The following is a 51,082-nucleotide window of genomic DNA, read 5'->3' on the forward strand; positions in this document are numbered from 1 at the left end:
CGCGGAGTCGATGGCGCGTCCCGACCCGAGCGAGCTGTTCGAGCACGTGTACGCGGAGACGCCGCCCGAACTGGCGGCACAGTACGAGCGCCTCGTGGCGCTCCGTGACCGACACGGCAATGTGGCGTTCCTGGAGGAGTAAATGACCGAGACACAGAACCTCACTGTCGTACAGGCGGTACGGGACGGATTGGCGACCGAGATGCGGGCGGACGACGACGTGATCGTGCTCGGTCAGGACGTCGGGAAGAACGGCGGCGTCTTCCGCGCGACGGAGGGACTCCACGCGGAGTTCGGCGACGACCGCGTCGTCGACACGCCGCTCGCGGAGTCCGGCATCCTCGGATGTGCGGTCGGAATGGCCGCGATGGGGATGCGGCCCGTCCCCGAGATCCAGTTCTCCGGGTTCATGTATCCCGGCTTCGACCAGATCGTCTCTCACATGGCGCGGTTCCGGACGCGAACCCGGAGCCGGTTCACGCTGCCGATGACGCTCCGGGCTCCGTACGGCGGCGGGATCCGCGCACCCGAACACCACTCCGAGTCGAAGGAGGCGTTCTACGCCCACGAGGCCGGGCTGAAGGTCGTGATGCCGTCGACGCCGGCCGACACGAAGGGCCTCCTCATATCGGCGATCCGCGATCCGGATCCGGTCGTGTTCCTCGAACCGAAACTGATCTACCGAGCGTTCCGCGAGGCGGTGCCCGAGGAGGCGTACACCGTTCCCATCGGCGAGGCGGTCACCCGGCGGGAGGGCGATGACGTCGCCGTGTTCACCTACGGTGCGATGACCCGGCCGACGCTGGAGGCGGCCGAGCGCCTCGCCGAGGACGGGATCGAGTGTGAGGTCGTCGACCTCCGCACGGTCTCTCCGCTCGATCGGGAGGCGATCGTCGAGGCGTTCGAGCGGACCGGTCGCGCCGCAGTCGTTCACGAGGCCCCAAAGACCGGCGGTCTCGCGGGCGAGATCACCGCGATCATCCAGGAGGAAGCGCTGCTGTATCAGGAAGCACCGATCGCCCGGATCACCGGGTTCGACGTTCCGTATCCGCTGTACGCGCTGGAGGACTACTACCTCCCGAGCGCGACCCGGATCGAGGACGGTATCAGGGAGGCGGCCGAGTACGAACCATGACTGTCAAGGAGTTTAAACTACCCGACGTGGGTGAGGGCGTCGCGGAGGGCGAACTGGTCACGTGGCTGGTCGCTCCCGGCGACCGCGTCGAGGAGGACCAACCCGTCGCCGAGGTCGAGACGGACAAGGCGCTCGTCGAGGTCCCCTCGAGATACGACGGCGTCGTGGAGGAGCTGTTCGCCGAGGAGGGAGAGATCGTTCCCGTCGGCACCGTCATCATCTCGTTCCGCGTCGACGAGGGGGAGGACGCGCCGGCGACCGCGGACGGGAGCGACGAGGATTCGGGTCCGGCCGACGCCGAGCCGGACGCGACGGACGACGGCAGCGAACCGTCCGACGCCGAGCCGGCCGACGCCGAGCCGGCCGGGACCGACGCTTCCGAGCCCGAACCGACGACGGGACGGACGTTCGCGCCCCCGTCGACCCGCCGGCTCGCTCGCGAACTCGGCGTCGACATCGATGCGGTCTCCGGGGCCGGTTCGGGTGGTCGTGTCAGCGAGGCCGACGTGCGAGCCGCCGCCGAGCGAGGCGGAGACGAGTCCGACCTCTCCTCGAGTGACGGATCACCGGGTCCGAAGCCGGTCGACGTCGGCTCCGGCGACCGGACGTCCGCGGTCAGCACGCGCGACGAGGCGGTCGCCGAGACGGCGACGACCGCGGAGGCGGCCGGCCGTGAGACGACGCTGGCGACGCCCGCGACCCGGACGCTCGCACGCGATCTGGACGTCGACATCGACGACGTCCCGACGGACGAGTCCCGCGAGGGCGAGGCGTTCGTGACCGAAGCGCACGTCCGGGAGTACGCCGAAGCTGGCGCGGACGCGGCTCCGGACGCGACCACCGCACCCGACGCGGACGCGACCACCGCACCCGACGCGGACGCTGGCGTCGACGCCGAGTCCGCCGATCCCTCGGATGCGAGCCCGGAGACCATCCCGTACCGCGGCGTTCGACGAACCATCGGGAAGCAGATGGAGCGGTCGAAGTACACCGCGCCGCACGTCACACACCACGACACCGCGGAGGTCGACGAACTGGTGGCGGCTCGCGAGGAGCTGAAGCCGAAAGCGGAGGCTGCGGGCGTGAAGCTCACGTATATGCCGTTCGTGATGAAGGCGATCGTTGCGGGCTTAAAGGAGTATCCGGTGCTCAACAGCGAGCTTCGGGAGGACGACGAGGAGATCCGCTTGAAAACGGAGTACAACATCGGGATCGCGGTCGCGACCGACGCCGGACTGATGGTGCCGGTCGTCGACGACGTCGACGAGAAGGGGGTGTTCGAGCTGGCGGCGGCGGTGAACGACCTGGCGAGCCGTGCCCGCGACCGAACGCTGAAGCCCGACGAGATGAAGGGCGGCACGTTCACGATCACGAACTTCGGCGCGATCGGCGGCGAGTACGCGACGCCGATCATCAACTACCCCGAGACGGCGATCCTCGGGCTCGGAGCCATCGAGGAGCGACCGGTCGTCCGGACGGAGTCGGACGTCGGTGGCTTCCTCGACGACGGCGAGGGGACGACCGTCGTTCCCGCACCCACGCTCCCGCTGTCGCTGTCGATCGACCATCGGGTCGTCGACGGCGCGGTCGCCGCCGCGTTCGCGAACACCGTGATGGATCATCTTGAAACCCCACTGCTGTTATTAAACGAGTAAGCATGGTCGTTGGAGACGTAACAACTGGAACGGAGGTACTGGTGATCGGTGCGGGACCGGGTGGCTACGTCGCCGCGATCCGCGCCGCACAGAAGGGCGTGGACACGACCTTAGTCGAGAAGGACGCGTACGGTGGGGCCTGCCTGAATCGCGGCTGTATCCCCTCGAAGGCGCTGATCACGGCGTCGGGGATCGCCCACGAGGCGGGAAACGCGGAGTTCATGGGCGTCCACGCGGATCCCGCGGTCGACTTCGCGAAGATGATCGACTGGAAGGACGGCGTCGTCGACCGGCTCACGGGTGGCGTCGAGAAGCTCTGTAAGGCAAACGGCGTCAACCTGGTCGAGGGCGAGGCGTCGTTCGTCGACGACCACACCGTCCGCGTCGCCCACGGCGGCGACGGACAGGGGTCGGAGTCGATCGAGTTCGAGCACGCGATCATCGCGACCGGCTCGCGACCGATCGAGATCCCCGGATTCGAGTTCTCGGCGGACCACGTCTGGACCGCCGAGGCCGCGCTCGCGGCCGACACGGTCCCGGACCGGCTCGTCGTCGTCGGCGGAGGGTACATCGGGATGGAGATGGCGACGGTGTACGCCAAACTCGGTGCGGACGTGACGGTCGTCGAGATGCTGGACGACATCCTCGATCCGTACGAGGACGACGTGAAGCGGGTGGTCAGAAAGCGCGCCGAGGAACTCGGCGTGGCGTTCCACTTCGGCGAGGGGGCGACCGGCTGGTCGACCGGCCCAGACGGCGGCTATCTCGTCGAGACGGAAACGGAGGACGGCGAGGAGTCGTCGTATCCGGCGGACAAGGTGCTCGTCGCGGTCGGTCGAGCGCCCGTCACCGACGCGCTCGACCTCGATGCCGCCGGGATCGAGACGACGGAGCGCGGCTTCATCGAGACGGACGACCGAACCCGGAGCGCGGTCGAGCACGTCCACGCCGTCGGCGACGTCGCGGGCGAGCCGATGCTGGCCCACGCGGCGTCCCACGAGGGGATCGTCGCCGCGGAGGTGGTCGCCGGCGAGCCCGCCGCGCTCGACCATCAGGCGATCCCCGCCGCCGTCTTCACCGATCCGGAGGTCGCGACCGTCGGACTGACGGAGGCCGACGCCGAGGCGGAGGGGTTCGACGTCGCGGTCGGGGAGATGCCGTTTAACGCCTCGGGGCGTGCGCTGACGACGGGTCACACCGAGGGGTTCGTCCGGATCGTCGCCGACGCGGACGAGGGGTTCGTGCTCGGCGGACAGATCGTCGGCCCGGAGGCGTCTGAGCTGATCGCGGAGGTGACGTTGGCGATCGAGATGGGTGCCACCCTGGCGGACGTCGCGTCGACCGTTCACACCCACCCGACGCTCGCGGAGGCGGTGATGGAGGCGGTCGAGAACGCGCGAGGACAGGCGATCCACACGCTGAACCGCTGAGGCGGTCGGCCCCTTTTCCCGCCCGTCGGCGTCCCTGATGCTTATAAACACGGGACCGAACCGTATCGGTATGGACGTTAAAGAGAGCGACCTTCCCGGCGTGGGGAAGAAGTACGAGATCGAGATCGGCGGCGGCCGATGGCTCGTGATAATCACCCACAACACGGGAATGCGGGAGCTCCACGTCAAGGAAAGCGAGGACGCGGACTCGGAGAAGTTGCTCGAACTCCCGGACCGACTCGCACGGATGGTCGGGACGATCCTCGAGGGCGCGTACTTCCAGCCGGTGGAGTCCGACCACGTCGAGACGCTGCTCACGGAGGGGACGTTACTGGAGTGGTACGCGATCGAGGAGGACTCGCCGATCGTCGGCGAGACGCTGGAGAGCGCCGATATCGGGAAGCGGACCGGCATCACGGTCGTCGCGATCCAGCGCGACGACGACGTCATCTCCGCGCCGGGGGCCGACGAGACGTTCGAGGCGGGCGACACGTTCGTCATCGTCGGCGACAGGGAGAGCTGTCACGCGTTCGAGGACGTACTAACGGGTGAGGAGTGAGATGGGTCGGGGCGAACGGAGCGGCGCGACGGTGGTGATGATCGGTGGCTGACCTGCTCGAGATCGGGGTCATGTTCGCGGCGCTGGCGCTGATGGGCGTCGCAGCGAACCGGCTCAACAAGTCGGTGATCCCCTTTTATATCGTGATCGGGATGCTGCTGTCGCCGGCGGTGGCCGGAGAGCTCCTGTCGACGGAGCTGCTCGTCGTCGAGCCGACGGAGTTCATCGTGATCGGCGCGGAGCTCGGGATCGTCTTCCTCCTGTTTTTTCTCGGGCTGGAGTTCAACCTCGACCGCCTGTTGGAGAGCAAAGAGCGGATCGGGAAGGCGGGGACGATCGACCTCGTCATCAACTTCGGAGCCGGCCTGATACTCGGGTGGTTCCTGTTCGGCGAGCCGCTCGCGGCGTTTCTGGCCGCCGGGATCGTGTACATCTCCTCGTCGGCGATCATCACGAAGTCGCTGATCGACCTCGGCTGGATCGCCAACGACGAGGCGGGGCCGATGCTCGGCACGCTGGTGTACGAGGACCTGTTCATCGCCGTCTATCTCGCGGTCGCGGCGGCGCTGGTGGCTGGTGGCGACGACGTCGTCGACGCGGCCGTCTCCGTGGGGACGGGGATGGGTTTCATCCTCGTGTTGCTCCTCGCCGTCTACTTCGGCACGGCGTGGTTCGAGCGCACGCTGGCGGTGAACTCGAACGAGTTCACCGTGTTGCGAGTGATCGGGATCACGGTGCTCATCGCCGGTGGCGCACTGGCGCTCGGTGTGAGCGAGGCGGTGGCCGCCTTCTTCGTCGGGATGGCCTTCTCCTCGACCAGTCACGTCCACGAGCTGGAGGAGCTGCTCGAACCCGTCCGCGACACGTTCGCGGCGGTGTTCTTCTTCTGGATCGGACTGGAGACCGACCCGGCCCTGTTCGCGAGCGTGGCGGTGGTGCTCGCGATCGCCATCGCCGTCGTCGTCACCACCCCGACCAAGCTCGTCTCGGGCTACCTCGGCGGTCGCGTGTACGACCTCGACGCTCGACGCTCCACGCGGGTCGGTCTCGGCATGGTGACGCGCGGGGAGTTCTCGCTGATCATCGCGACGATCGCACTGAGCGGCGCGGGCGCGGGGATATCCGTCGCGACCGCAAACGAGATCAACGCGTTCGCCGTGGGATACGTCCTCTTCATGAGCATCCTCGGAACGATCCTCATGCAGTACTCCGAGCCGTTCGAGGAGTTCGTGACCGCGCGCGTCGAGGACTGACCGCTTCGCCCGTCGGCCGCCGTTCGGCTTCGTCGTCCGCTCCCGTCAGCGCTCCGATTCCTCCGTCGCCGGTCGCGGTTCCCGAAGCGCGACCTCCTCGCCCGGCTCGCTCGGGAACGCTTCCTCGCCGTCGAGGGACTCTCCCGAACGGGCCGTCTCCCATTCGTCGTCGTCGACGAGCGCGTCGTCGAACCGACCCCTGAGCGCCGCCTCGTCGACGTCGGTGCCGATGACGACGAACTCCGTCACGCGGTCGCCGTGCTCGTCGTCCCAGTCCAGTTCGGGCCTGTTCGCACGGAGCATGTCGCGTTCGACCTCGGGAAGCGTGGCGATCCACGGGCTCGGTGCCGTCACGCGAACCGACGGCCCGGCCTGACTCGCCTGCTGTCGGAGGTCGCTGCCGGCGATCCACAGCGTCCCCTTCGCGCGGACGACGCCGACGGGGAGGTCACGGAGCACCGCGGCGATCCGTCCGGGATGGAACGGTCGTCGACGGCGGTACGTGAAGGACGTGACGCCGTACACCTCGTCGGGGTGGCGGTGGCCGTGGTGGTCGCCGCCGTGGTCGTCGTGGTCGCCGTCGTGGTCGTGATCGTCGTGGTCGTCCCCGTGGTCGTGGTCGTCGTGGTCGCCGCCGTGGTCGTCCCCGTGATCGCCTCCGTCCCCGTGATCGTCGTGGCCGCCGCCGCTCTCGGCTAATGCGCGCTTCCAGCCGGGGAGGTCGCCGACCTCGTGCTCGTCGAACAGGCCGATATCGAGGAGTCGTTCGGGGTCGACCTCTGAAAAGGCGGTCCGGATCGTCTCGGCGTCGGGCTGGAGCGCGCCCACGAGCGCTTCCGCCTCCGCCAGTTCCGCGTCGGTGCACAGATCGGTCTTGTTCAGGAGCACGACGTTCGACACCTCGACCTGGTCGACGAGGAGATCCGAGAGGGGTCGACCGTCCTCGTCGGTCCCTCGCCGCTCGGGAACGTCCTCACCTGCGAACGCGTCGAGGAAGCGTCGCGTGTCGAGCACCGTCACCAGCGCGTCGACCCGGTAGCGGGCGGCCGCGCGCGACTCGGTCGTGAACAGGCGAGCGACGGGTGCGGGCTCGGAGATTCCCGACGACTCGACGACGAGCGCGTCGAACGATCGCTCGTTCGCGAGTCGGACCACGGCGGTCTCTAAGTCGTCCTGGAGCTCACAGCAGATACAGCCGTTCGAGAGCTCCGTCACGCCGTCGTCGACGTCGAGCTCCGACCCCTCCGCGATCAGCTCGGCGTCGACGTTCACGTCGCCCATGTCGTTGACCAACACCGCGATGTCGCGGTCGCCGGCGTGTTTCAGCAGGTGATTCAGAAGCGTCGTCTTTCCGGCACCGAGGCTTCCGGACAGTACGGTCACCGGGATCCGATCGCTCATACGCCGACCGTCGACGGGTCGGCCCTTTAACCTCTCGACGGCGGTGGTTTCTCGTACACTCCGTCGGGTCGATCGACCCAAGCCGACACGTTGATGGTCCGTGACGGGGGATCGGGTGGTATGAACTCGCTCGTGTTTCCGGTTGCAGTCGTCGGATCGATCGCGACGGCACTGATGATCGCCGCCATGCTGTATTTCGTCTGGATCGCGATGGGCGACGAGGCGCACGCCCCCACGCCCGGCGACGCCGACGCTCCGGAGCTCGACACCGCACGCGACGAAAACGACGCGGAACTCGCCGACCAGAAGGCGGCCTGATCGGCGTCCAGTCGTTAGATCGGCGTCCGGTCGGCTAGAACCGCGTCCACTCCGTCGGCTGCCCGACTCGGCCGCGCGCTCGGAACTCCCGCTGGTCGTCGTCGATCCGCGTCTCGACGACCACCTCGAACGGCTCGTGGAGCGTGTGGATCACCTGCTCGTCGTGGGCGGTCGAGCCGACGGCCCCGACGAGCGGCCATCCCTCCCCCGACGCTTGCGACACCAGCACGCGGGTGAACTGGTAGATGCGCTCGGGGTCCCAGTACATCAGTAGTTGAGACAGCGAGTAGACCCCGACCGCGCGCTTTCGTCCGGTCGACGACTCGACGACGTCGGTGAACTTGATCCCGATGTCGGTGAGGTTACCGGCGCTGGCGACGTACTTCGTGGTCGGCGTGTCCGGGACCTTCTCGCCTTGCTCGTGGGTGACGCAGTCGATGACGACGAGGTCATCGCCCGTCCGATCGGTGATCCGCTCGTAGTCCGCGCGTGTCTTCTCGGCGGTGTTGCCCGTCGAGATGACGATCGGTGCGTCCGACCAGATCGCGAGGAGGCGCATGAACAGGTCGTACTTCCCGCTCATCGGCGGGCCGCTGATGAGCACGCTGTCGGCGTCGACGACAGCGTCGGGAAGTACGCTCACGTATGGCCCGTGGGGGCGAGCCCCGTAAAACCCTTCCGAGGGATCACTTCCGGAGGAGCGAGGGGAGATCAAGCGATGACGGAAGACCACCACGCGGTTTCCGTGTGATCGTCAACTCGCTGATGGCTCCCGGAAGCGCGGCCGGAAGCGGCGGGGTTCGCGGCGTGCCGGCCCCGTCGACCAGTTGGTCCCACACCGTTGCCGGCTCAGATTCGGGGGCCTCCAGCGCCTTCGTCCGGCCTTCGTCGTACGCGAGCTCGATGAGGCTTCGATCGTACGCGCTCCGGATCGCGGCGGTGATCCGGTCGAGTTCCTCGGGTCGCTCGACACCACAGCCCGCGGCGACGCCGAGCGCGAACGCCCGATCGATCGCCTCCTGACGGCTCAGTTCCTCCCATTCCGTGTCGAACGTGCGTTCGTACATCAGTGGGTGAGCGTCGCCGCGGAGCCGACGTGTAGTCCCTCGTCGGTGAACTCCACGTCTTGAATATCCGTGTCGATACCCGTGCCGCGCATCTTCAACACCTGGATCCCGCGACGCATCCCGTCGTCCTCGAGGTAGTTGTGGAGGAAGACGACGCCGTGTGCGAGGTAGTGCTCCTCGGAGTACGCGCTCGGGTCCGTCATCTCGGAGATGAGAAGCGTCGTCGCCGAACACCGCTTCAGCGACGACAGCAGCTGGATCATCGTGTCCTCGCCGTCGTCGAGCAGGAACCGCAACAGCATCGTCGAGTCGAACACGACCCGGTCGATGTCGCGGGAGTTGATGAACCCGGTCAGTCGATTGGTGACGCCGGAACTGTCCCGCCGTTCCCCGGGGAGCCCGAAGAACCGGCGTCCGTCCGACGAGAAGGAGTCAAGAAACGTCACTCGGTCCGTGTCGAGCGCGCGGTCGAACCCGAACTCGTAGCTGCCCATGTCCTCACGGATCCCCTCTTTCGTCTCGTGCATGCTGACGTACAACACGTCCTCGCCGTTTTTCGCACCGTTCGCGGCGAACTGCGAACAGAACGTGGTCTTCCCGCTCCCGGGCGGCCCGCTCACGACGTACAGCCGTTCCGCCGGGAACCCCCCGTCGACGAGGCCGTCGAACCCGGGGACGCCACTGGAGATCTGCATACGTGGATCCTCGTCGGTTATCTGATAAGTCTTCGTACCCGGTTTTCACTGTTGAGAACTGACGCCAACGGATCGAGATCGCCGTCGATGATTCGCCGGCTGCTCCGTCGTTAGCCCTCGCTGATCTCCTCGACGGCGTCGACGACGTCGTCGCCGGCGACGTCCGGTGCGACCCATACGACGAACCGGTCGTCGGATTTGACGATCCCCCTGACGCCGGCGTCGTCGGTCGTGGTTCCCTTATCAACGTCATCGGGCGCGACGTCGCGGACCTGAAACACCTCGTCGACCATCCAGCCGACGGTGCCGCTTTCGCCCAACCGGTCGTCGTCGAACACCACGATCCGCTCGCGCGATCCCGTCTCGCCGATCCCGAACAGCGTCTTCGGGTCGACGATCGTCGTCGTCCGACCGCGCAGGTCCATCACGCCCTCGACGTGATCCGGCGAGTTGGGGATCCGAGTGAGCTCGCCGGCGTCGACGATCTCGTCGATGACGCCGATGTCCAAACAGTACGTTCCGTCGCCGAGGCCGAACTCCAACACCTTCGTGGGTTCGGCGTCCGTCTCGATGGCTGCCATACCCGCTACTGTGTGGATCGGGCCCATAACCGTGTCCCCTGGATTATCAGGTGTGATTACTGGGTCCGTGGGTTTATGCCGATTCTGGGCCCGCTTCCGTACATGAGTAGGACGACGGATCGACGTGACGAAACCGACGAGTTCCCGCGGGCGGTCGTCGTCGACGACTCGCCGTTCATGCGCGGGTTGATCGCGGACCTGCTGACGGACGCCGGGGTGTCCGTCGTCGGTGAGGCGGGCGACGGCGAGGAGGCGCTCGACGTCGTCGCCGCCAAGCGACCCGACGTGGTGACCATGGACGTCGAGATGCCGGGTATGGGCGGATTGGAGGCGGTCGAGCGACTCATGGCCGAGACGCCGACGCCCGTGTTGATGCTGTCGGCACACACTGACGAGGGTGCCGAGGTCACGTTCAAGGCGCTCGACCGCGGGGCGGTGGACTTCTTCGCGAAGCCGGGCGGGGAGGTCTCGACGGGGGTCTCCCGCGAAGCCGACCGACTCGTCGAGGCCGTCCGGTCGGTCGCCGGTGCCGACCTCGACGCGGCGACCCGAACGGAGCCGGCGACGAGCGTCTCGACCGACGCGCCCCTCACGGAACTCGACGACCCGGTCACCGTGATTATCGGTGCCTCGACCGGCGGGCCGAACGCGGTCGAGCGCGTGATGGCGTCGCTCCCGGCGATGGACTGTCGGATCGTGATCGTCCAACACATGCCGGAGGCGTTCACGTCGCGGTTCGCGGACCGGCTCGACGCCGTCTCGGCGTACGACGTGCGCGAAGCGACCGACGGCGCGCGGATCGGCCGCGGAGAAGCGCTCGTCGCGTGCGGCGGGAGTCACACGCGGATCGACAGCTATCGGGCGGGACGGCTCCGGGTGAAACTGGTCGAGGACGACTCCTTGCCCATCGAACCGGCCGCGGACGTGACGATGCGTTCGGCGGCCGAGACGATCGACGACCCGCTCGTCGGCGTGATCTTGACGGGGATGGGGTCGGACGGGTCCGAGGGGATCCGCGCGATGGCCGACGCGGGCGCGCGAACGCTCGCACAGAGCGAGGACACGTGCGTCATCTACGGAATGCCGAAACGGGCGGTGGAGACCGGAGCGATCGACGAGGTCCACGACCTCGATGACGTCGCCGGGGCGATCGTCGGAGGTGAGACCTGATGGACTCCCACCGTGCCGCGTTCGTCGCCGAGGCGGAGGACGGGATCACGGACCTCAACAACGCCCTGCTCGCCCTCGAAACTGACCCCGAGGACGACGAGGCGATGGACGACGTGTTCCGCGTCGCACACACGCTGAAGGGGAACGCCGCGGCGATGGGGTTCGAGGACGTCTCCTCGTTCGGGCACGCGTTGGAGGACCTCCTCGATGCCGTCCGACAGGGCGACCGAGAGGTCACCCCGGAGCTGATGGATCTGCTCTTCGAGGGCGTCGACACCGTCGAAGCGATGGTCGCGGAGATCTCCGACACCGGTGCGGTGTCGACCGACCCGTCGGATCTGGAGTCGCGGCTCCGAGATATGGAGGAGTACGGGGCCGTGGGCGGGGGCGACGGCGGCGGTGATGGTGGAGGGCCGAGCGACGACGAGACGGCGGACCGAGCGGACGACGAGACGGCGGACCGAGCGGACGACGAGGAGGCGGACCGAGCGGACGACGGCGACTCCTCCGAGCCCGATGACGCGTCCGCGGTCGATGTCCCGGACATCCCCGACGTGGCGTCCGCGATGGACGGGGACGCGTTCGTGTACGCGGACGTGACGATCGGTGAGACGTCGATGGCGGGCGTCGACGCGACGTTCGTGCTGCAGGCGCTCGACCGCGAGTTCGCCGACAACCGCACCGTTCCGGACGCTGACGCGCTTGAAGCCGGCGAGTACGACGAGGGGTTCGGCGCGTTCGTCGTCGCCGACGACCCCGACGTCGTCGCCGAGGGGCTCGGTGCGCTCACGCAGGTGGAGTCCGTGGATACCGTCCTCGTCGACGGGACGGACGCGGGCTCCGGACCGACGGCGGACGGAGACGACGGGTCGACCGGAGCCGATGACGGCGGCCCGGCGACTGACGGGAGCTCCGACGACGCGTCTTCGACGGACGCGAAGCCGGACCGCGACGAGATCAAGTCGATCCGCGTCGACGTCGATCAGGTCGACGAGCTGTACGGACTGGTCGAACAGCTGGTGACGAGCCGGATCAAGCTCCGGCGGGAACTGGAGGAGGCGGACGTCCAGTCGGACGCGCTCGACGAGCTCGACAAGCTCGCGTCCAGCCTGCAGGACACCGCGATGGACATGCGACTCATCCCGTTCTCGCAGGTCTCGGACTCGTTCCCGCGGCTCGTCCGAGACATCGCCCGCGACGTGGACAAGCAGGTCTCCTTCGACATCGAGGGCGACGACGTCGAGCTCGACCGGACGATCCTCACGGAGATGCGCGACCCGCTCGTGCACGTCCTCCGGAACGCGGTCGATCACGGGGTCGAACCGCCCGCGGAGCGCGAGGCGGCGGGGAAGGATCCGACGGGACACGTCCAGCTCACCGCCCGGCGCGACCGCGATCACGTCGTCATCGAGGTGTCGGACGACGGCGGCGGGCTCGATCCCGACGTGCTCCGCCAGAAGGCGGTCGACGAGGGCGTCGAGAGCCGCGAGGCCGTCGAGGCGATGGACGACGACGAGGTGTACGATCTCGTCTTCCATCCGGGCTTCTCGACTGCAGAGGAGGTGACGGACGTCTCCGGTCGCGGGGTCGGAATGGACGTCGTCCGGACGACTGCTCGCGACCTCGACGGCTCCGTGAACGTCGACAGCGAGCCGGGCGAGGGGACGACCGTCCGCTTCCGGCTCCCGGTGACGGTCGCCATCGTCAAGGTGATGTTCGTCGACGTGGGCGGCACGGAGTACGGGATCCCGATAAAGTCGATCGCTGAGATCGCCCGTGCCGACGGCATCGAGGAGGTCCACGGCGACGAGATCATCCGCCACGAGGACGACCTGTATCCGGTGATCCGACTGAACGAGCGACTCGACGTCGCCAGCAGCGGTGGCGGCGTCGCGATCGAGGAGGAACGGGTCGAAGTCGAGGAGAAACCGGACGAGCCGGTCGAAGTCGGGGAGGAACCGGACGAGCCGGTCGCGGCCGCCGACGGCGGCTCCGACGAGGTCGTCGTCGAGCCGGACGCCACGGCGGAGTCGAACGCGACCGAAGCCGCGACCGACGCGGCCTCCGGTGCCGCCGGATCGGGGATGCTCGTTCGGATCCGCGAGGAGACTCGGCAGGTCGCGCTCCACTGTGACGCCGTGTTGGACCAGGAGGAAGTGGTCGTGAAACCGCTCGACGGGCCGCTCTCGGGAACCCCGGGACTCAGCGGGACCGCCGTCCTCGGTGACGGCGACGTCGTTGCCGTCCTCGACGTGGTGAGCCTATGACCGACGAAACCGCGTTCGAGGGCGTGCTTCGTCAGATCGATGATTCGGTACCGTTCGAGCCGGGCTACTACAACACGTCGTACCTCGACCGTCGGATCACCGCACGGATGCGCCGCCGGGACACGGAGTCCCACGAGGAGTACGAGCGGATCCTCCGGGACGACGCCGACGAGCGACAGGCACTGATGGACGCGCTCACGATCAACGTCACGGAGTTCTTCCGCAACTCGGAGATGTGGGAGGTGCTCCGGGACGTGCTGCGCGAACTCACCGCCGACCAACGACGCGTCCGCGTCTGGTCGGCACCGTGTGCCGACGGACGGGAGCCGTACTCGCTCGCGATGCTCGCGTGCGACGACGACCGGATCGACGAGGGACGGGTCGAGGTGCTCGGCACCGACATCAGCGAGGAGGCACTCACGAACGCCCGTGCCGGCGTGTATCACACCACCAGAACGACCGACATCGCGGCGGAGCTCGCACCGCTCTCGGATCCGGACCGATACGTCGAACGGGACGAGGACGCGTTCCGGATCCGTTCCGAGCCACGTCGGCTGGTCGAGTTCGACACCCACGATCTGATCCGCGACGGCTCGCGCGGGCCGTTCGACGTCGTGTTGTGTCGTAACCTGCTCATCTACATCGACGTCGACCACAAGGGCGCGCTGTTCGATACGCTGGAAGCATCGCTATCCGACGGCGGCGTGCTCGTCGTCGGCATGACCGAGAGCGTTCCGCCGAATCGGTCGGGCGGATACGATCCGGTCGATAAACGACGGCGGGTGTTCCGGAGGAACTGATGTCGCTGTACCAGCACGCTCGCGAGGGGAACGTCGAACGCCTCCGGGATGCTCTGGGAAGCGACAGCGCGGCGGTCCGTCGGCGCGCCGGCGAGTTCCTCGGTGAGCTCTCGGACGCGGACGAGCAGGCCACCATCGACGCCCTGCTCCGCGCGGCGACGGACGACGAGGACCCGCAGGTCCGCGGCGCGGCGGTCGATGCGCTCGAGGAGATCGGTCACGAGGCGGTCGAACAGCTCCTCGCCGAGCTCACTGGCGGGCAACGCGCCGAGGCCGAGTGGGTCACCGCCAAGAAGTTCGCACGGGCGTTGGAGTCGGACCGCCCGGAGCTCCGGATGGCCGCGGTGAACGCGCTCGGCCGACTCGCCGAACCGAGCACGTTGCCGGCGCTCATCGACGCGCTCTCCGATGCGGACCCACGCGTCAGGCTCAGAGCGTGTCACGCGTGCGGATCGTTCACGAATCCGCGGACGGTGCCCGCGCTGGTCGAGCGTCTCGACGATCAGTCGCGGGTCCGCCGGGCGGCGGCGAACGCGCTCGGCGGGATCGCGACCGACAGGGCGCTCGAACCACTCACCGACCTGCTCGACGACTCCGACGAGTCGCTTCGGCGGATCGCGGCGGGTGCGCTCGGCAAGGCGAACAATCCGAAGCCGGTCGAGCCGCTCGCCCGCGCGCTCGGTGACGAGAGCGCCATCGTCCGTAACGCCGCGGTCTACTCCATCATCGAACTGCTGTCGAACGTCCCGACTCAGCACAGTCACGCGGTCCGCGATCAGGTCGTCTCCGAACTGAAAGCGGCCGACGACTCCACCGTCGTGGAGCCGCTGGTGGAGATACTCACGGAGGGGCAACAGAACCGCCAGCGCCGAAACGCGGCGTGGATCCTCGGTCGGGTCGCCGAGCCGGAGTCGGTGGCCGCCATCGAGGCGCTCGCGGACGCGCTCGGCGACGACGACGCGCAGGCGTCACAGTTCGCGGCGACCAGCCTCAAAACGCTCGGTGGTCCGAAAGCCGAGAAGACGCTTCTGGACCGCCTCTCGCCGGAGTACTCGGAGGATGCCCGGGCCAAGGCGGTGTTCGTGCTCGGGCAGATCGGCGGACAGGAGACGCTGAATCGGCTCGAAGGACTGACGGACGACGAGAGCGCGGCGGTACGGAAGCGAGCGTTCTCGGCGGTTTCCAAGCTTCGTGCCGGAGGGATGTAAATGAGCGACCGAGAAAGTGAGTACAAGATCGCGGACACCCAGGCACGGTTCGCCGTCGCCGTCCGCGACGGACGAGCGATCAACGACGTCTCGTGGACGCCCGGGAGGGCCCTGTTGTCGAACCGCCGACTGATCCTCGCGGGCAACGACGGGAAGCGAACGATCTCGCTTTCGAAACTCGAGGGGCTCGGCGGTCGACACGACGCCAACCAGTCGATCACGCGGGTGTCCAACTACGTGAGCTTCGATCTCGGCGATCAGGTGCTGATCGTCGCCGCCGCCGATCACGAGGCGTTCGAGCGGGACGTGTACCGCGCGCTGCTCGACCAGCGGACGCTGATGGCGAAACACCCCGCCGTCGCCGGCGGCGTTGTCCAGGAGACCGAGTGGGAGCAGGCGCGGGTGAAGATCGACGAGAACGGGCTCAACGCGGCGATGGAGAGCGGCGCGTTCGTGAAGTTCGATCTCGACGACATCAGCGGTCTCGACGCGGCACAGCGAACCGTCAACGGCGAGAAGAAACCCGTGATCGAGGTGTCACACACCGATGAGGAGGGCACGAGCATCGAGACGCACATCGCGGGCGCTCCCGAGCGCGTGCGGTTCGTCGAGGCGTGGCTCCAGAAGGGTGAAGAGCGGAGCTCGACGAACGTCGACCTCTCGAGCCGCGACAGGGAGGTGTTGATGGCGCTGTACTCCGGGGTGTCCCCGTTCGAGATCCCGTCGTTCCTCGGCATCGACGTCGACGTCGTCGAGGAGACGTTCGAGCGACTGATCGACCTCGAGGTCGTCGAGGAGGTCAGGGTCCGTCGAGAGGTGTCGCTCAACTCCCGCGGTCGCAACATCGCCAGCGAGGCGATGAACGAGCAGTGACCGCTCTTCTTACGTCTCCTCTTCGGCTCTGTTGAGATCGTATCCTTCAGACACAATACGGCATGCAACAGCCGGCCGCTGAAGGGTGCTTCTTGATCGATGACGGGAGTGGGTGTACCAGATCGGTGGCGTGGTTGTTTATACGTGAGACTGGGGTGTTGCTGTCGACTATTTATAAGCGATCTCGCTCGGATCGACGATGCACGCCTGCAAAGCCCCAGCCGCGAGGACGAAGCCCGCCGCAGTAAGCACCGAAGCGAGCAACGCGAGCGAGGCGCGCAGCAAGGCGCGCGAGTCGTCGCGGCTGGGGCTTTGCAGGCGTTTACCGTCGATCCGAGGAAGACCATTTATAAGCGAGCGGCTGGGGCTTTGCAAGTGTTCATCGCAGAGTCGTCGATCAGTTATAAACATCCGCCAGCAACACCCCAGTTCCACGTATAAACAACCGTCCCACCGATCTGATTCACGTACTCCCGTTATCGATCAAGAAGTACCCATCACCGATCGGCTGTTTCATGCCGTGTCGTATCTGAAAGAGGGGATCGCAACAGGGCCGTATCGTCGTGGTCGCCACGACACAGAGCACGGTGATGAGACGCTGAACGGACGACGAAACCCATATGCGTCCGGCTGTCGGAGTACGGGACGAACCGGGGAATCAGGTACCGGGATTCTCCGAGGAGTGTCCATCGTGGATCCGCTTGAACCAACCGACGACCTGCTCGAATCGCTGTACGTCGTGAACAAGGTCGCCAAACAGCTCTCCGACGACGCCACCGACGCCTACGAGCGCGGAGACACGACGCGGAGCAACGTCTGCTCTGCGCGGAAGGACGCGCTGTACCGAACGAAGACGGACGTGTTGCGACGTGTCGTCGCGTCCGATCCGTCCGCCGTCTCCGGGGAGTACCACGCGATCAACGGGGACGCGTGGCTCTTTATATCCGTGAACGGATGGCACTTCCACCAGCCGCCGTACGCGTTCGGAACCGACCTCACGGACCGGATCGACGTGGCGAACTCCCCGTCGTCGCCGCTGGACGCACCGTACGTCCGTGACCCGTCGATCGACCGCTCGGACCGTTCGCTCGAGGACGCGCTGGGTCACCTGGCCGACCACGGCGTCAACGCGAACGATCACCTCGCGCGCCCGACGATACGCGGGACCCACGACCGCCTCGTCGACGTCCGGTGGCCGTTCCTCTAGCCGTCGGGGGTTTTTATCCGACCGGACCGTACGTGCCGGCGTGATACACGTCACACGGGACCTGCTGACGGTGCTCCTCGACCACGCGGACGAGCGTGACCCGCTGTCGGCGAATCTCCAGCTGTCGGCGACTCCCGCCGCCGAGTTCGACACCCAAACGGGGCTCGACCCCGAAACGCCGGTTCTCACGCACTTCACGCTGGCCGACGTCGGCGGGTCGGTGAACGCGGTGTTCGGCGTCGACCTGGGGACGCCGGCGGGCCGCGGTCGCGCCCGGTTCCTGTCGCATCCCGACGGAGCCCTCGAACTCTCGAAAACGGACGACCTCGCCGCGGTCGTGCTGGTCGCGGTCCCGCCGTACGACGACGACCACGTCGCCGCCTTCGATCGGGCGGGGGAGCCGGTCGAGCTCGGCATCATCGACGCCGTCCCTCCCGAGGAGTCCGTCCCGGAGTGAGGCGTCGAGCGAACGCGACGACGCGAACACGGGTTTAAAGACGGACGGCGGCGTACCGGCCGGCGATGGCAGCACGCCCACCCGGTGGCGGCGGAACGTCCGAGCCCGAAGCGATCGAGTTCGGCATCGCCACCCTCGACGCCCGGCTGGAGGACGCGGACGTGTCGTTCCCCGCGACGGGCGAGGAGATCCGGCGAGCGCTCGACGGCCAGCAGATCCCCTACGACGCGAAGGGGCGGTCGCTCGGGATCGACGAGGTCCTAGAGCGGGTCCCGCAAGATGAGTTCGAGAACGAAACGGCGTTCCTCAACGCCGTGTATCCCGTCTTCGACGACGCTCGGCAAGACGGCGGCGGGTTCCTCGACGGGCTCCGCGACGCGCTTCCGTTCTGATCGCGTTCCATCGTTCGGATCGCATTCCATCGCTCCGGGCACTGCACGGCTTTTATCTCTAGCATGCGTATTCGTCTCACACCATGACCGTATACACCGCGTACCGCGGCGGGCTGTGGATCGTCGACCCGGCGGTTCCACGGGTCGATCGCCGGCTCGCCGGCCGAACCGTCGAGTGCGTGGCGTCGTCGCCCGACGCACCGGGGCGCGTCTTCGCGGGAACGTCCGGGGACGGGCTGTATCGCTCGGTGGACGGCGGCGGCTCCTTCGGCCGGGTCGATCTCGCCCACGATCCTTCCCTCGACTCTCCCGACGGCGCGGTCGCCGATGCGGGAGCCGACGCCGAAGCGGCGACCGATCCGGGGGAGTCCCGGTCGATCACTGCGCTCGCGGTGAGCCCGCACGATCCGGACGAGGTGTGGGTCGGAACCGAGCCCTCGCGCGTTCATCGGTCGACGGACGGCGGCGACTCCTTCGAGCGGCTCGACGGGCTGACTGACGTCCCGTCGGCGTCGGAGTGGTCGTTTCCGCCGCGTCCCCACACCCACCACGTTCGGTGGATCGAGCCGTGTCCGGCGGATCCCGTGCGCTGGTACGTCGGTATCGAGGCGGGCGCGCTCCTCGTGACACCCGACGCGGGCGAGACGTGGATCGACCGGCCGGCGGGCTCGCCGCGGGACACCCACACGCTCGCGACCCATCCGGACGCGCCGGACCGAGTGTACGCCGCGGCGGGGGACGGCTACGCCGAGAGCGACGACCGCGGTCGGACGTGGGCCGCTCCCGACGCCGGACTCGATCACGGCTACGTGTGGGGACTCGCGGTCGATCCGGCCGATCCGGGAACGGTGCTCGTCAGCGCGGCGTCCGACGCGACCGCGGCACACCGGCGCGGCGAGGCGTACCTCTACCGGAAGCGGGCGGCTGTCGCGACGACGGGAGCACACGAGACGTGGGAGCGACTCCAGGGCCGTGGGCTCCCGACCGGCGACGGGACGTATCGTGCCGTTCTCGCGAGCGGATCCGTCGACGACGGGATGTTTGCCCTGAACGATCGGGGGCTGTACCGAACGGCCGACGCCGGCGACTCCTTCGAGCGCGTGTCCGTCGACCTCCCGGCTGAGCCGCCACGAGCGATGGCGGTCGGGTAGAGGTCTCAGCGAGGGGCGTCGTCCGAGACGATCGGCACCCGGAGGGTGACGATCGAGCCGCGGGGATCGTTGTCGTCGTACGTCACCGATCCGCCGGCGTCGTCCACGACCCACTGAACGAGCCAGAGACCGAGACCGGACGCGTGGTCGATCGGCGTCTCCTCGTCCCCGGACAGGGCTCGGCGCTCCGCCTCGGGGATCCCCGGTCCGTTGTCCGCGACGGACAACACGGCTTCGTCGTCGGTGCGGCGAACCGTCACGACAACCTCCGGATCGCGGTCGCAGTGCGCGAGCGCGTTCGAAACGAGTTCCTCGACCGCGACCGTCAGTCCGGCTCCTGACCGAACCGTCACGGGCTGCAGCCGCGTCTCGATCGCCGCCTGCTGGTTGACGTTGCGGAGCGCGTCAACCGTGTTCGCTACCTCTCGGTCGAGTCGAATCGGCCCGTCATCCGCTCGTCTCTCCTTAAGTACCGATCGAAACCGCCTCGCTGCGTCCGACAACGATAGCAGGCTCTCCGCGGCCGATCGAATCCGTCCCGTGTGGAACTCGATGTCGTCGCTTCCGTCCTCGATCTCGTTGACGTGCCCGAGGACGACGTTGAGTCTGTTCCGAAGGTTGTGTCGCAACACGCGATCGAGCACCGTGAGTCGGATCTCCCGCTCTCGGCGGTTCGTTACGTCGCGCTGAAATCCGAGGAAGTACTCGACGTCGCCACCGGGACCGTAGATCGGCGTGACCTCGAGGGCGTTGTACCACCGGCTGCCGTCCGCGCGCTCGTTGAGGATCTCGACGGACACCGGCTCACCGGCGTCTATCGCCTCTCGGAGCTGTGCGATGGTCTCGGGGTCGCTGTCGGGGCACTGTAGCACCCGCGGGTTCCGACCGAGGATCTCCTCGCGGGACCGACCCGTCAGCCGTTCGAACTCCTCGTTGACGTACACGAGCGGGTTGTCGGGAAGCGAGGGGTTCGAGATCGTGATGCCGATCGTCGCGGCGTCGATCGCGCGTCGGTACAGTCGGAGCTGTTCCTCGCGCGCCTTCCGACGCGAGGCGTCGTGAACGACCACCTGCACGTCGCTCGTGAAGCCGGAGCCGGGAGTGTCGTCGGCCACTGGATCCGACAACGCGTGATCGGCGTGGTCGCGGATCGCGGTCGCTGCCAGCTCGACCGGGACCGACCGATCCCGGCCGATCATCGACGCCTCGACGAACTCGGTCGGCTCGGGCCCTGACAGCTCGGAGAGAAGCCGATCGATCCGGTCGCGGTCAGGCTCGGTGAACAGCCGGACGAACCGCTCGCCGTCCATCTCCTCGGGGTCCCGGCCGACCAATCGCTCGGCGGCGTCGTTGCTGTCGGTGATATCCCCGTCGGTCAGGAGAAACACCGCGGCGGGCGTCCCCTCGACGAGTCGGCGGTATCGCTCCCGGTTCCCGACGAGCGCCATCGTGAGCTGTCGGAGGGATAGCGCGTTCTCCAGTCGTCGCCGCAACACCGTCGTCCGCAGGGGCGTTCCGAGCACGTCGGTTACGACGGCTGCGACCGACCGTGGGAGCCTCGAGAGCGTCTCATCGGCGTCTCCCCCGGCGATGAGTAGACACGGGACGATCCCGTCGCGGGTCGTGCGGACGTCTCGCAGCGCCGACTCGCCGTCACGAAGCGACGGCAGGTCGACGAGACAGCAGTCGAACGACGTGCTCGATAGTTCGTCGGGCGCTGAGACGACGGGTTCGTACCCGTTCGCGTCCAGCCACTCCGTGAGGAGCCGACGATCCTCTCCGGGTCGAAGGCAACAGCAGATCGTCGGCATCGACGCTGTGGACACCCAGCGTTCGGCTTCCAGCGTTGGTCCGGATCGATCTCGCATCGAGCTACCGATCGTCGGCTTCGAGCTCGGGAGGCCCGGGGAAGTCCCGCCGGAGGATCCGGAGCTGGGTGAGCGGATCGATACACGACCGATCGGGTAGCAGTCCACCGTCGCGGACCGGGTCGATCCCGCCGATTCCTCCACGGGTTCGCTCGTTGAGGACCATCTATTCAGTATGCGTTGCTCCGTCAGTATGAAGCTACCTCAACGCACCGTCGGACGCCGCGTGGACCCGCGACCGCCCCCGACGCTCGACGGTCCGGATCGGGACCGAGCTCCGGGGATTCGGGGTCGGGACCGAGCTCCGGGGATTCGGGATCGCAACCGAATTGGTAGCCGGGACCGTGCCCACACGCAGATGATCGAACATCGACGTCCCCTTCGGATCGCGGCGGGACTCCTCGCGACCGTCGTCGCCGGGATCCACGCGTACTGGGCGCTCCCGAACGCGGCGACACAGCTGCTCGTGTGGCAGTTTCCCGACCCGCGTCCGGCCGCGTTTCTCCTCGCGACCGTGGCGATCCTGGCGGGGATCGCGCTCGCCGTACAGGGGTTCGATCCCCTTCCGATATACGTCGGCGGGATCGCTCTGATGGTCGCCTTCCTCGGCGGCTACGCCGCGTGGCACACGGTGTTGGACCACGGCGCGTTCTGGCCGGGCCGACACGCGCACGGACACTCCGACGCGTCGGCAATCGCGGTCGTCGCCACGCATCTCTTCGCGGACCGTCTCGCGCTCGCGTCGAAAGCCGCCGAGGCGGCGTTGCTCGCCGTGCTCGCCGTACTTACCGGGATCGAACTCCGGAGCGAGTGATACGACCCGAACGCCGGGACGAACGACGCGATCGAACGCCGGGACGAACGACGAAACCCATTACCGCGCTCGACCCCAACAGCCCGTAGCTACGACCGTAAGCCGCTCTCGACGATCGTGAGCGGGACGGACGAACGAGCGGGACCGACGAACGAGCGGGACCGACGAGACACACTCATGACCGAGGCCGAGACGTGACAGAGACACACACCCCCGACGGCTGCACGCTCTGTGAGCTCCCGACGGAGGGCGCTGACGTGGTCGACGCCGACGGCAACCGGTTCTGCTGTGTCGGCTGTCGGGACGTGTTCGACGCGCTCGGCGACGTCGACACCGACGTCGACGCCGAGGACGTTCGCGCCGCTCGGCGGGCGGACGACGCCGACGCGTCGGACGGGGGTCGGGCGGACGTCCCCGCCGATCACGAGGCGACGTTCCTCGAGGTCGACGGGATGCACTGTGCGACCTGCGAGGCGTTCATCGAGACGGTCGCGACCCGAACCGACGGTGTGAGCGCCGCCAGCGCCAGCTACGTCACGGACACGGTGCGGATCGACCACGACCCGGATGCGGTTTCCTCCGAGGACGTCGCCCAGGCGGTCAGCGGACTCGGGTACAACGCGTACGACCGCGACGACGCGTTCTCGCGGCGGCAGGCGGACAACATGGCGACCGCGCGCGTCGCCGCCGGGGTCATGGTCGGCATGGCCGTCATGCTCCAGTACATCGTCATCATCTATCCGACGTACTTCGCGTTCCCCTTCTACGACGAGCGGACCCTGACGTTCCTGAACGAGGCGATGGCGTCGACGTCCGGGACGTACTTTTTCATCGTCATCGCCGTGCTCACCACGATCGTCCTCCTGTTCACGGGCAAGCCGATCCTGCGCGGCGCGTACGTGAGCGCGAGAACGCGCTCGCCGAACATGGACCTCCTCGTCGCGATCGCCGCCGTGAGCGCGTACCTGTACAGCACGTTGGCGGTGATGCTGCTGGAGAGCCCGTCGATATACTACGACGTGACGGTCGCGATCATCGTCATCGTCACCGTCGGCAACAACTACGAGTCGTCGATCAAACGCCGCTCGACGGAGCTCCTCTCGGATCTCACCGCGGCGCAGGTCGACACCGCACGTCGCGTGCGAGCCAGCGAGAACGACCCGGAGCGAGTGGAGGCGGCGCACGCTGACGCGGACCCGGAGGGCGAGCGGGCCGACCCGGACCCGGAGGGCGAGCGGGCCGACCCGGACCCGGAGCAGGTCGGGATCGACGAGCTCGTTCCGGGCGATCACGTCCTCGTCCGGGCGGGAGAGCGCATCCCGGTCGACGGCGAGGTCGTCGACGGATCGGCCGCGCTCGACGAGTCGGTCGTCACCGGCGAGTCGCTTCCGGTTCGGAAGGTAGTCGGCGACGGCGTCGTCGGCGGATCGGTGGTGACGGACGGCGCGGTGACCGTGGCCGTCGGTCCCGACGCCGCGTCCAGCCTCGACCGCGTCGCCGAACTCGTGTGGGACCTCCAGAGCGGGAACCACGGGATTCAGAAGCTCGCGGACCGGCTCGCGACCGTCTTCGTTCCGCTGGTGTTGACGATCGCGATCGTCGTCGCCGCGATCAACCTCGCGCTCGGCAACGGCGTCGCGACGGCGATGCTGGTCGCGCTCACCGTGCTCATCGTCTCGTGTCCGTGCGCGCTCGGACTGGCGACGCCCCTCGCGGTCGCGGCCGGGATCCGCGACGCGCTCCGCCGGTCGATCGTCGTGTTCGACGACACGGTGTTCGAGCGGATCCGCGGCGCGGACACCGTCGTGTTCGATAAGACCGGGACGCTGACGACGGGCGAGATGTGCGTCGTCGACTGCGACGTCGACGACGACCTGCTCGGACTCGCGGCCGCGCTGGAGGACCGCTCGGCACACCCAGTCGGCCGGGCCATCGCCGCGGCCCGACCGGGCGGGACCGGATCGGACGTGACCGAATCGAACGTGACCGGATCGGACGTGACCGAGCCGACCGTGACCGACGGCGGGACGGCGGTCACGGCCGCGGAGTCGGTCGAGTCGTTCGAGAGCCACCGCCGCGGCGTCTCCGGGGTCGTCGACGGCGTCGAGGTCGTCGTCGGTCACCCGGATCTCTTCGACGAGCGGGGATGGACCGTCCCGGCCGCGATCCGGGAGTCGATCGCCGCCGCCCGCGACGTGGGGCGAGTGCCGGTCGCCGTGGGACGTGACGGGGCGGCGGTCGGCGTCGTCGTCGTCGGGGACGAACTGCGAGACGGGTGGGCGGAGACGCTGTCCGCGCTCGACGAGTCGGGCGTCGAGGTCGTCGTCCTCACCGGCGACGACGCCAGGGCGTCCACGGTGTTCCGCGAACACGACGCGGTGTCGTCCGTGTTCGCGGGCGTCCCCCCGGAAGGGAAAGCCGAGACGGTCGAACGACTGAAGCGGCAGGGGCGGACCGTGATGGTCGGCGACGGGACGAACGACGCGCCCGCCCTCGCGGCCGCGGACCTCGGGATCGCTCTCGGCGGCGGCACGGCGATGGCCGCGGACGCGGCGGACGTCGCGGTCGTCGACGACGACCTCGCCTCCATCGAGACCGTCTTCGAACTCTCGCGGGCCGCCGGGAGACGCGTCAAGGGGAACATCGGCTGGGCGTTCTGTTACAACGCGATCGCGATCCCGCTGGCAGTGACCGGGCTGTTGAACCCGCTGTTTGCCGCCGTCGCGATGGGGCTGTCCAGCCTGCTCGTCGTGACGAACTCCTCGCGGCCGCTGCTGTCGGAGTGATTGACACCGCGGGACGAACGTGCTCCGGGCCTCGTGAGCCGGATTCCCCGGCCCGCCTACGAGCCGAGCCGCTCGCGTGCGAACTCCGCGAGCAGCGGGAGGTCGCTGAGGTGGATGAGCCTGCGCATCGCGCGTTTGTTCCCCTCGTTGACCTTCGCGAGGACGTCGTCATCGGTCGTCCGGAGATCCCGCATGAGGCGGTCGTATCGCTCGTTCGGTGCGAGATACAGCATCTCCGTGAGCATGAGCCGGGCCCGCATCCGGGGTGCGACCTCCTCGTGCCAGAGCTGGTCGTATATCGCGAGACTCTCCGCGTCGGTCGGTCGCGCGGCGTCCGTGAGACAGCGATCGATGGTGACGGCGGCGGCGCGAGCCGACTTCATCCCCTTGTGGATCCCTTCGCCCCACAGCGGGTCGATGCTCGGAACGGTGTCGCCGATGGCGAGGAACGAATCGGTGTGCATCCGGTCCGGCATCTGGATGTGTGCGGAGCCGCGATGCACCTTCCCGTCGATGCACTCCGCGTTCGCGAACCGCGGGTCGTCGTCGATCCACTCCTCGAGGTATCCGTCGATCGTCTGTCCCTCCTTCGCGTACTGTCGGTGACTGTCGTTTTGAATGTAACACAGCCCGACCTTCGCGCTCTCCTCGCCGGTGGCGAAGATCCACGAGTAGCCGCCGGGGGCGATGTCGTGATCGAGCCGAAGCATCATCGCCCGTCGCAGGTCCGCGTAGTCGGGATGGTTCATCTCGACGCCGTCCATCTCGTACTCGATCCCGATCGCCTGGTTCTCGCGTCGCAGATCGACGACGTCGAGCGCGCTGGCGATCGGTGCTGCAGGGCCGGTCGCGTCGACAACGACGTCGGCGTACACCTCCCTGCCGCCGCCGTACTCGACGCCCTCGATGACGCCGTCGTCGTCGAGGATCGGTCGTGAGACGCGCGCGTCAAAGCGGTACTCTGCCCCCTCCTCGCGGCCGTCCTCGACGAGATACCGTTTGAACTCGCCGAACTCCAGTACTGCGCCCGGCTGATAGCTCTCGTAGTACTCGTTGGGGGATTCGAGGACGACGTCGTCCGTGTACTGCATCACCACGTCGCCGGGAATCCCGAACGAGGACATCATCGACGGGAACGTTCCTGCGGTCGATTTGTTGCTCTGTCGGGGAAACTCGTCTTCGGGCTCCGTCTCGAGGACGACGACGTCGTAGTCCCGCGCCGCCAGATCGCGGGCGCACTGTGCGCCCGCCGGCCCGGCACCCGCGATCACGACGTCGTAGCGGTCAACCATACACACTCGATACGGACCCGGGTAATTAGGCTTGCTGAAAACGGTCGTGCACGGGCCGCGAGCGCCCGTGGTCGCGGAGTTTTGACGACACAGCGAGGTCGGATTTCACGACACGAACTCGATTTCAGCGATCTCGAATCGGGCCCCGCCGCCGCACCCGTCCGTCACCCGAACGGTCCAGTCGTGTGCGGACGCCACCTGCTCGACGATCGTCAGGCCGAACCCGGTTCCGTCTATCGCACCCGAGTAGCCGCTCTCAAAGACCCGTTCCCGCACGTCGTCGTCGATGCCCGGACCGTCGTCGGCCACGTAGAAGCCGCGGGCGTCCGCCAGTTCGCCGACGGTGATCGTCGGCTCCGATCCGCCGTGTTCCACGGCGTTCCGAAAGAGGTTCTCCAGGAGCTGCTGGAGTCGGCTCCGGTCGGCTCGGAGCGATCGATCGATCTCGACGACGAGCTCCGCGTTCCGCGTGTCGACGTTGTGCCAGCAGCGGTCGACCACCTCCCGGAGATCGACCGTCCCCGGATCGGAGACGGTGTTGCCCTCGCGTGCGAGCTCGAGGAGATCGTCGATCAGCGTGTCCATCCGTTCGAGCGCACGCGCCGCCGCGTCGAGTCGGTCGCTCTCGCGGTTTTCGCGCTCGATTTCGACGTTCCCGATGGCGACGCTCAACGGGTTCCGGAGGTCGTGTGAGACGACGCTGGCGAACTCGGTCAACCGCTCGTTCTGTCGATGGAGCTTCCGCTCCCGCTCCCGACGCTCGGTTACGTCGCGTATCACGCCCACGCGACCCGGATCGTCTCCGGGACCCGGAAGCGTCGTGAACCGTAATTCCGCCGGAACGGACTCCCCCTCGGCGGTGCGGAACTCGTACTCGACCCGACCGATATCTCGGTCGCCGCGTTTGACCTGTTCGTACATCGGCTCCGTCTCGTCGAGCACGCCGTCGTCGACCCATTCGCTGATATGCGTGCCGACCAACTCCTCGGGATCGGCACCCTTCATCTCGGCGTACGCGTCGTTGACGAACTCGATCGTTCCGTCGCCGCCGAGCGAGTACACCGCGTCGGCGAGCGACTGGACGATCCGTTCGTACCGCCGCAGTTCACGCTCGCGCTCCCGGCGCTCGTGGTTGCGGAGCGCACGGTGGACGACGTCCGCGACGTCGCTGACGAACTCCACCTCGTCGTCGGTCCACTCCCGACCGTCGCCGACGTGTTCGTGACAGATCGTCCCGACGACCCTCCCGTCGGACCGGAGGGTACCGTCCAACACCGCGCCGACGTCGTGCTCGTCGAGGTACGCCGCGAGCTCCGCGGTTCGCGGATCCGTCCGGGCGTCCGCGACGGCGACCGCCCGGTTCGTTTCGAGCGCCTCGAGGTACGCCGGGTGGTCCGCCACGGACAGCTCGATCCCAGTCGTGTGGTCGTCGGTCGCACGATCGTAGTCGCCCACGCAAGTGAGCACGTCCGGATCCGCCTCGTCACGGAGCCAGACGCTAACGCGGTCGACATCGAGCACGTCGGCGGTCGTTTCCGTGACCCGACGGAGCGCCGTCTCGATCCGACCGTCCGTCACCGCGTCGTCCGTCGCCAGTTCGACGAGCGTGTCGCGCTGTCGCTCGCGGCGTCGACGGCGACGACGCTCCTCGGTTATCTCCGCACCGAACCCGGCGACGCGAACCACCTCACCCGTCTCGTCGCGGATCGGCTCACCACGGATCCGGATCCATCGTTCGCGCTCCGCATCGGCGGTAACGCGGTACTCGATCTCGGTCGACTCACCGTCGGACAACCGGTCCATCGCGGCCCGGACGTCGTCCCGGTCGTCGGGATGGATCCCCCCGAGGAAGTCGGTTGGTTCCGATCGGAGGTCGGCGATCGACTGTCCCCACACCTCCTCGTAGGCGGAGCTGATGAACAGCAGTTCGCTCCAGTCGCGATCGAACACGAACACGACCTGCTCGGTCGTGTCGGCGATCTCCAGGAGTCGCTGTTCCGCCCGCCGACTCCGGAACCGCTCGACCGCGTTCCGGATCCGGTTCGCGAGCAGTTCGTATCGTTCCGTGCCCGATCCCTTTCGGAGGTAGTCGGTCGCGCCCGCCCGGATCGCGTCGCTGGCGACTTCCTCGCTTCCCTTCCCGGTGAACAACACGAACGGGAGGTTCGAGTCCTCCTCGCGAACCGCTTCCAGAAAGTCGATACCGTTCCGACCGGGCATTTCGTAGTCGGACACGACGCAGTCGAACTCGTCGGCCGCGAGGCTGTCGAGTCCCTCGTCGACGTCGGTCGCCGTCTCGACCGAGAATCCCCCGTCCGTCCGTTCGAGGAACGTTGCGGTCAGATCCGAGAACGCCGTGTCGTCGTCGACGTGTAGCACGCGGATCCCCTCTCCCATACCTGCACGTCGTGAACGGTCCTGATAAAAGGTCGTGCGAAAAGCCGGTCCGGCCGCCCGACGTCGTCAGTAGAACTCGCGGACGAGGTCGGTCGCACCCTCGGGCGCGCCGTCCGGGATCACGGACATGTCCTCGTCGACCCCGTGGCGCTCGTGGTACGGGACGGAGTCCTCGTCCTGATAGATGACGCCCTGATACTCCTTATCGGAGTCGAGAATGACGTCCTTCGCCGCGTCGTAGTCGGTTCGGTCGTGGTCCGTCTCCGCCAGATCGACGAGCGAGTCGCGGAAGTAGTCGTAGGTGTCGACGTCGTTGAACGTGACACACGGCGAATACACGTTGACGAAGCCGAACCCGTCGTGTTCGACGGCCTCCTGAATGATCTCCTGATGGCGGAGCGCGTCCGAGGAGAAGGACTGTGCGATGAAGGTCGCACCCGACGCCAGCGCGAGCGCGTGCGGGTTGACCGGCGGCTGCTTGGATCCGTCGGGCGTCGTCGACGTCTCGAAGTCCTCGCGAGAGGTCGGTGACGCCTGTCCCTTGGTGAGTCCGTATATCCGGTTGTCCATCACGACGTACGTCATGTCGACGTTCCGCCGGACCGCGTGGACGAAGTGGCCCGCACCGATCGAGTAGCCGTCGCCGTCGCCGCCCGCGACCATCACTTCGATGTCCGGTCGCGCGAGCTTCACGCCCGTTCCGACGGGGAGTGCCCGTCCGTGAACGCCGTGGAGCGCGTAGCTGTGCATGTACGTGCCGATCTTGCCGGAACAGCCGATACCGGCGACGACGAACGTGTTGTCGGGATCGTTGCCCGTCTCGGCGAGCGCCTTCATCATCCCGTTCATGGTGCCGAAATCGCCGCAACCCGGACACCAGGTCGGCTGCTTGTCGGATTTAAAGTCGGTGAATCGAACGTCTGAGCTCATTGGCTTGCCTCCATGGTGGTCTCCAGCGTCTCCGCGATATCCGCCGCGAGTTCGTCCGCCTTGAACCGCACGCCGGTGTACTTGTTGATGCGGTCGACGCGCTCCAACACGTCGTGTTCGATCAGGTCCGCGAACTGTCCCGTCTCGTTACACTCGACGACGATGGTGGTCTCCGCGGCGTCGACGTCGTCCGAGAGGTCCGGTCGCGGGAAGATGTAGGGGACGGAGAGCACGCGGACGTCGATCCCGTCGTCGGCGAGGAACGCGACCGCCTCCGCGAGCGCGCCCTCGTTCGATCCCCACGAGATCACGAGCGTGTCGGCGTCGGGAGAGCCGAACTCTCGCGGACTCCAGTCTTCACGCTCACGGGCGGTGTCGACCTTCCGGTTGCGCTTGTCGACCTGCTCGACGCGCATGTCCGTGTCCTCCGTCCGGCGGCCCTGTTCGTCGTGTTCGAGGCCCGTGGACATGTGCGCGCCGCCGGCCGTGCCGGGGAACGCGCGCGGCGAGATCCCGTCGTCGGTGATCTCGTGGGGCTTGAACCCGCCCGTCTCCGTCTGGTGCTCGTCGATCGTCGACTCGTCGACGACGAAGCCGCGGTCGACCTCCACCTCGTCCATGTCGAACGTCTCCGGGGAGAACGTCTCCTCGGTGACGGCCATCGAGAGGTCGGCGGTGAGGTAGACGGGCACCTGGTACTTCTCGGCGAGGTTGAACGCTTCGACGGTCTTCCAGAAGCACTCGTCGATCGTCGTCGGCGCGAGCACGAACCGGGGGATCTCGCCGTGGCCCCCGTACAGCATGTGGTTCAAGTCGCCCTGTTCCTGTTTCGTCGGCATCCCCGTCGAGGGACCCGAGCGCATCACGTTACAGATAACGAGCGGCGTCTCCGAGGTCGCGATCAGGCCGAACGTCTCCGTCATCAGGTCGATACCGGGTCCGGACGTCGCCGTCATCGATCGTGCGCCCCCGCGTGCGGCTCCGAGCGCCATGTTGATCGCGGACAGCTCGTCTTCCGCCTGTACGACGTGGCCGCCGTACTGCTCGATGCGTCCGGTCAGATACGTCATCACGTCCGTCGCGGGCGTGATGGGGTAGCCGGAGTAGAAGCGACAGCCGGCGGCGATGGCACCCATGCCGACCGCCTCGTCCCCGTTGAGGAGGACGTAGTCGTTGTCCGTCGTCTCCAGTTCGTAGTCGAACTCGTGGTCGTACTCCTCGCCGACGTACGACTGGCCGGCGCGGGCGGCCGCCTTGTTGTTGTCGACGAGCTTCTGGCCCTTGTCCCCGAAGCGCTTCTCTAACGCGGAGTCGAGGTTCTCGATGGGGAAATCGGCGACCTCGCAGGCCGCACCCAGTGCGACGACGTTCCGCATGATCGCGCCGCCCGCCTCCTCGGCCAGCGCCTTGAGCGGGACGTCGAGTCCGATCATCTCGCCGGGGATCTCGACGTTCTGCATCGTCGTGCGCTCCCCGTCGTAGATGATCACCGAATCGTCGTGGAGCTCGTCGAGGTTCTCCTCGATCGTTCGAGGCGTCAGCGCGATGAGCACGTCAAGTCGGTCAACGACGCTCTGTACCTTGTCGACGGACGTCCGAACCTTGTACGCGGTGTATCCACCGCGGATTCGGGACGCGAAGTCCTTCGACGTGAACACGTGTCGACCTGAACGGGAGAGCGCTTGAGCGAAGATCTTTCCCGTCGAGTCGATGCCGTCACCGGCCTCTCCGCCGACGGCCCAGTTGAAGTCCCCAGCCATTCTATAGCGGAGGTTCCACCGGCCTAATCAAAAGACTTCTGGAAGGCGGCACCGCAGGCGTTCTGGACGAACATCCACCGACTCGCGAATATTGCGCGTATTGGCTGTATCATTACTAATAAAACGGATATTACTGTCCATGTATACACAGTAAACGCCGGTCCGGGACCGAGTTGTAACACCGATTTTCGACGTTCGCCGCACCCCTGTCGGTCCGGGCGTTCCGAGGCGAAACGGTCCGAGGCGAGACGGTCCGAGTGTCGTCGAGTGGCCGAGTCGGATCGCGTCCGCGACGCTGGCGAGTCGCGCCGGGACGGGAACACGTTTGTGTCCGACTCCACAACCGGGTGTATGGATGCGACAGTCACCGTGACCGGCGTCGACGACGTCGGTCCGAACACGTACGCGATCCGATTCGACACGCCGGACGGCCTGGTCGCAGAGCCCGGTCAGTTCGTGAAGCTCGGGACGGCGATCGACGGCGAGCTCGTCTCCCGGTTCTACACGCTCTCCTCGCCGGACACGACCGACACCTTCGAGGTGACGGTCGGGATCGATCCCGAGGAGGGCGGCGAGTTCTCCGCGTTCCTCGCCGACATCGAGCCCGGCGTCGAGATGGAGCTGTCCGGGCCGTACGGCGACGACCATTACGACGGCGAGCGGAGAGTCGTGGTCCTCGCCGGCGGGCCGGGCGTCGGGCCCGCGGTCGCCATCGCCGAGCGCGCGCTCGACGACGGCGGCGAGGCGGCCGTCGTCTACCGGGACGACGAGCCGGCCCACGAGGCCCGTCTCGATCGGCTCCGCGAGAACGGCGCGGCCGTCCGTCTGCTCGCGGCGGGAGACGACCTGACCGACGCCGTCGCCGACGCCGTGACCGGTGCGGCCGACGAGGGCGTGTTCGTGTACGGCTTCGCCGACTTCGTTTCGGACGCCGAGGCCGCCATCGAGGCGGCCGGCGGCGACGTCGACGGCGCGAAAGTGGAGAACTTCGGGTAGGCGTCGATCCGCGGCGTCCACTACTCCCCTTGATCGATGTCCCACGGCGCGTCCCCGGGGAGGTCTCCGGTCTTATATACGCCTCTTCCGAGGGCCACGTCAGTGCCGTCGATATCGACGACCTCGACGTCGACGACGGCGGTTTCGCGTCCGTCGCGGACGACCGCGGCGGTCGCGACGAGGTCGGTCGTCGCGGGCGCGAGGTAGTCGATCCGGAAGTCGATCGTCGGGGTCGGAACGCCGACCAGCGAGGTGGCGGCCGCACCGCCGACGCTGTCGGCCAGCGAGAAGGCGACGCCGCCCTGTCCAACGTCGCGGTTCCGACTCGAGGAGTGTTTCTCGGCGAACGACAGTTCCCCTTCGGCGTGGCCGTCGGCGGCCGCAGTCACCTCGATGTCGAGGTGCTCGCGGTACGGGCTCCGATTGAAGTAGTCGAGGATCGGGTCGTCGGCCGTCATCGGTCCCCGAAGTACGCCGCGAGTCGCTCGGCGGCCTCCACGGCGCGAGGCGTCACGAGCGCGAACCGGATCCAGTCGTTTCGGGCGGTGCCGAACGTCTCGCCCGGCATCCCTGCAACGCCGATCTCGTCGATCAGGCGCTTGACGTTGGCCATCGTGCCGGGGTAGCCGTCGAATCGGGCAAGCACGTAAAAGGCCCCCTCGGGCCGTGTGTACTCCGCGCCGGCCGCGTCGAGGGCATCGGTGAACGCGTCGATCCGATCGGCGAGCAGCTCCCTGTTGCCGGCGTAGTAGCTCGGATCCGTTTCCGCGAGCGCGTGTGCGACCGCGTACTGGGAGGGTCGCGGTCCCGCGACGTTCACGAGCATGTGCCGGGTCTTCGCGGACGCAACGTGCTCCGCCGGGAGGATCGCGTATCCCACTCGAAAGCCGGTGATCGCCATCGACTTGGAGAACCCGCTCGTCACGATCCGGCGGTCCGACTCGATCGAGAGCGCGGACTCGAACGTGCCGGAGAGATCGAAGGCGTCGTACACCTCGTCGACGACGACGAGCGCGTCGACCGACGCCGCGAGTTCGACGACCTCGCGGATCCGATCGAGGTCGTACACCGCACCGGTCGGGTTGTTCGGGGTGTTCAACACGAACAGGGCGGTCTCGTCGCTCGCCGCCTCACGGATCGCCGCCACGTCGAGTCCCCCGTCCCGCTCGGTCGGGACGAGCGTCGGTTCCCCGCCGAGCAGCTCCGTCTTGCCGGGGTAGTACGGGTAGACCGGGTCCATGAGCAGCGCCTCGCTGCCGGCGTCGCGCTCGAAGGCACGCGCCATCGCGAGGTAGTTCGCCTCGCCCGTCCCGTTGGTGACGACGACCCGTTCGACGTCGACGCCACGGCGCGCGGCGATCGCCTCGCGAAGCTCGCGGAGCCCCTCGCTGGGCGGGTACTGAAAGGAGTCAGACGGCAGTTCCGCGTACTCCGCGACCGCCGATCGGAGCGCCTCTGGCGGCTCCCAGTCCGGGTTGCCGCTCACCATGTCGATGACGTCGCCGTCGGCGGCGGCCGCGTACTGCATCACGTGGAAGAACTGCGGCTCCTCGTACTCCATGGGAACGAGTCACCGGCGACCGTCGTGGTTCTTTCGACACCGGATCCGGTGCCGAAACCCGGGCGCATTCGTCGTCGCGGATCCACAGGTTTGTACCGACCCCGATCGATCGCCCGTCATGAACAAACGCGGCCACGTCCTCAACGGGCTCCTGCTGGCACTCGGGATCGGATTCGTGCTCGAACCGAGCGTCGACGCGGCGACCGCGACGAAGATCGCACAGATCTCGGTCCCGATCGTGTTGGGGGCGCTGTTCCCGGACGTCGACACCGCCTTCGGCAAGCACCGGAAGACGCTCCACAGCCTCCCCGTCCTCGCCGTGTTCCTCGCGTACCCGATCGTGTTCGGAAACCTCCAGTTCGTCTGGATCGGCGTGCTTACCCACTACGTCCTCGATCTTGTCGGGAGCCGTCGCGGGATCGCGCTGTTTCACCCGCTCTCCGATCAGGAGTACTCGCTCCCGTTCGGCGTCACGACCAGCAGCAAGTACGCCGACCTCGTCACCGTGTTCATCACTGCCATCGAGATCGCGGCGTTCTGGGCGGTTCACACCTACGTCGTGAGCCTCGACGTCGACGTGACGAGCGCGACGGCCGGAATCGGGCTGTGAGGGATCATGGAAGCGGACCGTGAGGGAACGGCACACGGGGACGGGCGCTGAGCGCTCGGGCGGCGATCCGGACTACAGGAGGAACGTCTCCTCGCGCTCGGACAGATCCACGAACTCGTCGGCGGCGGCGACCAGCTCGTCGGCCGTGGAGTTCGAAAAGCCCATCGCCTCGACGCGGACGCCCTCGTGACGGAGGTACGTACACAGCCGGGCGAAGTCGCCGTCGCCGGTACACAACACGACGGTGTCCGCGTGGCTCGCGAGCGAGACGGCGTCGAGGCTCATCCCGACGTCCCAGTCGGCCTTCTTCGAGCCGTCTGCGAACGTCTTGATCGCTTTGATCTTCGTCTCGAAGCCGATGTCGTTGAGCGCCTCGAAGAAGCTCTCCTCGTCCGGCGACTCCGCGCGGATCACGTACGCGATGGCGCGCACGAGCGCTCTGTCCCGAACGGCCTCCTCCAGCAGCGCCGAGTAGTCGATGTTCCGCGAGTAGACGCTCTGTGAGGAGTGATACAGGTTCTGTGAGTCCACCAGCACGGCGACGCGCTGGTCGGGATGGATCTCCGTCATACGCGTCCATCTCGTGGCGGCCGTTAGGAGCTTGCGGATCACCGACCGTCCGAGTCCGAGCGGGACGGACGGGTTGTCGGCACGCTCGCACCGACGCTCCGGATCGACCTCGACGGGGACCGGCGCGAGCTCCGGGGCGCTCTCGGACGGAGCGGTGCCGGTGCCCCGCGGGGAACTGTCACCCGTCGACCGCGGCGGCCGTCCTCGCAGCACGAATCGGTCCGGCGGGTCCTACCGGTAATAGACGGTTCATCGGACGAACCGTCGGAGTCCGTCGAACCTTTCACTCGCCACCTCCTCGAACCGGGTAATGTACGACGACGTTCTGGACGGACTCGGATCGCCGCTCGTCCGAGTCGACTCGCCGGCGGAGACGACGGTGGCCGCGAAGGTCGAGTCGCGGAACCCCGGCGGCTCTGCGAAGGACCGGCCCGCGCTATCCATGGTCGAGGCCGCGGAGGAGACCGGCGACCTCGAACCCGGTGATCGGATCGTCGAGCCGACCTCCGGCAACACGGGGATCGGCCTCGCGATGGTCGGGGCCGTGAAGAGGTACGACGTGACGCTCGTGATGCCATCGTCGAAGTCGCCCGAACGACGCCGGATCATGCGGGCGTACGGAGCCGACATCGAACTGGTCGACGGCGACATCTCCGACGCGAAAGAGCGCGCCGACGAGATCGAACGCGAGAACGGCGCGATCCAGCTCCGACAGTTCGAGAACCCCGCGAACCCGCGCGCCCACTACGAGACGACCGGTCCGGAGATACTCGAACAGGTCGGTGATCGAACCGTCGACGCCCTCGTCGCCGGGGTCGGGACGGGCGGCACGCTCACCGGGATCGGCCGCCGGCTTCGCGAGGAGTTCCCCGAACTCCGGATCGACGCGGTCGAACCGGCCGACAGCGCGGTGCTCTCCGGTGAGGAACCGACCGGCGACAGCTTTCAGGGGATGGGTGCGGGGTTCGTCCCGCCGAACCTCGACGTCGACCTCCTCGATGAGGTCCACACGGTCGATATCGAGGACGCCGAAGCCGAGTGTCGCCGGCTCGCCCGCGAGGAGGGGATCCTCGTCGGACAGTCATCGGCGGCGTCGAACCTGTCGGCGCGGACGGTCGCCGCGGCGCTCCGCGAGTCCGGTGCGTACGCGGGCGAGGAACCGCTCGTCGTTACCGTCTTCTGGGACAGCGGCGAGCGCTACCTCTCGACGGGCGTGTTCGACTAGCCACCGCTTGCCGAGTGCGAACGATCTCGTCGTCCCGCACCGTCAGTGGCGTGCGCTGTGCGGTCAGCCGCCGAACTCCGACTCGCTCACGCGGACGACGACCGTGTCGTCGACCTCGCGGAGGTCGTACTCGGGGACCAACCCCTGCGTCCGGCGGACGAACATCGGCTCAACGAGCTCGCCCTCGACTCGTCCGAACACTTTGAGTCGCTGGTCCGTCTCCTCGGGCGGCACCTTCCCGTCGCGGACCTCGCGTGCGAGATCACGCGAGAGCCACTCCCGTTCGGAGACGGACGGCTCCATCACGAGCGCCTCGTCGACGAACCTGACGAGATACCAGTTCAGGTCGTTCAACAGCGCGACCGCAGTGCCGAGACTCACGGTGTCGACGGCGACGCTGTTCGCGAACGGCTCCCGGATGTCGTAGGTCGCGAGCGCGTCGCGAGCGGTCTCTCGCGAGAGCAACTCGTACGTCAGATCCACCTCCGGCGCGCCGACCAGACACACCCGCGTCATACGCGTCCCCACTGGGGCACGGCGCAAATCCGTTGCGATCGACGGACCGGATGCGGGCGTGAACGGCGAGTCGACGGGGCATCATCGAATCGATGATTCGACGAGCTCACTCCGCGCCGAGCAGGCTCTCGACGAGCTCCTCGGGGTCGAACAGCATGATGTCGTCGTACCCCTGCCCGGTGCCCAAAAAGAGGATCGGCTTGCCGGTGACGTACGCGACCGAGATCGCCGCGCCGCCGGAGGAGTCCGCGTCCGCCTTCGTGAGGATCGCGCCGTCGATCGCGGCGGCGTCGTTGAACTCCGTGGCACGGTTGACCGCGTCCTGTCCCGCGACCGCCTCGTCGACGAACAGCGTCATGTCGGGATCGACGACGCGATCGATCTTCCCCAACTGTGCCATCAGGTCGTCGCTGGTGTGGAGTCGCCCCGCCGTGTCGCCTAAGACGACGTCGATGTCGTTCGCGTCGGCGTACTCGACGGCGTCGTAGATGACGGCCGCGGGATCGCCGCCCTGATCGTGTGCGATCAGCTGGCGGTCGAGCCGGTCGGCGTGCTCGCGGATCTGTTCGTTCGCGCCGGCACGGTACGTGTCGCCGTTCGCCAGCACCGACGAGTAGCCCCGGTCCCCGAGCCACTCCGAGAGCTTCGCGATCGACGTGGTCTTGCCCACGCCGTTGACGCCGGTGAAGACGATCGTAACGGGTTTGTCAGCCGACGCGATCCGTTCCTCGAAGTCGAACTGGCCGACCGCGATCACGTCGAGAAGCGCGTCGTACAGCGCCTCCTCGACCAGCTGGCCGGTCGTCTCGACCTGCTTTCGGGACTCGCCGAGCATCTTCTCCTCGACGGTCTCGAGGATCCGCTCGGCCACGCTCATCTCCACGTCGCTTTCGAGCAGGGCCATCTCGAGGTCCCAGAGGGGCCCTTCTAGATCCTCCTCCTCGATGATGATCCGGCCGGTGGCGAACGCCTTCGCCCGCTGGAACGTGCTCGGCTCCGCGTCGGTAGCGTCGTCGGCAGAGGCGTCGGTAGCGTCGTCGGCAGAGGCGTCGGTAGCGTCGTCGGCAGAGGCGTCGGCAGAGGCGTCGGTAGCATCGTCGGAGTCATCACTCGACGCCGTAGTAGCGGCGTCCGCCGACATCGAGGGATCGGTCTCCGTGTCGGAGACGGTCGACTCCTCGGTGTCGGCAGCGGTTTCGTCCGCCTCGACTTCGGTCGACTCCTCGACGTCCTCTCGGAAGCCTTTGAGCTTGTCTTTCAGTCCGTCGAACACGGTCGGCTACCTCACTCGTCGTCCGCCTGCTGTTGCATCTGCTGCATCTGCTGTTGTTGCATCTGCTGTTGCATCTGCTGAGCCTGCTGTTCGAGCTCCTGGCTCTCGGATTCGAGCGCTGCGATCTCCGACTGTGTCTCCTCGATGCGCTCGTCGAGCGCGTCCTGTTTGGTCCGGAGCACGTCGATGGCGTCGTCCTGTTCCTGCTCGGCGGAGTAGTTACCGCCCAGCGAGACGATGACCTCGTCGATGTCCTGGACCTCCGCACGGACGTACGCGCCGCCGCCGAGCGGGACCTGCACCGTCGACCCCGTCTCCAGCGTCTCGATGGCCTCGACCGCGTCGTCGATGTCCGCCTTCTCGGTTCGGAGATCGTCGACCTCGCCTTCGAGGACCTCGATCTCCTCGTCGATCGCCTGGAGCTCCTGTGAGAGCTGCTGGAGCTGCTGTTGACCGCCGCCCATCATGCAGCGGACACCTCCTCGATCTCGATCTGCGTGCGCTTGCGGCTGTGTTGGCTGCCGACGTTCGTGTAGATCCGCTCGCGGGCGAGGTCCTCGTTCTCCGCCTCGACGTCCTTCGTGAACTCCTGGAACCCGTCCCGGCTCTGGAACCGTCCACTCACCGTGTAAGTACTCATGTTCACGGATCCGGCAGGGACAGGGAAGTATCTTCCTAAAAGGAGACGGACTGACGCCCGTCAGTCGATGAAGCCGAGCGTCTCCTCTATCCGTCCGAGCTCCGGTCCGGTCGTGTCCTCGCCGACGACGTAGCCGGCGTCGGTGGCGACGAGCCCGGAGCCGACCAGTGGGCCGCCGTAGTTGATAGTTCCGAGGTCGGCACGGACGTCGAGTGCATCTTCGACCGCCTGTAGCTCCGATTCACTGGACTTCGGGTGACAGAGCACCCCGGTGTTGTTGGCGACCGCCGCGGCACCGACCGTCCGAACCCCGCCGAGGTCGCCGCGCACGACGGGAACCTCGAGCGTCTCCGTGATCGTGCGGATCGCCTCGCGAGGGAGGTCGGGATGGACGTACGCGCCGCTATCGTTCGCGAGGACGACGTTACCGGCGGCGTTGATCGTTCCGGGGAGCACGCTGACCGTTCGGTCCGTGGCGTCGGCGATCCGCTCGGTTTCGCGGTCGGTCGCGCGCTCGGAGAGGAGCACTCCGTTCTCGTTGCCGACGGCGAGCGACCCGACCGTGTTCGAGCCGCCGACGGTGGTGGGGAGCGGCTCGACGTCGAGTTCCTCGGCGAGGTCGTCGGCGAGGTCGTCGTCGACGTCCGGCCTGACCAGAAGGAGGTCATCGAGGGCGCGGGCGAACACGCCCACGTACGAGGAGCCGGTGAAGGTCGCCCGTAACACGTTATTCGGCGTGTTCGGCTTCGACGATGGGGTCGCCGTCCTCGACGAACCGAGCGGCACGGACGCGCAGTTTGCTCGGCGGGTTCTGGCGACCGTTCGCCCAGACGGCCTCGTTGACCGAGGCGTCGAGGACCACGTCCTCCTCGTCGACCGAGAAGTGTTTCGCGAGGTGACCGCGGACGATCTTTACGGCGTAGTCGGCGCGCTGCTGGACCGGCTTGTCGTTGGCGTCGCGGAGCGGGACGGTGACGACGCGCTCCTCGAAATCACTGGTGCTCATTTACTCGTCGAGGTCGTTCCGACGCCAGTTGCGCCGCTTGGGGTTTCGCGTGACGTTCATGTCCGTCTTCATCATGACCCACGCGGGGACGCGGGTGTTCTGGCGCTCCTTCTTGGCCAGACGCTTCTTTTGAGCCTTCGATTTATCTCCCATAGTGGCGCACACTTTCCGCGGGGCGCATAAAACCCCTTCCATAGCGACCGACTCCCGGGCGTCGGTACGTCGGTGTTAGTACGTCGGTATCGACGGCGCGGTACGTCGGCGTCAGCGGCGGCGTCGATCAGTCAGCGTCGGCAGCGTCGATCAGTCGGCGTCGACAGCGTCGATCGGATCGACGGCCGCCGGCCGGAACGCGCCGACGATCTCCGCGGCAGCGGCCTGCAGTCGCTCGCTCGCCGCGACGGGGGATTCCCCGGCGAGTCCGGCCTCGGCGACGTCCTCGTCGAACGGTATCGTCGTCACGACCGGTACGTCGAGCAACTCACGGATCCGCTCGGGGTCGCCGCGGGTCTTGTTCACGACCGCACGGACCTCGTCGACACCCATGTCGTCGGCGAGCCGCTCGACCCGTTCCGCCGTGTCGATCGCGGCCCGCGACGGGTCGACCACGACGACCATCGCATCGACCGACTCCGCGGTACCGCGACCGAGGTGCTCGACGCCGGCCTCCATGTCCATCACGACGTGATCGGCAGCGAGCGCACTGGAGACGAGCGACCGAACGAAGCTGTTCTCGGGACACAGACAGCCCGTGTTGCCGGCGTCCGGGGCACCGATCGTGAGGAGTCGCCCGCCGTCTCCGAACGGCGTCGAGTGCGACTCGATTACGTCCTCGACCTCGGGGGTGAGCGCGATCAGCCCGCCGCCGCTCCCCGCTCGGTCCTCGATCAGATCCCGTTCGTCGGTGATCGCGGCCGGCTCCTCGACGTCGAGGGCCCCGGCGAGGTTCATGTCGGGGTCGGCGTCGACCGCGACGACGTCGTGGTGGGCCGCGAGGTGGTGTGCGATCGCGGCCGACAGCGTCGACTTCCCGACGCCGCCCTTCCCGGTGACCGCGATCCGGACCGTCCCGTCCGTCTCGATGGCGGTGTCGTGATCGTGCGAGTGGCCATCGTCGTTCGCCCCTGCGTGGGTGTGGCTGTGCGAGTGGTCGTGATCGTCGTGGCTGTGCGAGTGGTCGTGATCGTCGTGGCTGTGCGAGTGGTCGCCGTGACTGTGTGAGTGGTCGTGATCGTCGTGACTGTGTGAGTGGTCGTGATCGTCGTGGCTGTGCGAGTGTGATCCGCCGTGGGCCCCACAGTCCTCACACATCGTTACGCCTCCTCGAACAGCGCGTCACGGCGTTCGAGCAGTGCCTCCTCGAGCGCCTCGGCGGCCGCCTCGGGGTCCTCCTCCTGGATCGCGTAGCCGCCGGTGAGCTCCTTCAGGTCCTCCGTCATGATCCGGGTGACCTCCTCGCTGTGGTCCATGTGGAGCGTCGGCGCGGTGTGGAGCGGGAGACCGAGTGCGAGCGCCCACGTCCCGATGCTCACCGCCTTCTCGGCGATGAGCTCCGGTGCGCTCGCGGCGACGGGGAGCTCCCGCGTCGGCACGTCGGCGTCCTCGGAGATGGCGCGGACGAGGTTCCCGATCCGGGAGTTGTCGACGCACGACCCCATGTGCCACACCGGCGGGAGCGGGCCGTCGAGCCCCGCGGCGTCGCCGAGGTCGTGCAACAGCGAGGCGAGCCCGTCGCCCGCGAGCTCGTCGGTTCGCTCGGGGTCGAGGTACCCTTCCTGGGCCGTGACGTGTCCGATACAGCCGGTGACGACCGGAAGTACGTTCGCCGCCAGCAGCTCGTCGATCAGGCGCTCGGTCATGTCCGCGGTGCGCATCTTGGGGTTCGGGCAGCCGACGATCCCGACGATCCCGTTTAAGTTGCCCTCGGCCATCGCGTCCACGATCGGTTGAGAGGGGCTCTCGGCGTCGATCGACTGGAGGAGTTCGAGGACGTACGCGTCCGAGATGCCGACCATCGCGTCGTTGGTCCCCTCCGGGATCTCAACGTCGTAGTTCTGCCGACTGTGGCGGTCCGAGAACGCCGCGATGCTCTCGCGGATGATCTCCTTTGCGTCAGCCGCGGCCGTCTCCGGCTCGAAGTCGATGTGCTCGGCACCGGGGATCCGGACGTAGTCGGTCGTCGTCATGAAGCGGGTGTGGTGGCACTCGACGACGTCGCCGATCCCGGGCCAGATACACTGGACGTCGGCGACCAGCGAGTCGAGCGCGCCCGTCGTGACCGCGAGCTCGGCCTGGCTGCTGTGTGCCGCGAGCGGGACCTCGTGTCGCTCAGCCAGCTCGTTGCCCGTACAGCAGATCCCGACGACGTTGACGCCCTCCGCGCCCGCCGCTTGCGCCTCGGTTTCGAGCTCGTCGGCGTACTTGACGATCATCTCGCTCAACACTGGCGAGTGACCGTGTACCGCGACGTTGACGTGGTCCTCCTTGAGCGTGCCCAGATCCGCCTCGCTCCACACCGGCTCCGGCGTTCCGAACACCACGTCCTGGATATCGGTCCCCATCGTCAGTCCGGCGTAGCCGTCCGCGAGCCCCGCCTCCAGGGCTCCGGTGAGCAGATGGGCGGGATCCGCGTCGTTGCCCTGGGTGGTTCGGTGCATCGCCCGAGCGACCTCCTTGTCCGCGCTCGGGAGCGGCTCGATCCCGTTGTCGGCGAGGTACTCCCGCTGTTCGTCCGGCATTCGGTCGAGCCAGTTCAGCGTGTCCCCGCCCTCCTGGAAGTCCTCGATGGCCGCCTCCGCGACGCGGCCGGCGACCGCGTTCACGTCGCCGTCGGGATCGAGGCCGAGATCGGCCGCGAGGCTCCGGAGCTTCGCGACGTCCTGAATGCCGTACTCGGAGAGTTCGCCGTCCGCGATCTCGGAGAGGACGTCGGCGATCTCTCTGGCGTGGTCGGCGTGACTGGCCGCGCCGGCGGCGATCTCCCGGTACACGTTTCGTGCCGCGACGGTGCCCGGAGTCGCCCCACAGACCCCACGCTCCATGCCCCGCTTGCCGTCGCTGACGCGGCAGGGGCCCATATAGCAGATCCGACAACAGCTCCCGCCGACGCCGAACGGGCACTGCGGCTGGCTTTCCTCGAGACGCTCCTCCGGGAGTGCGGGTCCGTCATCGCCGTCAGATTCTGGTGTGGACATGAGATGAACAGTGCGGCGCGTCGGCCACGGTATCGAGTAACGCCGACATCCCGGTATCGGTGTCTCTGAATTATTTACCGTATTTTATGCCGGCGTCGAATAAGTTTCCGAAGCGACATGACTGTGGGTGATGGGCGGCTCCGGAACCGCGTCACGGAAGCGCGTTAGTGAAACGCGTTTCCGTCGTCCGTTATGACCGCTCCGCGACTCACCACGACCGCTCCGCGACTCACCACGACCGCTCCGCGATCCCGCGGTAGATCGCCCGACAGCGCTTCACCACCGCGATCGACACGCTCTCGGTGTCGGTGTGGGCTTCACCGGGCTCGGACGCGCCGCAGACCACGCACGCGGTCCCCGCCTCGGCGAGCCAGCCGGCGTCGGTCGCGTGCGGTTTCGTCACGTGTTCGGGGCGGTCGAGGCCGAGATCCGCGTGGACCGACCGAGCAACGTCGAGCGCGGCGTCGGCGAACGCGTCGTCGGAACACCCCATCGGCGGGAGGTCCTGATCGACGCTCCACTCGACGCCGTCGACCGACTCCGTGCGCTCCAGCGACGCCCGCTCACCGGGAACGGTGCGCTCGTCGATCGTCACCTCGCAGCGATCGGGGATCACGTTCCATGTATCGCCACCGTCGATCTCCGTGACCGCGATCGAGCCGAACACGGGTTCGCCGAGCACCTCCGTCTCCGGCGCGTCGAGGTCGCGAACGACGTCGATCGCGTCGCAGGCGCGATACACCGCGTTCTCGCCGGACTCGGGCTCGGACGCGTGGGCGCTGACGCCGTCGGCGACGAGCGTCGACGCCCGGCGTCCCTTGTGAGCGACGACGACGTCGGTGACGCCGGGTTTCGAGTAGTTCGTCGACCCCTCCGCGACGACGGCGTGGTCCGGCCTGAACCCGTTCTCGATCGCGTGGCGCGCGCCCGTGCCGCCGAGTTCCTCGCCCACGAACGAGGCGAACGCCAGCTCGCGGCCGGCCGGTGGCTCGGCGTCCCGAAACGCGAGCATGCAGGCCGCCACCGCCCCCTTCATGTCCGCCGCTCCGCGACCGTAGAGCCGCCCGTCACGGCGCTCGACGACGTACTTGCCCGTCGCGTCGTCGCCCGTCGTCTGGCGCTCGGTCGGCGGCACGACGTCGTGATGTCCGATCAGGGCGAGCGACGTCGCACGAGGGTCATCGATCGCGCCCGTATACGCGAGGACGTTGCCCACGTCGTCTCGCTCGACGCGGGCGTCGGTCTCGGAGCGGAGCCACTCCTCGATGGCGTCGCCCGCGGCCGTTTCGTCCTCGTGGCTCGGGATCGCGACCAGTCGCTCCGCCAGATCGACGATTTCGGTCATACACCGATCGACTCGTCGTACGTGCGCTTAAAAGGACGTCCGTCGACGAGCGTGAGTCGTCACGGGAACGAGGCTCACCGTGCCGCTCGGATCTCGATGCCGGACCCGATCGCCACGGCGAACCGGTCGCCGTCCGGTGTACCGAAGACGACCTCGTCGTCCGTGACCGTCGTCGACCACCGCATCACCTCGGCGAAACGCTCCCACCCCGCGTCGACGCCGCGGTCGTGCAACGCGCCCGCGACCGGCTCTCGATCCGAGACGGCGTGGAGCGGATGGGTGATCCGCGGCTGTCCACAGACCTCACACGACAGCCGGACGAACGCAGGGTGTGAGAGCAGACAGTCGCCACAGACGCTCTCCTCGTCGGCGTCGTGATCGGTACACGGCTGGAAACTCGCGGTAACGTCCCCGCCGCACTCCGGACAGAACCCCTCGGCCATCATCGAGAGGTATCGGTCGACGCGAACGTGGGCGCGATCGAAGGCGGCCTCGACGTCGACGGTGTCGACTCCGGACGGCGGGTACGCGAGGGCAGTCAGGGTCCCGGAAGGGACGAGTTCGTGGTCGAACAGTCCGACACACGTCGAACACTGCGTCAACAGGTGTCCGTTGTCGTACCCGACCCGAACCGGCGATCCACATCGGTAACAGTCGGCGTCGACCGGTCGCGGTTCGACGACCGGGTACTCCGAGAACAGTCCAGTGCGACGGAGTCGAACCACTTCCCGGCCGGGCTCACGGAGTCGATAGCCGTCGTTGGTCTTCGATACGAACCGACCTGTGAGCTTGTCGAGGTGGTAGCTGAACCGTCCGCTGTCGGAGACGCCCGCGTCCTCCCGTACCTTCGTGTACGTTTCGCTCTCAGTTAGCGGACCGGCCACGATCGTGCGATCGTACAGCGATTCGAGGATCGCGAGCCGAACGTCGTTGCCGAGAAAGGAGAACACCGAGGCCACGTCGTCGATCTCGGGATCGATACGACTCATGCTTTCTCCCGATGGTGTCCGGTTACTTATATATTCCGCGTGTGATAGATTCCCCTCAGATCGCGTCGCCGAGATCCGAGAGTGCGACGACGTCTGCGTCCACGTCCCTGCCGTCGATCGACTCCTTGAACCCCGACCCCGTCGCGACGCAGATCACGTCCTCGCCGGGGTCGATGGATCCCCGATCCACCAGTCGTCGAACGCCCGCTAACGACGTCGCGGACGCGGTTTCGACGGCGAGGCCGGCGTCGACCGCGAGCCTTCGCTGTGCCTCCCTGATGTCGTCGTCGTCGACCGCGATCGCTCCGCCGCCGGTTTCGCGTGCGCCGTACAGGGCGCGCGTCCCGCTCGGCGGGTCCGGGTTCGCGATCGAGTACGCGATCGTCTCGCCGCGCTCGACGGGCTCGACGCGGTCGAGTCCGCGCTCGTCCGCTCGCGCGATCGGCGCACAGGCCGCCGCCTGCACGAGGTACAGTCGCGGCCCCTCGCCGTCGATGAGGCCGGCGTCTCGGAGCTCGCGGATGCCCTTGTACGCGCCGGAGGCGTGGCCGCCCGAGGAGACGGGAAGCACGACCGCGTCGGGGAGGTCGCCGTCGTTGCGGGCGCGGTACCCCGCGAGCGCTTCGAGCACGGTCGTCTTCTGTCCGGCGACCCGTCCCGGCGTGTCCGAGTTGACGAACGGGACGCCCCGCTCGGAACCGATCGCCAGCGCCTCGTGATACAGTCGCCCGTACTCGCCCTCGACGCGAACGATCCGTGGGCCGAACCGCGCGATGTTGCCGAGTCGTTCCTCGGGGATGTTCGCCGGCACGCAGACGACGCAGTCGAGCCCGAACGCGGCCGCTACCGCCGCGGTCGAGATGGCCATGTTGCCGTGCGAGACCGTCCCGACGGCGTCGGCACCGGCGGCGGCCGCGAGCGCGACGCCGACCGCGCTCCCGCGGTCCTTGAACGACCCGGTCGGGTTCTCTCCCTCGACCTTGACCGAGACGCTCGTGCCGGCGTAGTCGTCGAGCGCGGGCGTCCGAACGAGCGGCGTTCCGCCCGGAGCGGTCGCGACCCCCGACCTCGGCGGTTCGACGGGGAGCAGGTCCGCGAACGCCCACATTCGGTCGTCGAGGTCGTCGGGCCACGAGAGTTCGGCGAGTCGCCCCGGGTCAGCCTCGAACCACCGCGGCTCGCCGCAGTCACACCGCGGACCGGGAAGCGACCGGGGCGACGCCGGCTCCGACGGAACCGAAACCGACTCGCCGCACGCGTAGCAGGTAAGCGTCGTCATACCGGAGCGGGCGCCGGAGACGACTTAAACCCTCGTTCATCGGCCGGATACGCCGTCGTCACGTCCCGATCTGAACGCGCCGCCGTCGTTCCTCGACTCGGACCGACGGGTACACAAACGCGCCGCCACCAGAGAGCGTATGGACGAGATCGACGTCGAGCCTGTCGAGCGCGTCGACGATCCGGAGCGTGTCGATACCGCGGGACGCGTCGACGACGCGATGAGCATCGATGCCGACGCCGACCTCCCACAGGGCGTCGACGCGCCGGAGTACGTGCTGTACGGGGGCAAAGGCGGCGTCGGTAAGACGACGATGGCGGCCGCGACGGGGCTCTCCTCGGCCGCGGGCGGCGTCCGAACGCTCGTCGTTTCGACGGATCCGGCACACTCCCTGTCGGACACGTTCGACGTCGACGTCCCCGCGGAGCCCGCCCGCATCCGCGAGGACGTTCCCCTGTTCGCGGCGGAGATCGATCCGGACGCCGCGATGGACGGCGGGATGTTCGGCGGCGACGGCGACCCGCTCGGCGGGATGGGGAAGATGGGCGACGCGATGGGCGGACTCGGCGGGATGGGTGGCATGGCGGAGGACGCCGCCGACGGGATGGACGATGCCCCCGGATCGCTGTTCGGCGGACCGATGCCCGGTGCCGACGAGGCGGCCGCGATGCGCCAGCTGCTGGAGTACCTCGATGACCCGCGGTTCGACCGGGTGATAGTCGACACCGCACCGACCGGCCACACGCTTCGGCTCCTCCAGCTGCCGGAGATCATGGACTCGATGATCGGTCGAGTGATGACGCTCCGCCAGCGCTTCTCCGGGATGATGGACGGTCTGAAGGGAGCGTTCGGCGGGGGCGACGCGGACCCGTCGGCCGATCTCGACGAGCTGCAGGAACGCATCGAACGTCTCAGAGCGGTGCTGCAGGACCCCGATACGACCGACTTTCGGGTCGTGATGATTCCGGAGGAGATGAGCGTCGTCGAGTCCGAGCGCCTGGTCGCCCGTCTCGACGAGTTCGGTATCCCGGTGTCCACGCTCGTCGTCAACCGCGTGATGGAGCGGATAAGCGGCGTGGCGGACGTCGATCCGGAGTGGATCGTCGAGCCCGACCCCGAGCACTGCGAGTTCTGTGCCAGACGATGGGACGTCCAGCAGCACGCCCTTCGGCGTGCGACCGACCTATTCCGTGGCCGCGACGTCAAACGAGTGCCGCTGCTCGCCGACGAGGTGCGCGGAGAGGCGGCGCTCCGCGTCGTCGCGGCGTGTCTCGACTGACCGTTGGACCGCGGCGTCTCCGCATCCCAGTCGCCCCACTCACACCGCGATCAACCGCCTGCGCCTCCACAGCGGACGTCCGCTCCGTCGACCTCGCAGTTCCGACGATCGATCTCCGTTCGGACGGCCTCCCGGAGCGACGTGCCGGATCGGTGCTCCTCGAAACGGAACGCGAACTCGTGGACGCCGAGTTCGACCCGTTCGTCGGTCCCCTCGACGACGCCGACGAGCTCCGCGTCGACGGTGACGTCCGTCCGAACGTGGTCGTGTTCCTCGCCGACCTCGTCGACGTATCCCCTGTCGACCTCGACGAGTCGCTCCATCGTCCAGCGGTGCTCGCGCTTCCCGGTGTCGTAGTCGACGCGGAGGTCGTCGTGCTGTTTCGCGAGGGCCGCCTTCCGAACGTCCGTCGTCTCGTGAACCACGACCCAGTCGTCCTCGGGAACGTGGTTCCCGGTGGCGTCGTTTCCGGTGGCGTCGTTTCCGGTGGCGTCGTTTCCGGTGGCGTCGTTCCCGGTGGCGTCGTTCCCGGTGGCGTCGTTTCCGGTGGCATCGTTCCCGGTGACGTCGCCTCCCGAGACACGTCGCTCGACGGCGACGATCGGTTCGACACGCGTGTCCGCGACCGTGAACCCCATCCGAAACGCTCGATCGCGGCTCGCCGCCGACGCCACCGTCGTCGACACGGTCCGGCGCTCGACGACGAGCTGTCGGACGGTGACGTCGACGAGTCGACGATGGTGCGTGTCCACGATCGTCGCGTCGGGCCCGATCGACTCGGGGTCGACGGCCGCGTCCCCCTCGCCGTTCGAACGTTCGCTCCGCGGCTCGACGTCGACGTACAGCGTGTCGGAACTGGCGCGACCGTCGTCGTCGGTCACGACGAGCGTCACCTCGTATCCGCCGAGTGATTCCGCCTCGAACGTCGCGGTCGGAGTCGCAGAGCCCGTTCGAATCGTTTCCTCGCCGCTCGCGTCCGTCACCACCCACTCGTATCGCCGTATCTCGCCGCCGGTCGCTCTCGACGCACTCCCGTCGAGGTGGACGGTCGATCCGGGTGTGACCGTTTGATCGAGTCCCGCGTCCGCGAGCGGGGGTTCGCCGGACGTGCTGGCCGCACTCGTTCCGCCGATCGGTGCGGTCGCCCCCGCAACCGCGGTACCCCCGCCGAGCCCCGCGATGACGGTCGCGAGCGCCACCGCACAGCAAACGAGCGCTGCGGCGTCTCTCGATCCGATCGGTCGCTGCATCGATACGTCGAAGTTGATCCGGTTTCGTTCATAAACTCGGTGATCGATCCGGCCGACCCTGAACGGACGCCCTTATGTTCGGCCCGCCGCTGTGTTCGGCCATGAACTGCCGGCGGTGTGGGACCCCGATCGACAAGCCGGGGGACTACTGTCTCACCTGCAACACCGCCAACGCGGACGCCGTCGTCGTCGAGTTCGCCCCGGACCGTGCCCGGCTGACGATACTCGACGAGGACGACGTCGTCGGCACGACGACGGTGACGACGCGCCCCGAGCGCGCGGAGCGGCTGACGGAGGTCCAACTCCGGAACTTCGCCGGTCGCGTCGCGGACGAGATCCGTCGCAAGCGACCGGACACCGTGTACGCCGCGGGCGACCGCGCTCCGCTCCGGGAGACGCGCGCGCAGATCCACCACGAGTTCTACCGTGTCCCCGACGACGACGCCGTCGAGTGGGTGCGAGAGCGGCGCGGCGACCGCGCGCTCGACGTCGTCGAGACGGCCCCCCGCGACAAGATCGGGGGGTCACACTCGACGCTGATCGGCGGTCGGAAGGGTCGGAAGGCGATCGGCACCGTCGCCGAGCATCCTCACGTCAAGAAGATCGTTCCCGGTCCGATCGACGCCGGCGGCACCGGATCTCGAAGCGGACTTCGGGCGAAGGCGACCCGCGCGGGGACGAACGGCAACGTCCGACTCCTCCTTCGCGACGGATCGAGCGTGCAGGAGAACCGGATCGTCACGACGGCGATGGATCGAGAGACCGGAGAGCGCGTCCGGACGGACCTCAACGAGGCGCTGAACGAAGCGGGGCTTCGAGAGCAGTGAACCAGTGGACTTCGCCGTCGAGTCCGTCCGAACGCAGTCGTCCCCGTTCCGCCGAGAGGACGTGGGAGAGGGTCGTTCCGGAGCGGTCAGTCAGTACGGTCGGTCAGTCCGTGTAGCCTGCAAACACGGGCGCGGGCTCCGTGGGTTGAGCGGAGTCACAGATGCGGATCCTGCCGTCGGCGTGGACGAACACGTTCCAGGTGTCGTACGTGAACGCGAGGTGCGTGTTCACGACATCGTGGCCGTCGTGACGGTCGAAGAGGTTGTCGATGGCATCGGGGTCGATGTAGTCGTACAGGGACGGTAGTTCGGTCGGGTCGACGTCGGCCACATCCGCGACGGCGGCGATGATCGCCTCCGTCGGCGTTTGGTCGAGTTCTCCTCCGTACGTTACGTCGCAGACCGGTGTACAGGCACGATATATCGACAACTGCTCAGCTCCCATGGACCGAGATGGAGTTCTAAAGGGATATAGTAGCACCCAAAATAATTGGGGTACCGGAGATCCACACCAGATTCCTTCGTGCCTGCGGGTGTGGATGTTGTGGCGGTATGCCGGCGACGTCAACGGCCGGGAGCGGGTTGCGGCGGTAGGGTACGAGGCTCTGTTAACATCCTACTCTTCAGACATATCGTCGTCCGAAACAGCCGGTCGCTGAACGATGTTCTTGATCGATAACGGGAGTTGGTGTACCAGATCGGTGGCGCGGGTGTTTATACGTGAAACGGGGGTGTTGCTGGCGGATGTTTATAAGTGATCGACGACTCTGCGATGACCGCCTGCAAAGCCCCAGCCGCTCCCTTATAAGCGGTCTTCCTCGGATCGACGGTAAACACCTGCAAAGCCCCAGCCGCTCGTTTATAAGTGGTCTTCCTCGGATCGACGATGAACGCCTGCAAAGCCCCAGCCGCGACGACTCGCGCGCCTTGCTGCGCGCGCCCCTCTCCACACAGCCCGGTGCGGTGCTTGCTGCGGCGGGCTTCGCCCTCGCGGCTGCCCCTTTGAGTCCCACCCCGCACAGCACCGCGCCTCACGCCTCCCCAGCCTCGTCAGGG

The 51,082-nt window shown here is 67.6% G+C and carries 52 protein-coding genes (1 of these 52 cut by a window edge); 23 read left to right on the forward strand and 29 right to left on the reverse strand.

The window, feature by feature from the left end:
- The 6 genes from pdhA to ACNSN7_RS05650 all read left to right on the forward strand — a co-directional run.
- Positions 1–142, forward strand: partial view of a pyruvate dehydrogenase (acetyl-transferring) E1 component subunit alpha gene (pdhA, locus tag ACNSN7_RS05625; RefSeq protein ID WP_418281281.1) — the end only. 962 nt of this gene lie to the left of the window's left edge; only the last 142 of its 1,104 coding nucleotides appear in the window; its start codon lies beyond the left edge, outside the window; the stop codon is at positions 140–142.
- Complete coding sequence (locus ACNSN7_RS05630) at positions 143–1,135, forward strand: alpha-ketoacid dehydrogenase subunit beta (RefSeq protein WP_418281283.1); 993 nt, start codon at positions 143–145, stop codon at positions 1,133–1,135.
- Entirely contained in the window at positions 1,132–2,790 is a 1,659-nt protein-coding gene (locus ACNSN7_RS05635; protein ID WP_418281285.1) for a dihydrolipoamide acetyltransferase family protein, read from the forward strand. The genes ACNSN7_RS05630 and ACNSN7_RS05635 overlap by 4 nt, the downstream gene beginning before the upstream one ends.
- A 2-nt stretch (positions 2,791–2,792) precedes the next feature.
- A complete protein-coding gene (gene lpdA / locus ACNSN7_RS05640) occupies positions 2,793–4,220 on the forward strand; it encodes a dihydrolipoyl dehydrogenase (RefSeq protein ID WP_418281286.1) in 1,428 nt (475 codons plus the stop codon).
- 70 nt (positions 4,221–4,290) lie between these two features.
- On the forward strand, positions 4,291–4,779 hold the full coding sequence (locus ACNSN7_RS05645) for a cation:proton antiporter regulatory subunit (RefSeq protein WP_418281288.1): 489 nt from the start codon (positions 4,291–4,293) through the stop codon (positions 4,777–4,779).
- 44 nt (positions 4,780–4,823) lie between these two features.
- Positions 4,824–6,032, forward strand: a complete 1,209-nt coding sequence (locus tag ACNSN7_RS05650) for a cation:proton antiporter (protein WP_418281290.1) — start codon at positions 4,824–4,826, stop codon at positions 6,030–6,032.
- Positions 6,033–6,077: 45 nt separating this feature from the next.
- Here ACNSN7_RS05650 and ACNSN7_RS05655 read toward each other — a convergent pair whose 3' ends face one another.
- Entirely contained in the window at positions 6,078–7,433 is a 1,356-nt protein-coding gene (locus tag ACNSN7_RS05655; protein ID WP_418281291.1) for a CobW family GTP-binding protein, read from the reverse strand.
- Positions 7,434–7,553: 120 nt separating this feature from the next.
- Between ACNSN7_RS05655 and ACNSN7_RS05660 the strand changes: the two genes are divergently transcribed.
- A complete protein-coding gene (locus ACNSN7_RS05660; RefSeq protein ID WP_418281292.1) occupies positions 7,554–7,751 on the forward strand; it encodes a hypothetical protein in 198 nt (65 codons plus the stop codon).
- Positions 7,752–7,785: 34 nt separating this feature from the next.
- Here ACNSN7_RS05660 and ACNSN7_RS05665 read toward each other — a convergent pair whose 3' ends face one another.
- From ACNSN7_RS05665 to ACNSN7_RS05680, 4 genes are all read right to left on the reverse strand, one after another.
- A complete protein-coding gene (locus ACNSN7_RS05665) occupies positions 7,786–8,394 on the reverse strand; it encodes a DUF7504 family protein (protein WP_418281293.1) in 609 nt (202 codons plus the stop codon).
- Positions 8,395–8,437: 43 nt separating this feature from the next.
- A complete protein-coding gene (locus tag ACNSN7_RS05670; RefSeq protein WP_418281295.1) occupies positions 8,438–8,818 on the reverse strand; it encodes a DUF8057 family protein in 381 nt (126 codons plus the stop codon).
- Complete coding sequence (locus tag ACNSN7_RS05675; RefSeq protein ID WP_418281296.1) at positions 8,818–9,513, reverse strand: RAD55 family ATPase; 696 nt, start codon at positions 9,511–9,513, stop codon at positions 8,818–8,820. Before ACNSN7_RS05675 ends, ACNSN7_RS05670 begins: the two co-directional genes overlap by 1 nt.
- Before the next feature lie 110 nt (positions 9,514–9,623).
- A complete protein-coding gene (locus tag ACNSN7_RS05680; protein ID WP_418281297.1) occupies positions 9,624–10,094 on the reverse strand; it encodes a chemotaxis protein CheW in 471 nt (156 codons plus the stop codon).
- Positions 10,095–10,196: 102 nt separating this feature from the next.
- Here ACNSN7_RS05680 and cheB point away from each other — a divergent pair, with 102 nt between their 5' ends.
- From cheB to ACNSN7_RS05705, 5 genes are read left to right on the forward strand one after another with little or no spacing between them, the layout of a single operon-like run.
- Entirely contained in the window at positions 10,197–11,264 is a 1,068-nt protein-coding gene (gene cheB, locus ACNSN7_RS05685; protein WP_418281299.1) for a chemotaxis-specific protein-glutamate methyltransferase CheB, read from the forward strand.
- Positions 11,264–13,531: a chemotaxis protein CheA gene (locus ACNSN7_RS05690; protein ID WP_418281301.1), complete on the forward strand. Its 2,268-nt coding sequence runs from the start codon at positions 11,264–11,266 to the stop codon at positions 13,529–13,531. The genes cheB and ACNSN7_RS05690 overlap by 1 nt, the downstream gene beginning before the upstream one ends.
- Entirely contained in the window at positions 13,528–14,331 is an 804-nt protein-coding gene (locus ACNSN7_RS05695; protein ID WP_418281303.1) for a CheR family methyltransferase, read from the forward strand. Before ACNSN7_RS05690 ends, ACNSN7_RS05695 begins: the two co-directional genes overlap by 4 nt.
- Positions 14,331–15,539, forward strand: a complete 1,209-nt coding sequence (locus ACNSN7_RS05700; RefSeq protein ID WP_418281304.1) for a HEAT repeat domain-containing protein — start codon at positions 14,331–14,333, stop codon at positions 15,537–15,539. Before ACNSN7_RS05695 ends, ACNSN7_RS05700 begins: the two co-directional genes overlap by 1 nt.
- Positions 15,540–16,412, forward strand: a complete 873-nt coding sequence (locus tag ACNSN7_RS05705) for a CheF family chemotaxis protein (protein WP_418281305.1) — start codon at positions 15,540–15,542, stop codon at positions 16,410–16,412. It begins immediately after the preceding gene.
- A 168-nt stretch (positions 16,413–16,580) separates the two neighbouring features.
- On the opposite strand, the gene ACNSN7_RS05710 is transcribed toward ACNSN7_RS05705, so the two are convergent.
- The gene (locus ACNSN7_RS05710; RefSeq protein WP_418281306.1) at positions 16,581–16,787 is read right to left on the reverse strand and encodes a hypothetical protein; all 207 of its coding nucleotides are present in this window, start codon (positions 16,785–16,787) and stop codon (positions 16,581–16,583) included.
- A 316-nt stretch (positions 16,788–17,103) separates the two neighbouring features.
- Here ACNSN7_RS05710 and ACNSN7_RS05715 point away from each other — a divergent pair, with 316 nt between their 5' ends.
- From ACNSN7_RS05715 to ACNSN7_RS05730, 4 genes are all read left to right on the forward strand, one after another.
- Entirely contained in the window at positions 17,104–17,619 is a 516-nt protein-coding gene (locus ACNSN7_RS05715; protein WP_418281307.1) for a hypothetical protein, read from the forward strand.
- A gap of 40 nt (positions 17,620–17,659) precedes the next feature.
- Complete coding sequence (locus tag ACNSN7_RS05720) at positions 17,660–18,076, forward strand: JAB/MPN domain protein-containing protein (RefSeq protein WP_418281308.1); 417 nt, start codon at positions 17,660–17,662, stop codon at positions 18,074–18,076.
- 65 nt (positions 18,077–18,141) lie between these two features.
- The gene (locus ACNSN7_RS05725; protein WP_418281309.1) at positions 18,142–18,468 is read left to right on the forward strand and encodes a DUF5789 family protein; all 327 of its coding nucleotides are present in this window, start codon (positions 18,142–18,144) and stop codon (positions 18,466–18,468) included.
- An 83-nt stretch (positions 18,469–18,551) separates the two neighbouring features.
- Positions 18,552–19,619, forward strand: coding sequence for a WD40/YVTN/BNR-like repeat-containing protein (locus ACNSN7_RS05730; RefSeq protein WP_418281310.1), 1,068 nt, complete (start codon positions 18,552–18,554; stop codon positions 19,617–19,619).
- A 5-nt stretch (positions 19,620–19,624) separates the two neighbouring features.
- On the opposite strand, the gene ACNSN7_RS05735 is transcribed toward ACNSN7_RS05730, so the two are convergent.
- Positions 19,625–21,487, reverse strand: coding sequence for a PAS domain S-box protein (locus ACNSN7_RS05735; RefSeq protein ID WP_418281311.1), 1,863 nt, complete (start codon positions 21,485–21,487; stop codon positions 19,625–19,627).
- A 4-nt stretch (positions 21,488–21,491) separates the two neighbouring features.
- A complete protein-coding gene (locus ACNSN7_RS05740; RefSeq protein WP_418281312.1) occupies positions 21,492–21,653 on the reverse strand; it encodes a hypothetical protein in 162 nt (53 codons plus the stop codon).
- A 192-nt stretch (positions 21,654–21,845) separates the two neighbouring features.
- Here ACNSN7_RS05740 and ACNSN7_RS05745 point away from each other — a divergent pair, with 192 nt between their 5' ends.
- Complete coding sequence (locus ACNSN7_RS05745; RefSeq protein ID WP_418281313.1) at positions 21,846–22,301, forward strand: hypothetical protein; 456 nt, start codon at positions 21,846–21,848, stop codon at positions 22,299–22,301.
- Positions 22,302–22,495: 194 nt separating this feature from the next.
- Complete coding sequence (locus ACNSN7_RS05750; protein ID WP_418281314.1) at positions 22,496–25,087, forward strand: heavy metal translocating P-type ATPase; 2,592 nt, start codon at positions 22,496–22,498, stop codon at positions 25,085–25,087.
- A 56-nt stretch (positions 25,088–25,143) separates the two neighbouring features.
- Here ACNSN7_RS05750 and ACNSN7_RS05755 read toward each other — a convergent pair whose 3' ends face one another.
- The 4 genes from ACNSN7_RS05755 to ACNSN7_RS05770 form a co-directional block, all read right to left on the reverse strand.
- Positions 25,144–26,379, reverse strand: coding sequence for a digeranylgeranylglycerophospholipid reductase (locus tag ACNSN7_RS05755; protein WP_418281315.1), 1,236 nt, complete (start codon positions 26,377–26,379; stop codon positions 25,144–25,146).
- A 105-nt stretch (positions 26,380–26,484) separates the two neighbouring features.
- Positions 26,485–28,776, reverse strand: a complete 2,292-nt coding sequence (locus ACNSN7_RS05760) for a PAS domain S-box protein (protein ID WP_418281316.1) — start codon at positions 28,774–28,776, stop codon at positions 26,485–26,487.
- A gap of 66 nt (positions 28,777–28,842) precedes the next feature.
- Positions 28,843–29,706: a 2-oxoacid:ferredoxin oxidoreductase subunit beta gene (locus ACNSN7_RS05765; protein WP_418281317.1), complete on the reverse strand. Its 864-nt coding sequence runs from the start codon at positions 29,704–29,706 to the stop codon at positions 28,843–28,845.
- Entirely contained in the window at positions 29,703–31,466 is a 1,764-nt protein-coding gene (locus ACNSN7_RS05770) for a 2-oxoacid:acceptor oxidoreductase subunit alpha (RefSeq protein ID WP_418281318.1), read from the reverse strand. The genes ACNSN7_RS05765 and ACNSN7_RS05770 overlap by 4 nt, the downstream gene beginning before the upstream one ends.
- Positions 31,467–31,817: 351 nt before the next feature.
- On the opposite strand from ACNSN7_RS05770, the gene ACNSN7_RS05775 reads away from it, so the two are divergent.
- Positions 31,818–32,462, forward strand: coding sequence for an FAD-dependent oxidoreductase (locus ACNSN7_RS05775; protein ID WP_418281319.1), 645 nt, complete (start codon positions 31,818–31,820; stop codon positions 32,460–32,462).
- A 20-nt stretch (positions 32,463–32,482) separates the two neighbouring features.
- On the opposite strand, the gene ACNSN7_RS05780 is transcribed toward ACNSN7_RS05775, so the two are convergent.
- Together ACNSN7_RS05780 and ACNSN7_RS05785 are read right to left on the reverse strand one after the other, a co-directional pair.
- Positions 32,483–32,920 carry a PaaI family thioesterase gene (locus tag ACNSN7_RS05780; RefSeq protein WP_418281320.1) on the reverse strand — a complete coding sequence of 146 codons (438 nt, stop codon included), beginning with the start codon at positions 32,918–32,920 and terminating at the stop codon, positions 32,483–32,485.
- On the reverse strand, positions 32,917–34,023 hold the full coding sequence (locus ACNSN7_RS05785) for a pyridoxal phosphate-dependent aminotransferase (RefSeq protein WP_418281321.1): 1,107 nt from the start codon (positions 34,021–34,023) through the stop codon (positions 32,917–32,919). Before ACNSN7_RS05785 ends, ACNSN7_RS05780 begins: the two co-directional genes overlap by 4 nt.
- A gap of 118 nt (positions 34,024–34,141) precedes the next feature.
- Between ACNSN7_RS05785 and ACNSN7_RS05790 the strand changes: the two genes are divergently transcribed.
- The gene (locus ACNSN7_RS05790; RefSeq protein WP_418281322.1) at positions 34,142–34,633 is read left to right on the forward strand and encodes a metal-dependent hydrolase; all 492 of its coding nucleotides are present in this window, start codon (positions 34,142–34,144) and stop codon (positions 34,631–34,633) included.
- A 72-nt stretch (positions 34,634–34,705) separates the two neighbouring features.
- On the opposite strand, the gene ACNSN7_RS05795 is transcribed toward ACNSN7_RS05790, so the two are convergent.
- Positions 34,706–35,203 carry a LabA-like NYN domain-containing protein gene (locus tag ACNSN7_RS05795; RefSeq protein ID WP_418281344.1) on the reverse strand — a complete coding sequence of 166 codons (498 nt, stop codon included), beginning with the start codon at positions 35,201–35,203 and terminating at the stop codon, positions 34,706–34,708.
- A gap of 310 nt (positions 35,204–35,513) precedes the next feature.
- Here ACNSN7_RS05795 and ACNSN7_RS05800 point away from each other — a divergent pair, with 310 nt between their 5' ends.
- Positions 35,514–36,428, forward strand: a complete 915-nt coding sequence (locus ACNSN7_RS05800; RefSeq protein ID WP_418281323.1) for a PLP-dependent cysteine synthase family protein — start codon at positions 35,514–35,516, stop codon at positions 36,426–36,428.
- A gap of 63 nt (positions 36,429–36,491) precedes the next feature.
- Here the strand turns inward: ACNSN7_RS05800 and ACNSN7_RS05805 are convergent, their stop codons facing one another.
- The 12 genes from ACNSN7_RS05805 to ACNSN7_RS05860 form a co-directional block, all read right to left on the reverse strand.
- Positions 36,492–36,944: a DUF5804 family protein gene (locus ACNSN7_RS05805; RefSeq protein WP_418281324.1), complete on the reverse strand. Its 453-nt coding sequence runs from the start codon at positions 36,942–36,944 to the stop codon at positions 36,492–36,494.
- 106 nt (positions 36,945–37,050) lie between these two features.
- Entirely contained in the window at positions 37,051–38,217 is a 1,167-nt protein-coding gene (gene ftsY, locus ACNSN7_RS05810; protein ID WP_418281325.1) for a signal recognition particle-docking protein FtsY, read from the reverse strand.
- A gap of 11 nt (positions 38,218–38,228) precedes the next feature.
- Positions 38,229–38,681, reverse strand: a complete 453-nt coding sequence (pfdA, locus tag ACNSN7_RS05815; RefSeq protein ID WP_418281345.1) for a prefoldin subunit alpha — start codon at positions 38,679–38,681, stop codon at positions 38,229–38,231.
- Positions 38,681–38,857 (reverse strand): 50S ribosomal protein L18Ae, encoded by a 177-nt coding sequence (gene rpl18a / locus ACNSN7_RS05820; protein WP_418281326.1) that lies wholly within the window; start codon positions 38,855–38,857, stop codon positions 38,681–38,683. Before rpl18a ends, pfdA begins: the two co-directional genes overlap by 1 nt.
- A 60-nt stretch (positions 38,858–38,917) precedes the next feature.
- Positions 38,918–39,583 (reverse strand): translation initiation factor IF-6, encoded by a 666-nt coding sequence (locus tag ACNSN7_RS05825; RefSeq protein WP_418281327.1) that lies wholly within the window; start codon positions 39,581–39,583, stop codon positions 38,918–38,920.
- A gap of 1 nt (position 39,584) precedes the next feature.
- A complete protein-coding gene (locus tag ACNSN7_RS05830) occupies positions 39,585–39,863 on the reverse strand; it encodes a 50S ribosomal protein L31e (protein WP_418281328.1) in 279 nt (92 codons plus the stop codon).
- A complete protein-coding gene (locus tag ACNSN7_RS05835; RefSeq protein ID WP_418281329.1) occupies positions 39,864–40,016 on the reverse strand; it encodes a 50S ribosomal protein L39e in 153 nt (50 codons plus the stop codon).
- Between the two features lie 150 nt (positions 40,017–40,166).
- Entirely contained in the window at positions 40,167–41,174 is a 1,008-nt protein-coding gene (locus tag ACNSN7_RS05840) for an ATP-binding protein (RefSeq protein ID WP_418281330.1), read from the reverse strand.
- 2 nt (positions 41,175–41,176) lie between these two features.
- Positions 41,177–43,057: an anaerobic carbon-monoxide dehydrogenase catalytic subunit gene (gene cooS / locus ACNSN7_RS05845; RefSeq protein ID WP_418281331.1), complete on the reverse strand. Its 1,881-nt coding sequence runs from the start codon at positions 43,055–43,057 to the stop codon at positions 41,177–41,179.
- A gap of 229 nt (positions 43,058–43,286) precedes the next feature.
- Positions 43,287–44,402: a M20 family metallopeptidase gene (locus ACNSN7_RS05850; RefSeq protein ID WP_418281332.1), complete on the reverse strand. Its 1,116-nt coding sequence runs from the start codon at positions 44,400–44,402 to the stop codon at positions 43,287–43,289.
- 74 nt (positions 44,403–44,476) lie between these two features.
- Entirely contained in the window at positions 44,477–45,391 is a 915-nt protein-coding gene (locus tag ACNSN7_RS05855; RefSeq protein ID WP_418281333.1) for a DUF7351 domain-containing protein, read from the reverse strand.
- Between the two features lie 55 nt (positions 45,392–45,446).
- Complete coding sequence (locus ACNSN7_RS05860; RefSeq protein WP_418281334.1) at positions 45,447–46,670, reverse strand: threonine synthase; 1,224 nt, start codon at positions 46,668–46,670, stop codon at positions 45,447–45,449.
- A 139-nt stretch (positions 46,671–46,809) separates the two neighbouring features.
- Here ACNSN7_RS05860 and ACNSN7_RS05865 point away from each other — a divergent pair, with 139 nt between their 5' ends.
- On the forward strand, positions 46,810–47,949 hold the full coding sequence (locus tag ACNSN7_RS05865; protein WP_418281335.1) for an ArsA family ATPase: 1,140 nt from the start codon (positions 46,810–46,812) through the stop codon (positions 47,947–47,949).
- A gap of 50 nt (positions 47,950–47,999) precedes the next feature.
- On the opposite strand, the gene ACNSN7_RS05870 is transcribed toward ACNSN7_RS05865, so the two are convergent.
- Positions 48,000–49,199, reverse strand: coding sequence for a PKD domain-containing protein (locus ACNSN7_RS05870; protein WP_418281336.1), 1,200 nt, complete (start codon positions 49,197–49,199; stop codon positions 48,000–48,002).
- A gap of 101 nt (positions 49,200–49,300) precedes the next feature.
- On the opposite strand from ACNSN7_RS05870, the gene ACNSN7_RS05875 reads away from it, so the two are divergent.
- Entirely contained in the window at positions 49,301–50,026 is a 726-nt protein-coding gene (locus ACNSN7_RS05875; protein ID WP_418281337.1) for a DUF2103 domain-containing protein, read from the forward strand.
- A 103-nt stretch (positions 50,027–50,129) separates the two neighbouring features.
- Here ACNSN7_RS05875 and ACNSN7_RS05880 read toward each other — a convergent pair whose 3' ends face one another.
- Positions 50,130–50,471 carry a HalOD1 output domain-containing protein gene (locus ACNSN7_RS05880; protein WP_418281338.1) on the reverse strand — a complete coding sequence of 114 codons (342 nt, stop codon included), beginning with the start codon at positions 50,469–50,471 and terminating at the stop codon, positions 50,130–50,132.
- Positions 50,472–51,082 lie beyond the last annotated feature (611 nt).

The sequence above is a fragment of the Halorubrum rarum genome, from assembly GCF_048380895.1.
GTDB lineage: Archaea > Halobacteriota > Halobacteria > Halobacteriales > Haloferacaceae > Halorubrum.

Excerpts from the sequence above, each read along its gene's own strand:
- ACNSN7_RS05630 (WP_418281283.1), top strand. The coding sequence starts at position 143 with ATGACCGAGACACAGAACCTCACTGTCGTACAGGCGGTACGGGACGGA.
- ACNSN7_RS05635 (WP_418281285.1), top strand. The coding sequence starts at position 1,132 with ATGACTGTCAAGGAGTTTAAACTACCCGACGTGGGTGAGGGCGTCGCG.
- lpdA (WP_418281286.1), top strand. The coding sequence starts at position 2,793 with ATGGTCGTTGGAGACGTAACAACTGGAACGGAGGTACTGGTGATCGGT.
- ACNSN7_RS05645 (WP_418281288.1), top strand. The coding sequence starts at position 4,291 with ATGGACGTTAAAGAGAGCGACCTTCCCGGCGTGGGGAAGAAGTACGAG.
- ACNSN7_RS05655 (WP_418281291.1), bottom strand. The coding sequence starts at position 7,433 with ATGAGCGATCGGATCCCGGTGACCGTACTGTCCGGAAGCCTCGGTGCC.
- ACNSN7_RS05660 (WP_418281292.1), top strand. The coding sequence starts at position 7,554 with ATGAACTCGCTCGTGTTTCCGGTTGCAGTCGTCGGATCGATCGCGACG.
- ACNSN7_RS05670 (WP_418281295.1), bottom strand. The coding sequence starts at position 8,818 with ATGTACGAACGCACGTTCGACACGGAATGGGAGGAACTGAGCCGTCAG.
- ACNSN7_RS05675 (WP_418281296.1), bottom strand. The coding sequence starts at position 9,513 with ATGCAGATCTCCAGTGGCGTCCCCGGGTTCGACGGCCTCGTCGACGGG.
- ACNSN7_RS05680 (WP_418281297.1), bottom strand. The coding sequence starts at position 10,094 with ATGGCAGCCATCGAGACGGACGCCGAACCCACGAAGGTGTTGGAGTTC.
- cheB (WP_418281299.1), top strand. The coding sequence starts at position 10,197 with ATGAGTAGGACGACGGATCGACGTGACGAAACCGACGAGTTCCCGCGG.
- ACNSN7_RS05690 (WP_418281301.1), top strand. The coding sequence starts at position 11,264 with ATGGACTCCCACCGTGCCGCGTTCGTCGCCGAGGCGGAGGACGGGATC.
- ACNSN7_RS05695 (WP_418281303.1), top strand. The coding sequence starts at position 13,528 with ATGACCGACGAAACCGCGTTCGAGGGCGTGCTTCGTCAGATCGATGAT.
- ACNSN7_RS05700 (WP_418281304.1), top strand. The coding sequence starts at position 14,331 with ATGTCGCTGTACCAGCACGCTCGCGAGGGGAACGTCGAACGCCTCCGG.
- ACNSN7_RS05705 (WP_418281305.1), top strand. The coding sequence starts at position 15,540 with ATGAGCGACCGAGAAAGTGAGTACAAGATCGCGGACACCCAGGCACGG.
- ACNSN7_RS05725 (WP_418281309.1), top strand. The coding sequence starts at position 18,142 with ATGGCAGCACGCCCACCCGGTGGCGGCGGAACGTCCGAGCCCGAAGCG.
- ACNSN7_RS05730 (WP_418281310.1), top strand. The coding sequence starts at position 18,552 with ATGACCGTATACACCGCGTACCGCGGCGGGCTGTGGATCGTCGACCCG.
- ACNSN7_RS05735 (WP_418281311.1), bottom strand. The coding sequence starts at position 21,487 with ATGCGAGATCGATCCGGACCAACGCTGGAAGCCGAACGCTGGGTGTCC.
- ACNSN7_RS05740 (WP_418281312.1), bottom strand. The coding sequence starts at position 21,653 with ATGGTCCTCAACGAGCGAACCCGTGGAGGAATCGGCGGGATCGACCCG.
- ACNSN7_RS05745 (WP_418281313.1), top strand. The coding sequence starts at position 21,846 with ATGATCGAACATCGACGTCCCCTTCGGATCGCGGCGGGACTCCTCGCG.
- ACNSN7_RS05755 (WP_418281315.1), bottom strand. The coding sequence starts at position 26,379 with ATGGTTGACCGCTACGACGTCGTGATCGCGGGTGCCGGGCCGGCGGGC.
- ACNSN7_RS05760 (WP_418281316.1), bottom strand. The coding sequence starts at position 28,776 with ATGGGAGAGGGGATCCGCGTGCTACACGTCGACGACGACACGGCGTTC.
- ACNSN7_RS05765 (WP_418281317.1), bottom strand. The coding sequence starts at position 29,706 with ATGAGCTCAGACGTTCGATTCACCGACTTTAAATCCGACAAGCAGCCG.
- ACNSN7_RS05770 (WP_418281318.1), bottom strand. The coding sequence starts at position 31,466 with ATGGCTGGGGACTTCAACTGGGCCGTCGGCGGAGAGGCCGGTGACGGC.
- ACNSN7_RS05775 (WP_418281319.1), top strand. The coding sequence starts at position 31,818 with ATGGATGCGACAGTCACCGTGACCGGCGTCGACGACGTCGGTCCGAAC.
- ACNSN7_RS05780 (WP_418281320.1), bottom strand. The coding sequence starts at position 32,920 with ATGACGGCCGACGACCCGATCCTCGACTACTTCAATCGGAGCCCGTAC.
- ACNSN7_RS05785 (WP_418281321.1), bottom strand. The coding sequence starts at position 34,023 with ATGGAGTACGAGGAGCCGCAGTTCTTCCACGTGATGCAGTACGCGGCC.
- ACNSN7_RS05790 (WP_418281322.1), top strand. The coding sequence starts at position 34,142 with ATGAACAAACGCGGCCACGTCCTCAACGGGCTCCTGCTGGCACTCGGG.
- ACNSN7_RS05795 (WP_418281344.1), bottom strand. The coding sequence starts at position 35,203 with ATGACGGAGATCCATCCCGACCAGCGCGTCGCCGTGCTGGTGGACTCA.
- ACNSN7_RS05800 (WP_418281323.1), top strand. The coding sequence starts at position 35,514 with ATGTACGACGACGTTCTGGACGGACTCGGATCGCCGCTCGTCCGAGTC.
- ACNSN7_RS05805 (WP_418281324.1), bottom strand. The coding sequence starts at position 36,944 with ATGACGCGGGTGTGTCTGGTCGGCGCGCCGGAGGTGGATCTGACGTAC.
- pfdA (WP_418281345.1), bottom strand. The coding sequence starts at position 38,681 with ATGGGCGGCGGTCAACAGCAGCTCCAGCAGCTCTCACAGGAGCTCCAG.
- rpl18a (WP_418281326.1), bottom strand. The coding sequence starts at position 38,857 with ATGAGTACTTACACGGTGAGTGGACGGTTCCAGAGCCGGGACGGGTTC.
- ACNSN7_RS05830 (WP_418281328.1), bottom strand. The coding sequence starts at position 39,863 with ATGAGCACCAGTGATTTCGAGGAGCGCGTCGTCACCGTCCCGCTCCGC.
- ACNSN7_RS05835 (WP_418281329.1), bottom strand. The coding sequence starts at position 40,016 with ATGGGAGATAAATCGAAGGCTCAAAAGAAGCGTCTGGCCAAGAAGGAG.
- ACNSN7_RS05840 (WP_418281330.1), bottom strand. The coding sequence starts at position 41,174 with ATGTGTGAGGACTGTGGGGCCCACGGCGGATCACACTCGCACAGCCAC.
- cooS (WP_418281331.1), bottom strand. The coding sequence starts at position 43,057 with ATGTCCACACCAGAATCTGACGGCGATGACGGACCCGCACTCCCGGAG.
- ACNSN7_RS05850 (WP_418281332.1), bottom strand. The coding sequence starts at position 44,402 with ATGACCGAAATCGTCGATCTGGCGGAGCGACTGGTCGCGATCCCGAGC.
- ACNSN7_RS05855 (WP_418281333.1), bottom strand. The coding sequence starts at position 45,391 with ATGAGTCGTATCGATCCCGAGATCGACGACGTGGCCTCGGTGTTCTCC.
- ACNSN7_RS05860 (WP_418281334.1), bottom strand. The coding sequence starts at position 46,670 with ATGACGACGCTTACCTGCTACGCGTGCGGCGAGTCGGTTTCGGTTCCG.
- ACNSN7_RS05865 (WP_418281335.1), top strand. The coding sequence starts at position 46,810 with ATGGACGAGATCGACGTCGAGCCTGTCGAGCGCGTCGACGATCCGGAG.
- ACNSN7_RS05870 (WP_418281336.1), bottom strand. The coding sequence starts at position 49,199 with ATGCAGCGACCGATCGGATCGAGAGACGCCGCAGCGCTCGTTTGCTGT.
- ACNSN7_RS05875 (WP_418281337.1), top strand. The coding sequence starts at position 49,301 with ATGAACTGCCGGCGGTGTGGGACCCCGATCGACAAGCCGGGGGACTAC.
- ACNSN7_RS05880 (WP_418281338.1), bottom strand. The coding sequence starts at position 50,471 with ATGGGAGCTGAGCAGTTGTCGATATATCGTGCCTGTACACCGGTCTGC.